A 40,939-nucleotide genomic window follows, 5' to 3' on the forward strand; every position below is an offset into this window, starting at 1 on the left:
CAAGATCTTCGATCTGGCCCGGCAGGGGCGGACCGAGGCACTCGTGGCGTACGTCGACGCGGGTGTTCCGGCCAACCTCACCAACGACCGCGGCGACTCCCTCGTGATGCTCGCCGCATACCACGGCCACGCCGACGCGGTGCGTGCCCTGCTCGCCCGCGGCGCCGAGGCGGACCGGGCCAACGACCGGGGGCAGACCCCGCTCGCCGGCGCCGTCTTCAAGGACGAGCTGGACGTCATCAAGGCCCTTCTCGACGGCGGTGCCGACCCCGCCGCGGGCACTCCGTCGGCCGTCGACACCGCCCGGATGTTCGGCCGGACGGAACTCCTGAACCTGTTCGGAGCCCACTGACCAGACCATTCTGACCAGGCAGAACAGGGAAAATGGGGGAGGCGGTGACAGGCCGCCGGAAATACGGTCGCGGCAGGAGAAACCCGCGAGTCATCATGGCGACGTGGTTCACGGACGCGATGGCTGGGCAGGTGTTGCCGCACCGCGCGGACCGTGATGCGGCCCGCATGGGCCACCGACGAGAGGCAGAGGAAGATGGTCTACAGCAAGCAAGAGACGGCGGGCGCCCCGACGTTGTGTCACGCGGCCAGGTAGTGCGTGTTCCCCGGTTGCGTCGACGCTTGATGTGAGGCTGTTTCCCATGTTCGATCCGGTCATAGCGCCCAGCGGAACGCTGCTCGGCCTGCTTCAGCGGGGCCGCGGCGACGGCACGCTGCACGCGCTCACCGCGCCCCGCGCCGAAGCGCTCGCGGCGCTGAACCACTGCGTGCTGCACGACCCCCGGCACGACTGGCAGGTCGAGAACCGCTCCCTCTACTACGCCCGCCTCTACCTCGACCTGAACGGCGGTCTCGACGAGGTCGAGGCGCATCTCTTCGACCCCGAGGACATCCGCGAGACCGACGAGTCGCGCACCGGCCTCGCCCTGGCCGTCCTCGGGCACCTCGCCTCGTACGGCAGGCAGGACGCGCTGCACCTGCTGCGCAGGTACGCCGCGCACGGCACCAATTGGGCCTGGGCGCTGGACGAACTCGCCCTGCGGGACGACGACGCGGCCCTGCGCGCCCTCGCCGTGCCCGTCCTCGCCCGCTTCGGCACCGACGCCGAGGGCGAGGCCGAGCTGGCCGCTGCCGTCCGCGACGCCTTCGAGCCCCGGCCGTGGCGGCTGTGGGCCGACGATCCGCGCGAATCCATCGCCACGCGCGTGCGTGCCGCCCAGGAGACCGGCTGCTTCGACCGGTGGCAGCGCCAGCTGCGGCCGAGCGGACCACGCCCGGACTGGAGCGTGCACGCCGTCCTCGACTGGGCCCAGCAGGGCGTGGAACGCGGCACCGCCCTGCACGTTCCCGCCGCCCGCTGCCTGGTCGCCGTGGCCGGCCCCGAGGACCGGCCGGAGATCGTCCGCGCCGCCCAGGACGGCGCCGAGGGAGCCCGGTGCACCGCCCTGCGGTACCTCGCCGACGCCGACGACCCCGACGCCCTCGCCCTGATCGAAGCTGCCGCGACCTACGGTCCGACGCCTGTCGCCCAGGCCGCGGTCGACGCCTTCGAACGGATGCGCAGCATCGCCGCCGTCGACCGCGCGCGCGGCTGGGCCCACAGGCCCGATGTCCTCGGCGCCGCCGCCGGACGCATGCTCGCCTGCCGCGGCGCGGCCCGGGACAGCGGACTGGTGCTCGCGGCGCTCCGGGAGGCCGTCCGAGGCGAGGGACCCGACGCACCCACCCTGTGGACCCTCGTCGACGGCGCCGGCCGCCTCGGCATCGCCTGCGCCGCGCCCGTGCTGCGCCATGTCTACCGCGAGACGGCCTCCTCCCACCTTCGCGGCCGCGCCGCCCGCGCCCTGGCCGCCACCGACCCCTCCTTCCCCACCGGATTCGCCGTCGAATGCCTCTGGGACTGCGAGGAGACCACGCGCGAGGTCGCCGCCCGGCATGCCGAGACCGGTGACGCCCGGGTCGTCGAGCGCCTGCGCCGGCTCGCCGCCGACCCGGCCGAGGAGGCGGAGGTCCAGACGGCCGTCCGCAGCCGTATCGCCCCGGACGGACGGTTCGCGTGAACAGCGGGTGACCCAGGGGACAGGAGCGCATGGACAGCGGCTGACCTGCCCGGGTGTGCAGTGCAACGCTCATAGGACGTTCCTCGTTCGGAAAGATCCACGTTGACGCGGCCACGTCCGGCACGGCGAGAACACGGGTATGCGTGTCGTCATCGTGACCGAATCATTTCCCCCCGATGTGAACGGCGTGGCCCACTGCGCGCTCCAGACCGCCCGGCACCTCGTCGACAGCGGTCACGCTCCCCTCGTCGTCGCTCCGGCCCCCGCTCCCGGAAACAGGCCCGACGCCTCCGCGCCGTGCCCTGTCGTCCATGTCCCCTCCCTACCGCTCCCGGGCTACCCCCAGGTCCGCGTCGCCCTCCCCAGCCGACGCCTCGCCGCGGCGCTCGTCGAGCACCGCCCCGACATCGTGCACCTGGCCAGCCCCTTCGTCCTCGGCGTCCGCGGCATGGCCGCCGCGGCCCGGCTCGGCATCCCCACCGTGGCCGTCTACCAGACCGACCTGGCCGGCTACGCCCGCACCTACATGGGCGCGGGCGAGGCCGCCGCCTGGCGGCGCATCCGCTCCGTGCACTCCGCCTCCGACCTCACCCTCGCCCCGTCCAGCGCCGCCCTGACCGACCTGGAGACACACGGGGTGCCCCGGGTGAAGCTGTGGCCGCGCGGCGTCGACACCGTCCGCTTCCGCCCCGACCACCGCGACACGGCGCTGCGCCGGGAACTCGCACCGAACGGCGAGGTCATCGTCGGCTACGTCGGCCGGCTCGCCCCCGAGAAGCACGTCGAACTGCTGGCCGGCGCCTGCGCCCTGGACGGCGTCCGGGTCGTGGTGGTGGGCGACGGGCCCAGCCAGCCCCAGCTCGCCGAGGCCCTGCCGGGCGCGGTCTTCCTGGGCCGGCGCACCGGGGACGACCTCGCCCGGTTCTTCGCCTCGCTCGACGTCTTCGTGCACACCGGCCCCTTCGAGACGTTCTGCCAGACCGTCCAGGAGGCCATGGCCAGCGGCGTGCCGGTGGTCGCGCCCGCCATCGGCGGCCCGCTCGACCTGGTCGCCCACGGGCACACCGGCCTGCTGGTCCCGCCGCGCGACGCGGACGCGGTCCGGGACGCCGTACGGGCCCTGGCCGCGGACCCGGCGCTGCGCGCCGAGTACGGCGCCGCCGGGCGGGCCACCGTCGAAGGCCGCACCTGGTCCGCGATCGGCGACCGGCTGATCACGCACTACGAGAATGTGCTCGCGGCACGGAAGACGGCGGTGCCGGCATGACCACCGACTCCCTGCGCATCGTCAGGCTCGCCAACTTCGTCGCCCCCGCCTCCGGCGGTCTGCGCACCGCGCTGCGCGAGCTGGGCAGGGGCTTCCGGGTGGCGGGCCACGAGCCGGTGCTGATCGTGCCCGGCGAGCGCCACACGGACCAGGACACCGAGCAGGGCCGCGTCATCACGCTGCCCGGCCCGCTGCTGCCGGGCACCGGCGGCTACCGCGTCCTGCTCGACAAGCGGCGCGTCGCCGCCCTCCTGGAGGAGCTGGCACCGGACCGGCTGGAGGTGTCGGACCGTACGACGCTGCGCTGGACCGGCCGCTGGGCCCGGCGCGCCCGGGTCCCCGCCGTCATGGTCTCGCACGAGACCGCCGACGGAGTGCTGCGCACCTGGGGCCTGTCGGAGAACGCCTCCCGGCGGGCCGCCGACGCCCTCAACGTCCGTACGGCGCACACCTACTCGCGCGTCGTGTGCACCACCGAGTTCGCCGAGCGCGAGTTCGTCCGGATCGGTGCGCGCAACGTCGTACGGGCCCCGCTGGGCGTCGACCTGACCGACCGGCACCCCGCGCTGCGGGACCTCGGGGCGCGGGCCGTGCACGCGCGCGTGGACGAGACACTGCTGGTCATGTGCTCCCGGCTGTCCGTGGAGAAGCGGCCGGGTACGGCACTGGACGCGCTGGAGGCGCTGCTGCGGCGCGGGCGCCGGGCGGTGCTCGTGGTGGCCGGGGACGGACCGCTGCGGGCACGGCTGGAGCAGCGGGCCCGGGAGCGCGGACTGCCCGTGACCTTCCTCGGGCACGTCTCCGACCGGACCGCGCTCGGCGCGTTGCAGGCTTCCGCCGACGTGGCCCTGGCCCCCGGACCGGCCGAGACGTTCGGGCTCGCCGCGCTGGAGGCCATGGCGTGCGGGACGCCCGTGGTGGCGAGCGCGTCGTCCGCGCTGCCGGAGGTCATCGGGTCCGCCGGGGCCACGGCGGCCGACCACGGAGAGGCGTTCGCCGACGCCGTGGAGACGCTTCTGGAACGCCCCGTGGCCGAGCGGCGGGACTCCGCACGCGCGCGTGCCGAGTGCTTCGGATGGGGCGCCGCGGTGGAGGCGTTCCTCGCCGCGCACGACGCGCCGGTGCCGGCCCGCCGCCCCGGCGACGACGGCCCGACGGATCCGTCGGGCCGCGCCGAGGACGGAGCGGTGCCGAGCCGGGCGGGAGCGGGCGAGGCGTCGGCGTCGGTCCGGTCCGACGCGCCCGAGGCTACGGCGCGGTCGCGGTCCGACGCGCCCGAGGCGTCCGGGGCGCCGGGCGGGTCCGGGGCGTCCCGGCGTGTCGTGCCGGAGGGCGTGGCATGAGACCCGTCCGTTTCGTGGCGCTCGGGGACTCGCTGACCGAGGGCGTGGGCGATCCCCTCGGCGCCGGATGGCGCGGCTGGGCCGCGCTGCTGGCCGGCGGCATGGCCGAGGGAACGGTGGAGTTCACCAACCTCGCGGTCAGCGGGGCGCAGACGCGCGACGTGCTGGAGCGCCAGACCCCGGGCGCCCTCGGCCTGCGCCCGGACGTCGCCTCCGTCGTGATAGGCGTCAACGACACCCTGCGCTGCACCTTCGACATCCACGCGGTGGCGGCCCGGCTCGACGAGGTCTACGCGGCGTTCACCCGGCAGCACACCGTCCTGCTCACCGCGTGCCTGCCCGACCCCGGCGCGATGCTGGGGCTGCCGGGCGCCCTGGCCCGCCCGCTGGCCCGGCGCCAGCGGGCCGTCAACACGGTGGTCCACGCGCTGTCCGAGCGGTACGGCGCCGTCCACCTGCACGCGGCGGAGGGCGCGTGGCTCACCGACCGGGCCATGTGGAGTTCGGACCGGCTGCATCCGGGCGAGCGGGGCCATCGGCAGCTCGCGCTGCGGTTCCACGCCCTGCTCGTGGAGGCGGGCGCCGCGACGGGCACCGCGCCCTCGCCCGAGCCGGAGTTCCCCGTGCCGACCAAGTCGGCGAGCCTGTGGTGGCTGGCGACCGCCGGCACCGCCTGGGTGGCGAGGCGCTGCACCGACCTGCTGCCGCAGTTGCTCAGGCTGGCGGCCGACGAGATGCGGCACCGCGCGCGGGGCACCAGTGCCCGCCTCGACCTGCGGGCCGCGGCCGCCGTGTCCGCGGCCCTCGCCGCCCTGTCGGTGGCGGAGCGGACGGACGCGGCATGACCGTTCAGCGGTGCCGTACGGCGACGAAACGGACCGGGGTGCCGGGCACCGCCTGCGCGGCGGCCGGCAGGTCGGTGGCGCGCACCACCGCGATCACCGGGTAGCCCCCGGTGGTCGGGTGGTCCGCTAGGAAGACCACCGGCCGGCCGTCCGGCGGCACCTGGACCGCGCCCAGGACCATGCCCTCACTGGGAAGTTCGCCGGTCCGGGCACGTGCCAGGGCCGGTCCCTCCATGCGCAGCCCGATCCGGTTGCTCGCCGCCGACACCCGGTACGCGCGCGAGGTGAAGTCGCGCACGGCCCCCGGGGCGAACCAGTCCTCGCGCGGCCCCGGCGTCACGCGCAGCACGAGTTCGGCCGGCGGTCCCGGCTGCGGGGCGACGTCCACGCGCGCGTGCGGACCGGGCGGCGGCTCGCCCAGGGGCAGCACCACACCGTCCGCGAGCGGCGCCGGACCCAGTCCGGACAGCAGGTCGGTGGACCGGCTGCCGAGCACCGGCTCGACGGCGATGCCGCCGGACACGGCCACATAGGCGCGTACCCCCAGGGCCGCGGCCCCCACCTCCAGCAGGTGCCCGGCCGGCACCCGCAGCGCGGTGCCCCAGGCGGCCGGGCGCCCGCCGACCCGGACCGGGCTCGGCGCGCCCCCGACCGCGACGACGACGCTCGCACGCGCCCGCAGGGCACAGCCGTCGAGTGTCGTCTCCAGAACCGCGGCGCCGGGCGGGTTGCCGACCAGCCGGTTGACGAGCGCCGCCGCGGGCCCGTCCAGCGCCCCCGAACGGGGTACGCCGAGGTGGGCGTGGCCGGGCCGCCCCCGGTCCTGCACGGTGGTCAGGGCGCCCGCCCGGACCACCACGAGCGCACGGTCGGTCATGTGGCCGCCACCGGTACGAAGCGGACCCGGGCGCCCGGAGTCAGCAGGGCGGCCGGTACGCGCGCGTGGTCCCACAGGAGCGCGTCCGTGCGGCCGATCAACTGCCAGCCGCCCGGTGACGACCGCGGGTAGACGCCGGTGTACGGCCCGGCCAGCGCCACCGCCCCGGCCGGGACCGCGGTGCGCGGCGTGCCCCGGCGCGGCGTGCCGTAGCGGGCGGGCAGACCGGTGAGGTAGCCGAAGCCGGGGGCGAACCCGCAGAAGGCGACGGTGAATTCGGTGCCCGCGTGGATCCGGGCCACGTCGTCCTCGGACACCCCCCAGTGGGCGGCGACCTCGCCGAGGTCCGGGCCGTCGTAGCGGACCGATAGCGAGACGACCGTACGCGCGCGTGCGGGGGCGGCAGGCACCTCGGACGCACTCAGCTCCCGGGCCAGGGCCGCCGGGTCGGCCAGACCGTCCAGGAGCACCGTACGGGCCGCCGGGACGATCTCCTCGGCGGTCAGCGAGCCCTCCGCGCGGCGGCGCAGCAGCTCCGCGTGCAGCGCCTGCGCCTCCTCGGCCGAGGCCACCTCGACGAGCAGGGCGCGGTCGCCGACCGGCAGCGTCCTCATGCGAAGGCCACCACCCGGACCCCGGACGCCGTCAGGTGCTCGCGCACCCGGCGCGCCATCTCCACCGCCCCCGGGGTGTCCCCGTGCAGGCACAGCGAGCGGGCGCGCACCGCGATGCGCGCACCGGAGTGTGCCCGCACGGCGCCGTCGCGGGCCAGGTCCAGCGAGCGGGCCACCACCGCCTCCGGGTCGGTGAGCACGGCGCCGTCCTGCCCGCGCGGCACGAGCGTGCCCTCGTCGGTGTACGCGCGGTCCGCGAACGCCTCCGTGACGGTCGGCAGCCCGCACGCTTCCGCACGTGCCAGCAGCCGGGAGCCCGGCAGTCCGAGCACGGGGAGCACGGCACCGGTGAGCAGGACGCCGTCGACGACCGCCGCGGCCTGCTCCTCGTCGTGCACCACACGGTTGTAGAGCGCCCCGTGCGGCTTGACGTATCCCACGCGCGCGCCCGCCGCCCGCGCGAAGACCTCCAGGGCGCCTATCTGGTACGCCACTTCGGCGGCCAGTTCGGCGGGCGGCACGTCCATCGCGCGCCGCCCGAACCCCGCCAGGTCCCGGTAGGAGACCTGGGCGCCGATCGTCACCCCGCGCCCGGCCGCCAGTTCGCACACCCGTCGCATGGTGGCCGCGTCCCCGGCGTGGAATCCGCAGGCGACGTTGGCGCTGGTGACCACGGCGAGCAGCCGCTCGTCGTCGGTCAGCCGCCAGCGGCCGAAGCCCTCACCGAGGTCGGCGTTCAGATCGATGGAGGTATCGATGGAGGTCATGGGTCTTCCGAATCTCCCTTCAGGACGTGGGGTGCTGCGCGTGCCGGGCGGTGTGGTGCTGCCGGCGCCGGGCCGCGGGTACTGCTCGTGTCAGGCCACGCGGTACTGCTCGTCACGGGCGTCGGTGAGGAACATCTGGCCCGGTGCGTGCGTGATGGCGAACGGCGGCCTGGAGGCCATCACCGCGGCCTGTGGGGTCACCCCGCAGGCCCAGAACACCGGGATGTCGTCCGGCGCGCGGTCCACCGGGTCCCCGAAGTCGGGCCGGTCCAGGTCCTCGACGCCGAGCGCGGCCGGGTCGCCGCAGTGCACGGGACTGCCGTGCACCGCCGGGAGCAGACTGGTCTCCCGGATCGCGCTCGCCAGGTGCCGCGGCGGCACCGGGCGCATGGACACCACCATCGGACCGCGCACCCGACCGCCCGGCCGGCACTGGCGGGTGGTCACGTACATCGGTACGTTGCGGCCCTGCTCGATGTGGCGGATGGGGACGCCTGCCTCGGCCAGCGCCCACTCGAAGGTGAAGCTGCACCCGATCAGGAACGACACCAGGTCGTCCCGCCAGTGGGCGCGTACGTCCGTCGGTTCGTCCACCAACGCGCCGTCCCGCCAGACCCGGTAGCGCGGCAGGTCGGTGCGCAGATCGGCACCGCCCGCCAGCACCGTGCGCCAGGACCCGGCGTCGGTGACGTCCAGCACCGGGCAGGGCTTGGGGTTGCGCTGGCAGAACAGCAGCATGTCGTAGGCCCAGTCGGCGGGCACCGAGATCAGGTTGGCCTGGGTGTGACCCGCCGCGACGCCCGCCGTGGGACCGGACAGGCCCGCACGGAAGCGGGCCCGCGCGCTCGCCGGGTGCCACGCGTGCGCGTGCGGGTCGACGAGGACCAGGGGGCGGTCCTCGCATCGGGGTGTGCCGCTCATGCCAACTCCTTCCCGCGGGTCTCCGGCAGTCCGAGGAGTGCCAGCGCCGCGATGCCGTATCCGAGCGCTCCGAAGACGAGCGCGCCGCCCACTCCCCAGCTGTCGGCCAGGAAACCCACCAGGGTCGGGAAGACGGCGCCCACCGCGCGCCCGGTGTTGTAGGTGAAGCCCTGCCCCGTGCCGCGCACCGCCGTCGGATACAGCTCGCTGAGGTAGGACCCGAAACCGCTGAAGATCGCCGACATGCAGAAGCCGAGCGGGAAACCCAGCACCAGGAGCAGGGTGTCGGCGCCGGCCGGGATGTTCGCGTACGCCAGGATGCAGACCGCCGACAGCAGGGCGAAGAGCCAGATGTTGCGGCGCCGGCCCAGCCGGTCGGTGAGGTGACCGCCGGTCAGATAGCCGAGGAAGGCGCCGGAGATCAGGAAGGTCAGATAGCCGCCGGTGCCGACGACCGACAGGCCGCGGTCGGACTTGAGGTAGGTCGGCACCCAGGTGGCCAGCGTGTAGTAGCCGCCCTGGACGCCGGTGGACAGCAGGCTCGCGAAGACCGTCGTACGCAGCAGACCTGGTGCCCCGGCCGTGCCCGGCCGGAAGATGGCCGCGAACGAGCCGCGCTGCGGGTTGCGTTCGCGGACCGCCGCCGCCTCCGGGGCGTCGTGCACCCGGCGGCGCACCCACAGCACGAGCAGTGCGGGCAGCGCGCCGGTCCAGAACATCACCCGCCAGGCCAGGTCGTCGCCGAGGAACGAGAAGACCAGCGTGTAGACGATCGCGGCCAGCGCCCAGCCGATCGCCCAGGAACTCTGGACCGCGCCGAGCGTGCGGCCCCGGTGCTTCGCGCTCGCGTACTCGGCGACCAGGGTCGCGCCGACCGCCCACTCGCCGCCGAAGCCGAGGCCCTGGAGGGCGCGGAACACCAGCAGCGTTTCGTAGTTCGGGGCGAAGCCGCAGGCCACGGTGAAGACGGCGTAGGTGATCACCGTGATCAGCAGGGCCCGGACCCGGCCCACCCGGTCCGCCAGCACCCCGGCCGCGGCGCCGCCGATCGCCGAGACCACCAGTGTGACGGTGGTGACCAGGCCGGTCTGGCCGCTGTCCAGGCTGAAGTACGCCGCCAGCGCGACCATGCTCAGCGGCAGCGTGAAGTAGTCGTAGGAGTCCAGGGCATATCCACCGAAAGCGCCGGCGAACGCGCGCCGACCGCGAGGGCCGAGAGCGTGCAGCCAGCCCAACGGGCCGTCGTCGCCGACGCGTTCACGCGCGCCGGTGCGTCGGCCGGAGGGCAGGGTCTGCGGTGGAGGGGTCGAGCTCATGAGCACCTCGCAGATGAGGGACGGAGGGTGCGGGGACTGAGCTGAGCGGGAACCGTGCCGAGCCGTCGACGTGTGGCACTGGAGCCGGGTGGAGCCGTAACCGGGTGGTGCGGGAGCCGGGCGGAGCCGGAGCCGGGCGGAGCCGTGGGCGGGTGGTGCGGGAACCGTGCCGTGCTTGACCGTGCCGTGCCTGATCGCGTGGTGCCTCACCGTGTGGTGTGGAACCGTGCCGTGCGAAGCACCGTAGAGGATCGTTCAACGATCCTTCAATACCTACGTTGTTTCGTCCTCGTATCTGCGATTGAATTCCGGGCATGGCAGAGCAGCTGACGGGACTGGCCGGCGACCGCGCGCTCCTGGGGCGCACCAGCACCGCCGAGCGGGTTTCGGACATTCTCAGAAGCCGTATCGCCGAGGGCTATTTCCCGCCCGGCACCCGGCTGTCCGAGGACAGCATCGGCGGCGCGCTCGGCGTCTCCCGCAACACCCTGCGCGAGGCGTTCCGCCTGCTCACCCACGAACGCCTGCTCGTCCACGAGTTGAACCGCGGCGTCTTCGTGCGGGTGCTGGCCGTGGAGGACGTCGAGGACATCTACCGCACCCGTACCCTCGTCGAGTGCGCCGTCGTCCGCGGCCTGGGCGAACCGCCGTACGCCCTGGACGGACTGGCGTCCGCGGTGACGGAGGGACAGGCGGCGGCCACCGAGGACGACTGGAAAGGCGTGGGTACGGCCAATATCCACTTCCACCGGGAACTGGTCGCCCTGGCCGGCAGCGAACGCACCGACGAGCTGATGCGCAGCGTCTTCGCGGAACTGCGCCTCGCCTTCCACGTCGTCGACGATCCGCGTCGGCTGCACGAGCCCTACCTCGCCCGCAACCGTCAGATCCTGCGGGTCCTCCAGGAGGGCGACCGGAGCGAGGCCGAGCGGCTGCTCGGAACCTACCTGGCGGACTCGTTGGAGCGGGTCGTGGACGTCTACCGGCGGCGGGTCGGCCAGAGCAGTCACGGCGCCGACTGAGCGGGTGGACGGGCCGGCGCCGGCTGAGGGGCGGAGCGGGCCGCAGCGTCTGCTGAGGGCGTGGCGCGGGCCACAGCGCCGGCTGAGCGGGTGGCGCGGGCGCCGGCACCGGCCGAGGGCGTCTCGCGGTGGGGTGACGGCCGCCGCTTCTGCGTCGTTTGGGTCGTTGTCAGACGGAGGACCTAGTCTGTGCACCGTGACTTCGCCTGCATCGACGGACAGCGTTCCGCCCCAGTTCAGCGCGGGGCCGCGCCCGGCACCGGGCCCGGCCGCCGACGAGGGACTGGCGCGGCGGCTGCGCGCGCTCGCCTGCACCGCGCCGCTGCACGACCTCGACGCGCGCAAGGCCAACCTCGCGGGCGAGTACTCGGTGTACGGCATGGCGGAGGTGGCCCTCGCCGCCATCGACCTGGTCACGCTCAACATGGACTTCGACACCGGCGCCGACCACGAGCAGATAGTCGCCCGGCTCCTCCCGCGCATCTCCGCCCAGGCCCCGCGCCGCCCCGTGGCCGAGCACGAGCGCGTGGCCCGCTGGGTCCTGGAGAACCTGATCAACGTCGGCAGCGTCGACCGCGGCTTCCGCGCCGTGTACGGCACGTTCGCGCCCGATGGCACCTACGTCCGGCGTGACTACGACTTCAAGCTCATCGAGGAGGTCCCGGGACCCGGCGGCACCGTCTACCTCCGCACCACGGACGAGGCCGTCAACGTCCTGGTCGGCGCCCTCGACACCGACGTCACCAGCGCCCAGATCGCCGCCGAGGTCAAGCTGGAGGTGCTGATCAACCGCGGCCGCCTCGCCGACGCCCAACTCGCCGCGGAGCAGGCCCGCTACCGCACCGTGCAGTACTCGGAGAGCCTGCGCAGGGCGCTGGAGGCCACCCGGCGCAACGTCCGCGCGGTGGACTGGCTGAGCGCCGTGCCCGACATGATCGCCGAGGCCCTGGACCACGTCGCCGACCGGTACCGCCACGAGAATGCGATCCTCACCAATATCCGCAAGGCACGCGACGAGTCCGAGGACCCCGAGCACAAGCGCCGCGCCGCCGAACTGGTCGACATCGTCAAGGACTGCATCCGGCGCCACACACAGCTCCAGTCCCGGCTGCTGGAGGCGGGGCCGCTGTTCCGGGCCGAACAGGACCGGCAGGCGTTCGCGACCCCCATGACCACATCGGGCCTGGATCTGTACGGGCACCTCGTCGCCCCCGTCCTCCCGCTCCCCGTGGAGCGCGCGGTCCGCGTCACGGACGCCTTCTTCGCGCGTGGCACCGGACCGCGCACCCCGGTGTTGGTGCGCATCGGCGACCTGGTCGGCCTGCTGCTGACCCCGCCGGTGGAGCGGGAGCACCTTGGCGCAGAGATGCCCGAACCCGACCTGATCGCCACACCGGACGACAGCCGGTTCAGCGACGAGCAGCTGGCCTCGGCCACTGAACTGCTGGACCTGCCGGCGGACGCGCCGCGCCGGCTGTCCGGGCTGCTGGCCGAAGCACGCCGGCGGGACCCCGAACTGCCGTACCTGGTGGCACTGCTGGCCGTGCACGCGGCCAGCCCGCCGGTCGGCACCGCCTACCGCCAGGGCGAGGAGAGGCTGCTGTTCGCCGTGGACGACGGGACGGAGCTGGACGACCCGGAGTTCGGCGGAGCCGACCTGATCGTCGGCACGGCTCTGCTGGACGCCGCGGGCATGGCGGCCGACCGGACGGAGGCGGCGTGACCCGACCCGGCCGTCCCCCTCACACAGGCCCGCGCACCAAGGAGCCACGACCGTGACCGTGTACGCCGACGACCCGAGCGAGCCCGAGCCCTCCGCCGCACCCGCGAGCGCCGTCGTCACGCCGGCCGACGCCGCCGACGCGGCACGGCTCGTCGCCTTCGGACTGCAGCCCAAGCTGCAGCCCGCGCGCGACCAGGAGTACGCGGAACTGCTGCGCCGCCACCGCGAGGACCCGGCGTTCGCACGGCTCGCGGACGCCGTGGCCGCCGGTCTCGGCCTGGTCGTGCTGGAGGTGTCCCCGCGCGCGGGCATGGCGGTGACCGCCGCCGAGGACTCCGTCTTCGCCGTCCGCATGGGCGACTACGCCCGCCGCACCACCGCCGACTCAGGGGACCGGTTCCTGCACGGTCTCGCCCATCTCGCCGTCGCCGCGCTGGCCTTCCCCCGCCCGGAGGACCTGGCCGACGACGGCTACATCGGCCGGATCTCCGTCCACGGTGTGGACGCGTTCGTACGGCAGGCATGCCGGCGCCTCGAAGAACGGGCCGCGCAGCAGAGCGAGAACACCGACCCGGCCACCGACGCGCCCGGCCTGGAGGCCGCCTGGCGGATCTGGGTGCGGCGCAGTGCCACCGGCGCCACCAAGGACGCCCGCAGGCTGGCCGGTTCCACCACCGGCATCGTCGGCAAGGCGGTCGCCTTCCTCACCGACTCCGGGTTCCTGCAGAGAACGGGCGACGACAACGGCGGCACCTACCGCACCACCGCGCGCTACCAACTCCAGGTCCGCGACATGGCCGGCGGCGCCGCCATGGCGGAACTCCTCGAACTCGGCGTCGTCCCGGTCACCGACGGCACGGCCAGCCTGCTGCCCGCCGAGGACTCCGACGATCTGGAGCTGGTGGCCGACGCCGGGCTGCCGTTCCACTCCTGACACCCCGAACCGTCCCGCCGCCACGAAGCTCCGCCGCACCGACAACTGCCCCTCCGAAAGACCTGTCCCCGAAGACCTGCCCTCCGAAGACCTCCCGGTCCGAAGAGCTGTCCGTCCGAACTCGTCCCGTCACTCGCCCCGTCGAAGCCAAGCCACGAGAGTCCGCCATGTACGAGCTGTCCCGGGTCCGCCTCTACTCCATCGGTCCCGCCGGTGCGCGCTATGCCGACACCGTGCTCGACCTGCGGGACGTGGGTGAGCCGGTGCCCGATCCCGCTCCCACGCAGGCGGAGTTCTTCGAGGAGGAGCCCGTCGGCCCGCCGCGCCGCCCGGCACCCGCGGGCGTGCTCTTCCTGGAGAACGGCGGCGGCAAGTCGGTGCTGCTCAAACTGATCTTCTCGGTGATGCTGCCGGGCCACCGCAACACCCTCGGCGGCGCCAGCTCCGGTGTCCTGCGCAAGTTCCTGCTCGCCGACGACTGCGGCCATGTGGCGCTGGAGTGGCAGCACGTGCAGACCGGCGAATGCGTGGTCGTCGGCAAGGTCAGCGAATGGCGCGGACGGCAGGTCTCCAACGACCCGCGCAAGTTCGCCGAGGCGTGGTACTCCTTCCGGCCGGGCCCCGGACTCAGCCTCGACAACCTCCCCGTGGCCGAGTCCACGGCCGTACGCCCGATCGTCGAGGGCCAGTCGGGTGCCCGCGGACGCCGACGCACCATGAAGGGGTTCCGGGACGCCATGACCGAGGCGGGCAAGGCGTATCCGCACCTGGAGGTGCACTGGGAGGAGATCCACGAGCGCTGGACCGAGCACCTGGGCGACCTCGGCCTCGACCCCGAACTCTTCCGCTACCAGCGCGAGATGAACGCCGACGAGGGCGAGGCGGCCGGCCTGTTCGCGGTCAAGAAGGACTCCGACTTCACCGACCTGCTGCTGCGCGCGGTCACCGACACCCGGGACACCGACGGTCTCGCCGACCTGGTCGGCGGGTTCGGCAACAAACTCGGCCGGCGGGCCGAGCTGATCGCCGAACGGGACTTCACCGCCGGATCGGTCGACCTGCTCGGACGGATCGTGGAGGCCGCCGACGCCCGCGCACGCGCGCGTGACATCCACGCCGGCGCCGAACGCCGCACCCGCGCCCTCGCCCGGCGGCTGTCCGTGCGGGGCGCACGCGAACGGGCGCGGGCCACCGACCTCGCCCAGCAGGTCACGGCCGCCGCGCACACCGTCACCCGGTCCGCCAACGCGCGTGAGCGCAGCGCGCTGATCGCCGCCGAACTCGCCTACCGGCACGCCTCGCTGGCCCTCGCGGCCGGTGAGAAGACGGCCACCGCGCAGAAACGCGAGCTGGCCGACGCACGCACCCTGCACTCCGCTTGGCAGGCCGCCGAAGCCGTGCTGCGCCACCGCGCCGCCGCCGACCGCGTCGCGCGCGTGGCCGCCGCCATCCAGGAGGCGGAGCGGGACGCCGCCCCGGCCCTCGCCGCCCGGGCCAAGGCCGCCGTGGACCTCGTACGGGCCCTGCACGAGGCCGCCGAGAGCGCCGAGGCCCTCGCCAACGAAGGAGAGGAACGCTCGGCAGCCCTCCAGAAGACCGGCGAGTCGGCGTACCGGGACTCGACCGCCGCCGCCACCGAGGCGCAGCGCGCCCGCAGCGAGATCGGGCACCTCAGACAACGGCTGACCGAGGTCGAACAGGAGACAGCCGAGGCGGTGCGCGCGGGCTGGCTCGACGACAGCGCGCCCGACGCGGACCCGGCCCGTGCCGCCCTCGCCGCCAGCGACGCCGAGAAGACCGCCGTCGCCGCCTGGGACGCGGCCCGCGATATGTCGCGCAAGGCGGCGGAGCACGCACGCGAAGCCGCGTCCGCCGAGTCCCGCGCCGAGCTGACGGCGGCCCGCGCGGCGGACGCGGCGACCGCCGCCGACCGCACCCACCAGGCCGAACGCCGTACCGCCGAGGCACTGGCGGCCGAGGAACGGCTGGGCGAGCTGCTGAGTCTGCCGGGCACCGCCGCCGGCAGGCGGGCCGGGGTACCCGCCCAGCGCTCCGGCGCCGACGCCCCCGCGGCCCCGGACCCCGCGGCCGGCGCCTCCGCGGAGACTCCCGACCCGGACGGTGCCCGCCCCGGCGACGAACACCCGCTCACCGCCGAGGACCTGGACCAGTTCGCCGACGAACTGCACGGCCTCCTCGACGACTCCGTCTCCTCCGCCGAACGGCACCTCTTCGAACTGCGCACGGCGGCCGCCGACGACTCCCGGATCCTCGGCGCGCTCGGCGACGGCGGACTGCTGCCGCCTGGCCCCGACGTGCTGGCCACGGTCGAGTTCCTCGGCGAACACGGCATTCCCGCGCTGCCCGGCTGGCGCTACCTCGCCCAGGCCGTCGACCCCGCCGACCACACCCGGGTGCTCGCCGCCCGCCCGGAACTCGTCGACGGCGTGATCATCACCGACCCGGACACCCACGCGCGGGCCCGCGCAGCCCTGGGCGAGGCGGCGCTGCTGCCACGGTCCGCCGTGGCCGTCGGCACCGCGGCCGCCCTGCTCGCCCCGCCCCCGGCCGCCGACGCGAGCGGCACGGACGTGTTCCTCGTACCGCCGAACCCGGCCATGCACGACGAGCACGCCGCCGACGAGGAACGGCAGGCACTGCGCGCGCGAGCCACTGAGCGGGACGAGGAGATCCGTGCGCTCGCCGCCCGGCTCGCCAAGGACCGGGAACTGGCCGCCCGGCTCGCCTCCTGGCGCACCGGCTGCCCGGCGGGACGGCTCGTCGAGCTGGCGCGGGCCGCCCGGGACGCGCGCGAGTTCGCCGTGGAGTCCGAGGCGGAACTCGCCGAGGCCCGGACCACGCGCGCCGAGGCCGAGGAAGCCGCCGCCGAGGCCGCCCAGGCGCGGGACGAACGCCAGGAGGCCGCGCAGAAGGCCCGGCGCGCCGCCGACGCGCTCGCCGGGCTCGCCTTCCGGCTGCGCGAACGCTCCGGCTGGCAGGCCAAGCTGCGCGAACTCGCCGACGAGGCCACCGAGTCGGAGGCCCGCGCCCAGGTATGCCTGGAACGCGCACGCGCCGCCGACGAGGACCGCCGCGCCGCCCAGCGCGCCGCCGATGACGCCCGGCGCACCGCCCGCGCGCTGCGCGGCGAACGCGCCGAGATCGCGGGTGCGCCCGACGACCTGCCCGAGGCCGCCGACGATGCTCCGAAGGCATCCCTGCCCGCGCTCCGCGAGGCATACCGAGCCGCCTCCCAGGTGTACGAGAAGGTGGGCGTCGGCGCCGATCTGCGCGCCGAGCAGGCCCGAGCGGAGAGCGACGAGAGCGCGGCCCGCGCCGAACTCGACCGGCTCAGCAACAAGGTCCGCACCCGGGCCGAACAACTGCTGCAGTCACCCGACGGCTCCGACGGCCCCTCCCGACAGGCCGCCGCCGCCCGCGCGGAGGAACTGGTCCAGCTCCTGGAGACCCGCATGTCCACCGCGAGCGAGCAGCTCGGACGGCTGCGCGGCGAGGCCGAACGGCACGCCCCCGAAGACAGCGAGGCACACACCGAACTGCCCGAGGAACTTCTCCCGCGCGACGCCGAGCACGCCCAGGCACTGCTGCGCACCGCGGCGGCCGAACTCGCCTCCCACACCGAGGCGCTGGCCCAGGCCCGCGAGGCCCACGGCGAACTCCTCGCGGCCCACCAAGCGGCCGAGGACGCGGCCGGCGGCTTCGACGAGGTCGCGGCCATGCTCCGTGACCTGCTGCGCGAGCATGCGGGCGACGAGGAGCAGGAGGAACCGGAGCCGTACCCCGGCTCCCTGGAGGAAGCCAGACGGTCCGCCGCGGAGGCCCGTCGCTCGCTGCGCGGCTGCGCCGCCGACCTCTCCGCCGCCGACGCGTCCGTGCGCGAGGCCGGCGACGTACTGGTCCGGCACGCCAACTCCACCCGCTACGAACAGGTGCGCACCCCCGCCCGGCAGCAGATCCGTGAGCTGCCCGCCTCCACGCTGCCCGAGCACGCCCAGAAGTGGGCGGACGCCTTCGCTCCCCGCCTGCGCGTCCTCACCGACGAGTTGGCCCAACTGGAACGCAACCGCGACTCGATCGTCGACCGGCTGCGCGGACTGGTCGAGTCCGCACTGGCCACCCTGCGGTCCGCCCAGCGGCTGTCCCGGCTGCCCGAAGGACTCGGTGAGTGGTCCGGACAGGAGTTCCTGCGCATCCGCTTCGAGGAACCCGACCAGGCCATGCTGACCGAGCGGCTCGGCGAGGTGGTCGACGAGGCCACTCGTGCCGCCGTGAAGAAGAACTCCGACCTGCGCCGCGACGGCATGTCCCTGCTGCTCCGAGGAGTGGCCGCCGCCCTGCGGCCCAAGGGCGTCGCCGTGGAGATCCTCAAGCCGGACGCCGTCCTGCGCGCCGAACGGGTCCCCGTCGGGCAGATGGGCGACGTGTTCTCCGGCGGCCAACTGCTCACCGCCGCGATCGCCCTGTACTGCACGATGGCCGCCCTGCGCTCCAACGACCGGGGCCGTGACAAGCACCGGCACGCCGGCACCCTGTTCCTCGACAACCCCATCGGCCGCGCCAACGCCACCTATCTGCTGGAGCTGCAGCGTGCCGTCTCCGACGCGCTCGGCGTGCAGCTGCTCTACACCACCGGCCTGTTCGACACGACGGCGCTGGCGGAGTTCCCCCTGGTGATCCGGTTGCGCAACGATGCCGACCTGAGGGCCGGGCTGAAGTACATCAGCGTGGAGGAGCATCTCCGGCCCGGACTTCCTCGGCCGACCCGGGCCGAGGAAGCCGCACACAGCGAGATCACGGCGACACGTATGTTCAAGCGCCCGGCGCCCAGCACCCCCTGACCGGTCGCGCCCGCCGGCCGAGCGCGACCGTACGCGGAGGCGCTCGGTCACGCTGCCGCCGCGGCCGAGCGCGTGGCCGAGCGGATCAGGACCTGACTCAGGGGTGCGACAGCTGCCCGGCGCTGCCCTGCCTGCGTATCCGCTCCCGTTTGGCGGCCTTCGCCTGCCGCCGGGCGGCACGCCGCTCCCGGCGCAGCGACCGCGCCGTACTGCTCGGCACCGACACCACGCCGTGGCGCTGGTTCCACACCTGGCGCGTCACCCAGACGTCGAGCGCACCCCAGGTGGCGACCACCGTGCTGGCCACACTGCTGATCACCATCGGGAGGGCCAGCCAGGACTCCGCCAAGGTGCACAGAAAGGCCACCATGGCCTGCATCAGCGTCACGGCGATGATGATCACCGCACGGACCGCGGCCGTACGCACCGGATCGGGCATCCGGCGTCTACGCGCGGGCTCCTCGATCCACAGCGGCCGGTACTCCGGCTGCTGTTGTCCTGCGGTGGCCCCGGTACCCCGCGGGTACGAACCCACGCCCTCCGGGACCTGAAGGCCCCGCCGGATCATCGAGCCCCCCGTCACGCCGTCCTCGGGCCCCTCGCGTCGCTCCGCCGTGCCCATCAACGTGTCACTCCCCACCGCCGACAGCCCCCTCGCTCACGGTGCCCCAGAGACACCGGCTCCCCAGTGATTGCCCGGCTTGCGCTGCTTTACGCCGCCGGGATGGTGGATGCGGTTCCCGTGACCGATTCGGCCCCCCATTCCCCATGGAGAAGGACGAACGGCGCGTCACGAAGATTCCCGGACCACCGGAGAATTTCGGCCGACCGCCCGGAGTGTTGAACCGGCGGATGCCCCCTGCACCCCTGGAACCGGGGGCGCAATCTCCCCTAATGCCAGGACAACTCGCCATGTCCGTGCGGTGAAGATGAAGTTCAGCCTCCGGACGCGCCTTCGAGTTGGCCGTGCGACGGTAGTAGGCTCGCGCCGTTTGTTGACGCACATATGCACCCCCGTCCGGAGGGGGACCGAGCTGGGGGAGGCCATGCGCTTTCGCGGGAAGTCGATCCGCCGGAAGATCGTGGCGCTGCTTCTCGTGCCGCTGGTGTCCCTGGCCGCCATCTGGGGCTTTGCGAGCGTCCTCACAGGACGGGAACTCGCCCGGGTCTTCGATGTGTCGCATCTCGTGGAGGACGTCGGATACCCCGTCGAGGACACCGTCCGCGCACTGCAGCAGGAACGCCGCCAGACCCTCGTCTACCTCGCCGACCCGCGCGCCTCCGACGCGCTCGGTGCCCTGCAGCGCACCCGGTCCGTCGCCGACGCGGCGATCGCCAAGATCCAGAAGAACGCCAGGGACTCCGGCGTCCGCGACAGCATGAGCCCGGGCGACGGCGAACGCCTCACCGCTGTCCTGGACGCGTTCGACGGCGTCAACTCCCTGCGCCGCAGCGTCGAGGACGGCACGGTCACCCGCCACCAGGCAGTCGATCTGTACAACCGGGTCGTCGACCCCTGCTACTCCCTACTGGCGAGCCTCGAAGGCGTCGACGACGTGGAGATGGACACCCAGGCCCGCGCCCTCGTCAACATCGACCGGGCCCGTGAACTCCTCTCCCGCGAGGACGCCCTGCTCGGTTCCGCCCTGGTGGTCGGCCGGCTCACCCAGGACGAGACCCGCGAGATCTCCGACCTCGTCGCCCAGCGCACCCTCCTGTACGACATCAGCCTGCCGCAACTCCCGGCGTCCGAACGGGACCGCTACGACCGGTTCTGGAAGAACGCCACCACCGCGCCGGTGCGCGCGGCCGAGGAAGCGGTCACCGCCTCCGGGGCGGGCACGCCCAACGAGATCGGCGCCAAGAGCTGGGACGCCGCCGCGGGCGCCGTGCTCGAAGACCTGCGCACCCTCGACGACGATGCCTCCGACCGCTATCAGGACCGTACCCGCCCCGTCGCGGTGAGCGTGATCATCCAGGCGGCCGTCGCCGGCCTGCTCGGACTGGCCGCTCTGATCGTCTCCCTCGTCCTGTCCGTGCGCGTGGGCCGCGGACTCATCCGCGATCTGCGCCAGCTGCGGCTGGAAGCGCACGAGGCGTCCGGCGTCCGGCTGCCCAGCGTGATGCGCCGGCTGTCCGCGGGGGAAAGAGTCGACGTGGAGACCGAGGCGCCGCGCCTGGAGTACGACAAGAACGAGATCGGCGAGGTCGGCCAGGCACTCAACACCCTCCAGCACGCCGCCGTGGAGGCGGCCGTCAAGCAGGCCGAACTGCGCGCCGGGGTCTCCGAGGTCTTCGTCAATCTCGCGCGGCGCAGCCAGGTGTTGCTGCACAAGCAGCTCACCCTGCTCGACAGCATGGAGCGCAGGACCGAGGACACCGACGAACTCGCCGACCTGTTCCGCCTCGACCACCTCACCACCCGCATGCGCCGGCACGCCGAGGGCCTGGTGATCCTCTCCGGAGCCGCTCCCTCGCGTCAGTGGCGCAAACCCGTTCAGCTGATGGACGTCGTCCGTGCCGCCGTTGCCGAGGTGGAGGACTACGAGCGCATCGAGGTCCGCCGGCTGCCGCGGGTCGCCGTTACCGGCCCGGCCGTCGCCGATATCACTCACCTGGTCGCCGAGATCCTGGAGAACGCCACGGTGTTCTCCCCGCCGCACACGGCGGTCCAGGTCATCGGTGAGCGGGTCGCCAACGGTTTCACCCTGGAGATCCACGATCGTGGTCTCGGCATGGCGGCCGAGGTGCTGCTGGAGGCCAATCTCCGGCTCGCCGAGACCCCAGAGTTCGAACTCTCCGACACCGACCGGCTCGGCCTGTTCGTGGTCAGCCGCCTCGCCCAGCGCCAGAACATCCGCGTCTCCCTGCAGCCGTCTCCGTACGGCGGCACCACCGCGGTGGTCTTCATCCCCGACGTGCTGCTGACCGATGACGTGCCCGACACCAACGGCATCGGGTTCCGCCTCGACCGGGACCGGACCACCGAGACCGCAGACGGGGAAGAACGGCGCGCCACCGCCCTGGCCCAGGTGCCCGTGCACCTGCCGAGCCCGCCCGCCTCGCTCCTGGACGGCCCGGTCGAACTGGAGGGCCCTGTCGACCTGGACGCGCTCGACGACCTCCCGGGCGCCCTCAGCGACGAGTACAGCGAACGCGGCGGGCTCTTCCGCGGCCGTCGCTCCCTCGCCCGCGCCGACGACGAGGCCCCGGGCCGCGCAGGCGGGGATCATCGGCAGCCGTCCGACGCGACGGACCGCGCCGAGGCGGACGACCGCCCGGACGCCCCCGTACCGCTGCCCCGCCGCAGGACACCCAAGCTGGTCAGCTCGCACGGCCGGCCGATCAGTGAACAGCGCTCCCGCCGGGCTGCGGACAAGGAAGCGTCCCCGGCCGGCCCGTCCGGTGCCGAACCCGACCTGGCCCCGCTGCCCTCCCGCCGCCGCCGGGGTGAGGCGTCCCCGCGCTCCGACAGCGCAGACAACGGCGGTGCCGACGCCCGCGAGGAATCCCGGGCCGACGGTCCAGGAGAGCCGTCCGAGGCCCCCAGACTTCCCCGGCGGCGCCGCCGCCCGGAGATCAGCTCCGGCGACGACGGCCGCGACAGCACTGCCCAGCAGACCGCCGAGGCACCGGAACAGACCGGTTCCGGAACGGGCGCGCTGCCCCGACGCGTGCGGCAGGCCAGCCTCGCCCGGCAGCTCAAGCACGAGGCCGCGCGAGGCCCCGGGCGTGACACGGAACCCGAGGACCGCGACGCCGAGGAGGTGCGCAGCCGCATGGCCTCGCTCCAGCGCGGCTGGCAGCGCGGCCGGGAGGAGAACGCCGCGGGCGACGACGCCCGGAACGGCACAGCACAAGGAACGACTAAGGGGGACGGTCGATGACCGCACCAAAGGCGACCGGCCACACCGCACCGGACAAGGGCACGCTCAACTGGCTCCTCGACGACCTCGTCGACCGGGTCGCCAGCATCCGCAAGGCCATCGTGCTCTCCGGTGACGGACTGGCCACGGGTGCGTCCAATGACCTGACCAGGGAGGACAGCGAGCACCTCGCCGCCGTGGCGTCCGGGTTCCACAGCCTCGCCAAGGGCGTGGGCCGCCACTTCGAGGCAGGCAGCGTCCGCCAGACGGTCGTCGAACTCGACGAGGCGTTCCTCTTCGTCACCGCGGCCGGTGACGGCAGCTGCCTCGCCGTCCTCGCCGACGCGGACTCCGACGTCGGACAGGTCGCCTACGAGATGACACTCCTCGTCAAGCGGGTCGGCGCGCATCTGGGGGCTGCCCCACGTACCGATCTGCCCGCCGACGGGTAGTGGGACGACATGAGCGGAGACGGTCAGGGAAGAAACCACTGGTTCGACGACGAGGCCGGCCCCGTCGTCCGTCCGTACGCCATGACGCGTGGCCGCACCACCAGTGCGGCCCAGCACCGCCTCGACCTGATCGCGGTGGTCGTCACGGAATCGCATGCGGGTGACCCGGAAGCGGACCAGATGCTCTCCCCGGAACACGTGGACATCGTCGGACTCTGCCGTGCCGCGCCGCAGTCGGTCGCCGAACTGGCCGCGGAGCTCGACCTGCCCATCGGGGTGGTGCGAGTCCTCGTCGGCGACCTCGTGGCGAAGGAACTCGTCCACGTGACACGTCCCGTACCCCCGGCGGAACTGCCGGACGAGAGTATTCTGCGCGACGTGATCAACGGCCTCCGGGCGCTGTGACCGGCGCGGAAGCGGAGTAGTGACGTGACAGGCTGGCAGTTCTGGGTCGACCGGGGCGGTACCTTCACCGACATCGTCGCGCGGCACCCGGACGGCCGCCTGCTCACCCACAAACTGCTGTCCGACAACCCCGCGCGGTACACCGACGCGGCCGTCGCCGGTGTACGCGAACTCCTCGACGGCTCCCCGGAGCCCATCGACGCCGTCCGCATGGGCACGACGGTCGCCACCAACGCGCTCCTGGAACGCAAGGGTGAGCGCACCCTTCTGGTCATCACCCGCGGATTCCGCGACGCCCTGCGCATCGCCTACCAGAACCGCCCCCGCATCTTCGCCCGCCGTATCGACCTCCCCCAGCTGCTGTACGCACGCGTCGTCGAGGTCGACGAGCGGATCTCGGCCGACGGCACCGTCCTGCGACCCCCCGACCTGGACGCGCTGCGCGGTCCGCTCCAGGAGGCGTACGACGACGGGATCCGTGCCGTCGCCGTCGTCTGTATGCACAGCCATCTGCACCCCGCGCACGAAGAGGCGATCGGCGAGCTGGCCGCGCGCACCGGATTTCCGCAGATCTCGCTGTCCAGCGAGGTCAGCCCCCTGATGAAGCTCGTCCCGCGTGGCGACACCGCGGTCGTCGACGCCTACCTGTCGCCCGTGCTGCGCCGCTACGTCCGGCAGGTCGCCGACCAGCTCCAGGGCGTACGCCTGATGTTCATGCAGTCCAACGGCGGGCTCGCCGAAGCCGGGCAGTTCCGTGGCAAGGACGCCATCCTGTCCGGACCCGCCGGCGGAATCGTCGGCATGGCCCGCATGTCGAAGCTCGCCGGCTTCGACCGCGTCATCGGCTTCGACATGGGCGGAACCTCCACCGACGTCTCGCACTTCGCGGGCGAGTACGAACGTGTCTTCACCACGCAGCTCGCCGGTGTCCGGTTGCGCGCGCCCATGCTCGACATCCACACCGTCGCCGCCGGCGGCGGCTCGGTCCTGCACTTCGACGGCTCCCGCTACCGTGTGGGCCCGGACTCCGCGGGCGCGGACCCGGGACCCGCCTGCTACCGCGGCGGCGGCCCGCTCGCCGTCACCGACGCCAACGTCATGCTCGGCCGCATCCAGCCCGCCCACTTTCCCAGGGTGTTCGGACCCGAGGGGAACCAGCCGCTGGACGCCGCGCTCGTCCGCGACCGCTTCGCCGTCCTCGCGCGGGACATCCACGAGCGCACCGGCGACGACCGAACCCCGGAACAGGTTGCCGAGGGCTTCCTGCAGATCGCCGTCGCCAACATCGCCAACGCCGTGAAGCGGATCTCCGTCCAGAAGGGCCACGACGTCACCCGCTACGCCCTCACCACCTTCGGTGGGGCGGGCGGACAGCACGCCTGCATGGTCGCCGACTCGCTCGGCATCCGCACCGTCCTGGTGCCCCCCATGGCCGGTGTGCTCTCCGCACTCGGCATCGGCCTCGCCGACACCACGGCGATGCGTGAGCAGTCCGTCGAAGCACCTCTGACGGCCGCAGCCATGCCGGGCGTCCGCAGGACCGCCGACGATCTGGAGAACGCCGCCCGCGCCGAACTCCTGGCCGAGGACATCCCTGAGGACCGCATCACGGTCACCCGTCGCGCCCAGCTCCGCTACGACGGCACGGACACCACCCTCACCGTCGAGCTGAGCGAGCCCGACGCGATGCGGCACGCCTTCGAAGAACGTCATCGCGCCACGTACTCCTTCGCGCTCGACCGCCCCGTCGTCGTCGAAGCCCTCTCCGTCGAAGCCACCGGCATCACTCAACCCCCCGATCTCTCCGCCCTCGCCACCTACGAGGGCCGCGCCGCCGCGCCCGGGACGGTCCGCTTCCACTCCGGCGGCGCCTGGCGCGACGTACCCCTCCACCGCCGCGAGGCGCTGCCTCCCGGACGGATCGTCGCCGGCCCCGCGATCATCGCTGAGGACGGCGCCACGACTGTCGTCGACGACGGCTGGAACGCCGCGACGACCGACGACGGCCATCTGATCCTGGAACGCGCGGCGATTACACAGAGTTCCGACCTCGACACAAAAGTCGACCCGGTTCTGCTGGAGGTCTTCAACAACCTCTTCATGTCCATCGCCGAGCAGATGGGCGCCCGGCTGGAGTCCACGGCCCAGTCCGTCAACATCAAAGAACGCCTGGACTTCTCCTGCGCCCTGTTCGACCCGGACGGAAACCTGGTGGCCAACGCCCCGCACATCCCCGTCCACCTGGGCTCGATGGGGACCAGCGTCAAGGAGGTCATCCGCCGCCGCGGCACCTCGATGCGGCCCGGTGACACCTACGCCGTCAACGATCCGTACCACGGCGGAACCCACCTGCCGGACGTCACCGTCATCACCCCGGTGTTCGACACAGAGGGTGACCGGATCCTCTTCTACGTGGCCTCCCGCGGCCACCACGCCGAGATCGGCGGCATCGCACCCGGCTCGATGCCCGCGAACAGCCGCACCATCGACGAGGAAGGCGTCCTCTTCGACAACTGGCTGCTCGCCGAGAGCGGCCGTTTCCGTGAGGAGGAGACGCTGTGCCTGCTCACCGACGCGCCCTACCCCACGCGCAACCCCACGACCAATCTCGCCGACCTGCGCGCCCAGATCGCCGCCAACCAGAAGGGCGTCGACGAGGTCGGCCGCATGATCGAGAACTTCGGACTCGACGTCGTCCAGGCATACATGCGGCACGTCCAGGACAACGCCGAGGAGGCCGTGCGCCGGGTCATCGACGCGCTGGACGACGGGGAGTACGCCTACGAGACCGACTCGGGTGCCGTCATCCGGGTACGCGTGCGCGTGGACCGCGCCGGCCGCGCCGCGACCATCGACTTCACAGGGACGTCCGCGCAGCTCGCCACCAACTTCAACGCACCGTTCTCGGTGGTCAACGCGGCAGTGCTGTACGTCTTCCGCACCCTCGTCGCCGACGACATCCCGCTCAACGACGGCTGTCTGCGCCCCCTGGAGATCATCGTGCCCGCCGGATCGATGCTTGCACCGGAGCCGCCGGCCGCGGTGGTCGCGGGCAACGTCGAGACCTCCCAGGCCATCACCGGCGCCCTGTACGCGGCCCTCGGCGTCCAGGCCGAGGGCTCCGGCACCATGAACAACGTCACCTTCGGCAACGAGCGGCACCAGTACTACGAGACCGTCGCCTCCGGATCCGGCGCCGGTGACGGCTTCCCCGGCGCGAGCGTCGTGCAGACCCACATGACCAACTCGCGGCTCACTGATCCGGAAGTCCTCGAATGGCGACTGCCCGTCCTGCTCGACGAGTTCGCGGTCCGGCGTGGAAGCGGCGGATCCGGACAGTGGCCGGGCGGGGACGGCGCGGTGCGCCGGATCCGGTTCAACGAGCCCATGACCGTCTCCACGCTGTCCCAGCACCGTCGGGTCCCGCCGTACGGCATGGCGGGCGGGGAGCCGGGCGCGCTCGGCGCCAATCGGGTGGAGCGGGCCGACGGCTCCGTCACCGAACTCGGCGGAAGCGACTCGGCGGACGTCGGCTCCGGCGACGTGCTCGTCATCGAAACCCCTGGTGGCGGTGGCTACGGCCGGCCGTTACCACACCCCGATCAAGCAGGAGTAGAGAGCGATGAGCTTCGGGCGTTCTGAGCACGACAAGCCTCCGGTCGAGCCCGTCACGCTCAAGATCCTGGTGGCCGGTGGATTCGGCGTGGGCAAGACGACCCTCGTCGGAGCGGTCAGCGAGATCAGGCCGCTGCGCACGGAGGAACTGCTCACCGAAGCGGGACGGCCGGTGGACGACACCAGCGGTGTGGAAGGCAAGCACACCACCACCGTGGCCATGGACTTCGGCCGGATCACACTCCGCGAGGACCTGGTCCTGTACCTCTTCGGCACGCCCGGTCAGGAGCGGTTCTGGTTCATGTGGGACGAGCTGTCCGAGGGCGCGCTCGGGGCCGTCGTCCTCGCCGACACCCGCCGTCTGGAGGACTGCTTCGCCGCGATCGACTACTTCGAGCGGCGTTCCATACCCTTCCTCGTCGGAGTCAACTGCTTCGAGGGAGCCGGCCGCTACCCCGCGCAGGACATCCGTCAGGCCCTCGACCTGGACGACGACGTACCGCTCGTGCTGTGTGACGCCCGTGACCGCCGGTCGGTCAAGGAAGTGCTCATAGGAGTCGTCCAGCACGCCATGGCGTACGGCGCCGGGCGCCGGCGGTCGGTCACCACCTGAGTTTCGCGCACGGCCCGTACCCCCGCCGACCGGGGTACGGGCCGTGGTCCATGTGCGCGGCTCCACGCGCGCGTGCGCACCGTTGGGCACGCGCGCGTGCGGCACGCCGGCGCCGGTGCGCCCAGCACGTTGGCCCGATGCTGATCGGGCAGGCCCTTGCCGGACATGCATCCGTTCGCCGTCAGGCTGGTGAACCGCACGGCGGACTCCCGGAACGGCGCGTGTCCTGCCGGACGGCGGCGTCGTGCACGGGCTTGCCCGTCGCCCGGTCCCACAGGGCGAGCGTCGCTTTGCGGGCGGGACCCGCGAGCACCCCGCCGGGCAGCGGGCCGCGGACAGCGCCGAGCATCGCGCCGACCGGCACATCGAACCCTGGGCCGGGGGTGCTCAGGGGCCTCCCAGGGGCTCGTGTCCTGCGGAGCCCGGGGATGACCGCCGCGCGGACACCGGCACCGAGGAGGACCGGGATCGCGGTCGTGCCGCCGACCTCGTCGACGAAGATCTCTTCGTTGCTCATGACGGCTCCCAGGCGCCGGCTCCCCGGGGATCGGCCCCGGATCTCCGTGCAGGACGGTTCCCTTGGCGACTTCGACCGAAGGCAGGGAGAGCCCCGCGCCCCGCCCGGCGTCGATGACGAGCGTGCCGACGCGATCGAATCGCCCGTGGGGGAAGCGGGTCCTGGCTCAGGAAGGTCCTGAGCGGCGCAATGCCTGATTGCGCCGAGAACGTACGGCGATGCCGACCGATACGGGGAGTGTTCACCGGCGTCAGGGGAGCGTCAAGGCCGTCGACGGCAATGGTGACAGCGGCGCGCACGGCCGCACGCGCGGTCAACCGGCCCTGCACGGGCCGTACTTCGGGCGCAGGGCTCGCCCGCCGCCCAAGCAGGTCGAACGCAGGCCCCTCGGTTCGGGCGGCGTTCTGTGAGGCCCGCGAAAGCCGCCTGCCGCCACCACGGCCGCCACGGACGAACGACGGCCGTCAGGGCCCTCCTGGTCGCCGCTCAGCCCGCCTGTACGGGCGTCACGCCCGAACCGTGCCGGATCTCGTACCCGGGCGACCCCGCGCGTGCCAATACCCAGCTCGCCCCGCTCAGCGCCTTCGCGGCCTTCTTCAGCGGGACCAGACCGGCCGCGGCCTGCCGGTGGTCGACCACGCTGCCCGGCGCGCAGACGACGGTGGCCAGGGACAGCGTGACGGGACGCCCGCCCGCCGACCAGGAGGTGCCGAGCACGGCCGCGGCCAGCGGGCCGAGGATCTCCTCGTCGGCGAGCACCAGGAAGTCGTCACCGCCGATGTGACCCACGTGCGTGTGCCCCGCCACGGCCTGTTGCAGGGTCCGTCCCACCGATCGGATCAGTTCGTCGCCCGCCGCGAAGCCGGCCCCGTCGTTGACCTGTTTGAAGTGGTCGATGTCCAGCCAGCTCAGGGTGAAGCCCCGCCCGCCCGCGATCCGCCGGTCCACCTCGCCGGTGATCACGTCCGAACCGGGCAGCCGGGTCAGGGGATTGAGCCCCGCCGCCTCCTCGACCCGCGTCTCGGCCAGCGCCCGTACCAGGTCGGCGAGGCGTACGACGCCCACGCAGCGGCCGTGCTGGTCCACGACCGCCACGTCGTCCGAGGTGCGGTCCCGGCCGCCGACCGCCACGACGTCCAGGACCTCCCAGGCCGTGGCATCGACGCCCACCGTGCGTGGCGGGTCACTCAGCTTGAGCGCGGGCCGGTCGGCATACAGGGCATGCCCGTAACGGCCCGACATCGACAGCAGGAAGCGTGAGCGGTGCACCGAGCGCACCGGGGCTCCGGCCCGGTCCACCAGCAGTACCCCGGACACGTCCGGCGACCCGGTCAGCAGCGCCCGGACCTGGCCCGCCGAGACGGTCACCGGCAGCAGCGCGGCGGGTCGCACGAACTCGCGCACCGTCGGCCCCGACCGCGGCACGGCCGGGGCGTCCGGGAAGCGGGGCGGTACGTAGACGTCCACGACGGGAGTCCGGGACGGCGGCGCGAAGAGCTGGCCCTGCGCCAGTTGGGCACCGGCCGACAGCGCGTCCGCGTGCTGCAGTTCGGTCTCCACGCCCTCGATCGCCAGCAGGGCGCCCAACTCCTCGCACAGCGTCCGCATCGCCCGTACCGCGGCCGGCCGGGTGAGCAGCGAGGCATCCAGCTTGACCAGGTCGGGTGCGATGTCGGTGAGCAGCCTGAGGGGTACGTCGCCTTCTCCGACGCCGTCGGCGCTGATGCGGAACCCCTGCTCGCGCAGCGCGGCCAGCGCGTCGAGGAGTGCCCGCTGCGGCACGTGCGTGTAGGGCGGGACGACGTCGAGCGTCACCTCCCACGGCAGGCGTTCCGCCGCGCGTACCGCGTCGTGCAGGGGGGTGAGGCCGCCGAGGTCGGCGAGCGTGGCCGCGAACACGTTGACGTGCAGGGGCAGCACCCGCTCCCGGCGAGCCGCGGCACGGAAGGCCAGCACGGCCAGTCTGCCGTCGAGTTCGGGGTCTCGACGGGCTTCGGCCAGGATGTCCCCGGTCTCCGGGCGGGCGAGTATCTCCAGTGCGGTGATGCCGCCGGTGGCCAGGTTGACCACCGGCTGGAAGGCGAAGCGGAGAGTGTCCGTCCAGGAGTGCACGGGAGCATGATGGCGCCGTCGGCGCGCGCCCAGGCGTAGTTCATAAGACGTTCACGCAGCATTCCGAGGTGATCACACAGCGTAGAACAACCTCGTGTGCCCCTCCCGTCACGCCGTCCCCTTCCGTTGCCCGTCAGCGCAGCGCGAGCACCGACGAGCCGTGCCCGAACAGCCCCTGGTTCGCCGTGATCCCCACGCGTGCGCCGGCGATCTGCCGGTCGCCCGCGGCGCCCCGCAACTGCCAGGTCAGCTCACAGACCTGGGCGATCGCCTGGGCGGGCACCGCCTCTCCGAAGGAGGCGAGTCCGCCGCTCGCGTTCACGGGTATGCGCCCTCCCGGGGCCGTTGCGCCCTCCCGGAGCAGCTTGGCGCCCTCGCCCTCGCCGCACAGCCCCAGGTCCTCGTACCACTGCAACTCCAGGGCGGTGGAGAGGTCGTACACCTCCGCCAGGGACAGCTCCTCGGGGCCGATGCCTGCCTCCTCGTAGGCGGCTCGGGCGATCGACGCCCGGAAGGTCTCCTCGGGCGGCGCGACCGCCGCCGACGAATCCGTGGCGATGTCGGGCAGGTCCAGCACGGTACTGGGATAGCGCGGCGTCACGGTGGAGACCGCCCGGATCCGCACCGGACGTGGCGCGCCCTGCCGGTGCGCGAACTCCAGACTCGACAGCACCAGCGCCGCACCGCCGTCCGAGGTGGCGCAGATATCGAGCAGCCGGAGCGGGTCGGCGACCACCGCGGAGGCGGCGACCTCCTCGGCCGTGACGCGCTTGCGGTAGCGCGCGTACGGATTCAGCGCCCCTGACGCGGCGTTCTTCACCTTCACCAGGGCGAAGTCGTCCGGGGTGTCGCCGTGCAGCGCCATTCGCCGCCGTGCGTACAGGCCGAAGTACGTCGGATTCGTCGCGCCCAGCAGGCGGAAGCGCAACCAGTCGGGATCGTCGGGGCGCTCACCGCCCGCGGGCCGGAAGAAGCCCTTGGGCGCCGCGTCGGCGCCCACCACCAGCACCGCGTCCGTGAGCCCGGCGAGGATCTGCGCCCGCGCCGTGGCGATCGCCTGCGCGCCGGACGCGCACGCCGCGTACACACTGGTGACCCGGGCTCCCTGCCAGCCCAGGGCCTTCGCGAACGTCGCGCCGGCGACCTGCCCGGGATAGCCGCCGCGTACCGTGTTCGCCCCGACGATCGACCCGATGTCGCGCCATTCCAGTCCGGCGTCCGCGAGCGCGGCGCGGGCCGCCACAGCGCCGTACTCGACGAAACCGCGTCCCCATTTCCCCCAAGGGTGCAGGCCCACGCCGAGCACCGCCACGTCCGCTGTCATGCCTGCACCCCCGTCGGCCGCCAGTTCCAGGTCGTCCAGGTGGTCTCCGCGTCCTCGTGGAGCACCCCGGGGACGACCTCCACCTCCATGCCCACCGCCAGGTCGGCGACGGTGACACCGGGAACCGCCTGTCCCAGCACCACGATCCGCTCGGACTCCAGCTCCACTGCCATCAACGTGTACGGCTCCCACGGAAGTTCCGGATTGCTCACATAGGGTGACGGAGGCCGATACCGGCTGTTCGTGTACGACCAGATGCGACCACGCCGTGACAAGGGCGCTTCCAGGAGGTCGCCGCCCGGACACCGGGGGTTGCGGCAGTGGGTGTCTTCCCGGGGGAAGAAGACCGCGGCGCAGGACGAACAGCGTGTGCCCAGGAGCCCGAACGTGTCTCCCTCGCCGGTGAACCACCCCGAGACCGCCGGTGTGCGTGTGCGCGACATGGTCCCTCCAGGGCATAGAATCTGACGGTTGGTCAGGAGTGTGGCACGCGCGTCCGTAAATGGGCAGGCCGCACCGGTGAATGGACGGCCTGTTTACGGACAGCTTCCGGAAGACGAGCTTCCCGCGATCAGATACAGTCCGCGCGTGTCCGAATTTCAGCACTCAACCGCCAACTCCGAGCCGGACTCGCATTGTTCGAGCTGCGGAGCGCCCTACGGAGAGGGAGTCTCCGGCTGGCCCCGCACCTGTCCGGCCTGCGGGTCAATCGCCTACCGCAACCCACTGCCGGTGGCGATCGCCCTCCAGCCCGTGTACGACACGAAGGGCACCGCCCTCGTCGTCATCACCCGCACCGTCGCGCCCGCCCGCGGGACCGTCGCGCTGCCGGGCGGCTACATCGACGACCGGGAGGACTGGCGTCAGGCCGTCGTCCGAGAACTCAAGGAGGAGACGGGCATCGACGCGACCGCCCGTGACGTACGGCTCATCGACGCGATGAGCTCGCCCGACGGGCACCTGCTGCTGTTCGGTCTTCTCCCCGAACGCCCGGCCGACGCACTCCCGGCGTCCCACGCGACGGACGAGACCGAAGGCTGGCACCTGCTGCGCAGGCCCGAGGAACTCGGCTTCCCCCTGCACAGCGCCGCGGTACGGGCATGGTTCGAGGGCCGGTACATCTGAGTTCCGGGCTCACCCGAGCCCCCGTACACGCACCGGGCGGGACGGCACACCCATGCCGGCCTCCCCGTCCCGTGTGACCACCACCCTCCGCCCCTCCCAGCGGGCGACGTAGCGTTCGATCTCCGGTTCGTCCCAGCCGTCGCCCGCATCCGGCACGACCAGCCCGCCGCCGGTCCGGCCGCGGACCGGCGCCCACACCTCCAGCTCCAGATCGCCGTCCGCACCCCGCACCGGCACGACGCCACCCGCGCGCGCGAGCACCGGAATCCGGGACAGCGGAGCGTCGAGGAGCACCTGCGCCGGCCCCTCGTACGCCCGCTCGGTGACCGTGTCGTACCAGCGGCCACGCGGCAGCTGCACGGCGCGCCGGTCGGCGCCCGGATCCAGCACAGGCGCCACCAGGAGACAGTCGCCCAGCAAAAAGGCGTCCTCACAGTCACGCAACGCCCGGTCCTCCGGCGCGCTCCACCACAGGGGACGCACATAAGGCGCACCAGTACGCCGCGCCAGGTGCGCCAGCGTCACGAAGTACGGCAGCAGACGCCGACGTGCCAGGAGCGCCGCGCGCGCGTGCTCCAGCACCTCGTCACCGAACTCCCACGGCTCCCTGCGCCCCGCCCGCAGGCCCGCATGGGTGCGGAACAACGGCAGGTACGCGCCGAGCTGGAACCAGCGCAGGAACAGCTCGGGCGACGGACTCCCGTCGAAACCGCCCACGTCCGGCCCCGAGTACGGCACCCCGCACAACCCGAGGCCCAGCACCAAGGACAGGGAGGCCCGCAGCCCCGGCCAGCCAGTGGCCACGTCCCCGGACCACGCGCCCCCGTAGCGCTGCATTCCGGCCCACCCGGAGCGGGACAGGAGGAACGGCCGCTCCCGCGGGCTCAGCTCGCGCAGCCCCTCGTACGCCGCGTCGGCCATGCACAGCGCATACACGTTGTGCGCCTCTCTGTGGTCACCGCCGCGGCCGTCCAGGCAGTGCCGGGCCGAACGGGGCAGCGTCGTCTCCCCGAAGGCGTTGAAGGACGTGGGTTCGTTCATGTCGTGCCAGAAACCGGCGAAGCCCTGCGCCAGCCGCTCCTCGTAGAGCGCGCCCCACCACTTGCGCACGCGCGCGTGCGTGAAATCCGGATACACCGACTCACCGGGCCACGACTCACCCCGTACCACCTGCCCCGAAGAGCCCCGCACGAAGGCGTCCACAGCGCTCCCGCCGTCGTACACGGCGTTGCCCGCAGCGGACTTCACCCCAGGATCCACGACGGACACCAGGCGGATCCCGGTACGCCGCAACTCCTCGGCAAGTCCGGGAAGTTCCGGGAAGCGCTCGTGGTCGACAGTGAACACCCGATGCTCGTCGTAGTGATCGATGTCCAGATGAACCGCGTCCAACGGCAGCCCATGCTCCCGGTAGCCCGCGACGATCCGCCGCACCTCCTGCTCGCTGCCGAACCCCCAGCGGGCGTGATGGTGCCCGAGTGCCCACGCCGGCGGCAGCGCGGGCGCCCCGGTCAGCGAGGCCCAGACGTGCAGCACGCGCGCGGGGGTGCCCACCATCACCCAGCAGCGCAGCGGGCCGCCGTCCATCCGCAGTTCGCACCTCCCGCTCCGGTCATGGCCGGAGCCGGCGCCCTCCTCGCCCTCCCGCAGCAGCACCGTCCCGTCCCATGAACTGTCGTGGAACACCAGGTGCGCCGCCGCGTCGGCGATCACCAACTGCACCGGCATGGTGACGTACAACGGGTCGTCGCCGGGGGCGAAGGCACGACCGGGATCGGTGTTCCACAGCCGGTACGTACCATCGCGCAGCCGGGGTCCCGACGCGCGCCCGCCCAGGCCGAAGAAGCGTGCGTCGGCGGCCACCTCCGAACGCTGCATCCAGCGGGCCGGGCCCCCGCCGACCGGCTCCCACCACCGGGGCGGCAGATCCCGCCGCAGCATGACTCCCCCCGGGGTGCACACCTCGATCGCCCCGTGCCGGGAGACGGACACCGTCACCCGCTCCGCGACGACCCGCCAGCCGCCGTTCGTGTCCGGCTCCAGCACCGCCCGCGGGTCCGGCTCCGGACAGCGCCCCGCGAGCGCGTACGACGGCTCAGGACCGGCCCCGTCCCACCCCCAGAAGACGGCCCCGTTGACGGCGACGGTGATCCGCAGCTCCGACCGCGCGAACCGGATGACACCGCCACCCGGCCCCGGCTCCACACTCTGCACCGGACCGGGCACCCGCGCGCGCTCCACGCCCCGCGGCGGCAACCCGACCGCGTCGGCGCGCCTCCGGCGCCATGCGGCCCGCACGCTGCGCAACCCCCGTGCTGCTCGCACCGGACCGCCCACTCTCATCGAACGCACCAGGTCACGACCGTCCATGCTGCTCACCCTGCCACCGACCGCCTCATACGTGGGTGCCGTTCAATCGCCGTTCACCCGTGCTGAGACCACATCTTCACGACGCGGACTATGTGGGGCGCACCCTGGTGTAGAAGTCGATCACATGGCATCGTCCGTGTCAGCCCGTGTCACGCGCACAAACCGTCCCGTGCGCGAGCGACGCGCACGACACGTCCAGTCCGGGAGCCGCCCCATGTCGACCGCGAACCCGCTGCCGCTCTGGCAGCCCCAGCCGGAACGGATCGCCCAGGCACGCATCACCGAGTTCCAGGCTTGGGCCGCGCGCCGGCACGGCGCCCCGTCCGAGGGCGGCTATCCCGCACTGCACCGCTGGTCCGTGGACCAGCTGGACACCTTCTGGAAAGCCGTCACCGAGTGGTTCGGCGTACGGTTCTCGACGCCCTACGCGCGCGTACTGGGCGACCGCTCGATGCCCGGTGCCCAGTGGTTCCCCGGCGCGACCCTGAACTACGCCGAGCACGCCCTGCGCGCCGCAACGGCCCGCGCGGACGAACCCGCGCTCCTGTACGTGGACGAGACCCACGGACCACGCCCGGTCACCTGGGCCGACCTGCGTCGCCAGGTCGGCTCCCTGGCCACCGAGCTGCGCTCCCTCGGTGTCCGCCCCGGCGACCGCGTCAGCGGCTACCTGCCGAACATCCCACAGGCCGTCGTCGCGCTCCTCGCCACGGCCGCCGTGGGCGCCGTCTGGACCTCCTGCGCCCCCGACTTCGGCGCCCGCAGCGTCCTCGACCGTTTCCAGCAGGTCGAACCCGTCGTCCTGTTCACCGTTGACGGCTACCGCTACGGCGGCAAGGAGCACGACCGCCGTGACACCGTGGCCGAACTGCGCCGCGAACTGCCCACCCTGCGCGCCGTCGTCCATATCCCCCTTCTCGGCACCGAGGCACCGGAAGGCGCCCTGGAGTGGTCGGCGCTGACCTCGGCCGACGTGGAACCCGTCTACGAGCAGGTCCCCTTCGGCCATCCGCTGTGGGTGCTGTACTCCTCCGGCACCACCGGCATGCCCAAAGCCATCGTGCAGTCCCAGGGCGGCATCCTCGTCGAGCACCTCAAACAGCTCGGTCTGCACTGCGACCTGGGTCCCGAGGACCGTTTCTTCTGGTACACCTCGACCGGCTGGATGATGTGGAACTTCCTCGTCTCCGGCCTGCTCACCGGCACCACGATCGTCCTGTACGACGGCGGCCCCGGCTATCCCGACACCGGTGCCCAGTGGCGCGTCGCCGAACGCACCGGGGCGACCCTGTACGGCACGTCGGCGGCCTACGTCATGGCCTGCCGCAAAGTCGGCGTGCACCCCTCCCGGGATTTCGACCTCTCCGCGGTGCGGTGCGTCGCCACCACCGGATCGCCCCTGCCGCCCGACGGATTCCGCTGGCTGCACGACGAGGTCCGCGACGATCTGTGGATCGCGTCCGTCAGCGGTGGTACGGACGTGTGCTCCTGCTTCGCCGGAGCCGTACCGACGCTGCCGGTCTACACCGGCGAACTCCAGGCCCCCGGGCTGGGCACCGACCTGCAGTCCTGGGATCCGAGTGGCAAGCCCCTCATCGACGAGGTGGGCGAACTGGTGGTCACCAACCCGATGCCGTCGATGCCGGTCCACTTCTGGAACGACCCCGACGGCAGCCGCTACCACGACAGCTACTTCGACACCTACCCCGGAGTCTGGCGCCACGGCGACTGGATCACCGTGACCTCCCGCGGCACGGTGGTCATCCACGGCAGGTCCGACTCCACGCTCAACCGCCAGGGGGTCCGCATGGGCTCCGCCGATATCTACGAGGTCGTCGAACGGCTACCCGAGATCAAGGAATCCCTGGTCATCGGCGTCGAGCAGCCCGACGGCGGGTACTGGATGCCCCTGTTCGTGCACCTGGCGCCCGGTGCCGTCCTGGATGACGCCCTCCGCGGTCGGGTCAAGCAGGCCATCCGCGAACAACTCTCGCCGCGGCACGTCCCCGACGAGATCATCGAGGTTCCCGGCATCCCGCACACGCTCACCGGAAAACGCATCGAGGTCCCGGTCAAGCGTCTCCTGCAGGGCACCCCCCTGGACAAGGCCGTCAACCCCGGCTCCATCGACAACCTCGATCTGCTGACCTTCTACCAGGCACTGGCACGCGACCGAGACTGATCGGCGGGGAGAAAACCCGGATAAACGGATAAAACGGGACCTCGTGCCACCCTTCCCGGCGCCTTTCACCCCCGATCCGCGCCGGACCGGGACCCCTGGCACCCCGCACCGCGGTCACAGGAGCGCCCGCAAACCCGGCCCGGCGATCTTCGGCAGACCGATTGTCAGTGCCGCCGGTTACTGTGAGTGAGCAATGATCGACTGCACACAGGGGGAAACATGTCGCACACCGACCACCAGATCATGCGCCGCGTCCTGCGCCGCGAGATCGTCGGCACACTCGGGCTACTGACCGACGAGCAGGACTTCCGAGCCATGCGGCGATACCGCACCTTCGCCTTCGACGACCACTCCGCCTATCTCCAACAGGTGGAGGCGCTCCTCAGGATCCGCGCCGCCCACGGCAACCACACCACACTCGCCCTCTTCGACCCGGCGGAGTACGCCGAATTCTGCGCTGGCACCGGCCTCGAACCGGACGCCCCGGCGAGCCGGGCGCGCTTCACCGCAGAAATCGCCGCCACGGGCGCCACCGTCCCCTACGAGGGCCAGAACCTCGCCGACCTCGTCCCCTCCCTCGTCGACGCGGCCGTCCGGCAGGCCACGTGGGAATACGCCACCCAGCTCCTGGCCCGCCTCGGTCCCTGCGCCACCTGCGGAGAAGACATCGGACGTGCGGCCTTCACCCGGGCCTCGGACCTCCTCGTCCGCATCCTCGACACGGCCCCGACCGGCGACCGCCACCTCGTCTGCAGCGTCTCGGGCACGGAGGAAACCCTCATGTCAGTCCTCCACGCGGACAGGGACACGGAGGGGATCACACAACTGGACGAGACAGAGGCCCTCGAATTCACCACGGTCCTGGCACTGGGCATTGCCACGTCCAGTCCCGGCGGACTCGTCATGCGCACCAGCGCTCCCGGCACCGCGGACCGCGTCTACGGCTGGCGGGTCCGGCACAACGGCCTGGAACCGCTGACCGCCGGGGAAGTCTTCGACGCCTACTGCACCGACGTGGAATCGGGCGACCTGATCTCTCCCGAATCAGGAGTCGACTACTCCGTGCCCCCCGACCTCGGAGACGACGAGAGGACGCCTGGCCACCACCACTGAACACACCCGGGGGCGCCCCGCCCGTGAGCGGAGCGCCCCTGGAAACCGCCGGTGCCGGGCCCCGGCGCGACGGACTACTCGCCGGACAGCACTGCCTGAGCCGCCGCCCGGGCCTCCTCGGCACTGTCCGTCGCCCGAGCAGCGGAGGCGGCCCGTTCGCACTGGGCCAGCGTGTACTTGGCCAGCGTCGCGCGGACGTAAGGAATCGATGCCGCACCCATGGAAAGGGAGGTGACGCCCAGACCCGTCAGCACACAGGCCAGCAGCGGATCCGACGCGGCCTCACCGCACACACCGCAGCTCTTGCCCTCGTCCCCGGCCGCCTCCGCAGACAGCGCCACCAGGTCGAGCAGCGCCGGCTGCCAGGGATCCTGCAGTCGGGAGACCGCCCCCACCTGACGGTCCGCGGCGAAGGTGTACTGCGCGAGGTCGTTGGTCCCCAGCGACAGGAACTCGACCTCCTGCAGGATCGAACGCGCGCGCAACGCGGCCGAGGGGATCTCCACCATGGCGCCGAACTTCGCCTGCAGCCCGGCATCCCGGCACGCCTCCGCGAACGCCTTGGCGTCGGCACGGTCGGCCACCATCGGGGCCATCACTTCGAGGTGGACCGACGGCAGCCCCTCGGCGGCCCGCGCCAGCGCGTTCAGCTGGGCCCGCAGGATCTCGGGGTGCTCAAGCAGCGACCGCAGCCCCCGCACACCCAGCGCGGGGTTCGGCTCATCGGACGGGGTGAGGAAGTCCAGTGGTTTGTCCGCACCCGCATCGAGCACCCGGACGACCACCCGGCCCTCCGGAAATGCCTCCAGCACCTGCCGGTAGGCATCGACCTGCTTCTCCTCGGAGGGCGCGCTCTTGCTGTCGTCGAGGAAGAGGAACTCGGTGCGGAAGAGACCGACACCCTCCGCCCCCGCCTCCACGGCCGCCGGCACGTCCGCCGGGCCGCCGACATTGGCCAGCAGCGGCACCTTGTGCCCGTCCGCCGTGGCACCCGGCCCGGTCGACGCGGCCAGAGCAGCCCTGCGCTCCGCGGCCGCGGCCTCCAGCTGTGCCTTCTTCTCCTCGCTCGGGCTTACGAAGATGTCACCGGTGCTGCCGTCGACCGCGATGACCGTTCCCTCGGCAAGCTCACCCGCGCCCGGCAGAGCGACCACGGCCGGGACCCCGAGCGCCCGCGCGAGAATCGCGCTGTGACTGGTCGGCCCGCCCTCCTCGGTGACGAAACCGAGAACAAGTGTCGGGTCCAGCAGCGCCGTGTCGGCCGGCGCGAGATCACGGGCAACCAGTACGTACGGCTCGTCGCTGTCAGGGACACCCGGCATGGGCACCCCGAGCAGCCGGGCGACGATGCGATTCCGGACGTCGTCGAGGTCTGCCACGCGCCCTGCCATGTATTCACCGGCACCGGCCAGCAGCTCCCGGTATGCGGCGAACGCATCGTGGACGGCGCGCTCGGCCGTACTGCCGTCGGCGATACGGCGATCCACGTCCGTTATCAGCTCCGGGTCCTGGGCCATCATGGACTGCGCCTCAAGCACCGCCTGGGCTTCGCCCCCCGCCAGGTTGCCCCGCGCCACCAGGTCGGCGGCCACTGCTTCCACGGCCTGACGAGCGCGCCCCTGCTCGCGCTCCGCCTCCGCTGCCGGAATCTGCTTGGCGGGCGGCTCCAGCACTGCCGTTCCCATGCGCCTGACCTCGCCGATCGCCACACCGTGGCTCACGCCGACGCCTCGCAGCGTTGTCTCCATCTCACCGTCTCCGATAGTGCGGCGGACCCCGCCGCCGCGGTGGTTGTCCAACTCGCCGCCATGCGACGGCACCGACGTCACGCCCAGACGAAGAGGCGGTCGCCGGTCTTCACGTCGCCCTCATCACGGAGCTCGGAGAGAGAGTCGGCAGCGGCGTCCAGCGCAACGACCGGGCAGATCGGGGACTTGCCGGCCGCTTCGACGGCTGCGGGGTTCCAGCGCACGATCCCCTGGCCGCGACTCACGGTGTCGCCCTTGTCGACGAGCAGTTCGAACCCCTCACCGTTGAGCTGCACGGTGTCGATACCAAGGTGCGTGAGCACGCCACGCCCCTGTTCGTCGACCACCACGAAGGCGTGCGGATGCAGCGAGACGATGACGCCGTCCACAGGTGCGACGGCTTCGGAGGGCTCGCGCACGGGATCGATCGCTGTGCCCGGGCCGACCATGGCCCCGGAGAAGACCGGATCGGGCACGGACGCCAGACCGATGGCGCGCCCCGCAAGAGGGGACATCACGGTGGTCATGGGAAGCCTCCCAGGGGTGGGGATTGCTGATGGGCCGCCATACCTGTCCCGGACGGCTCACTGACCAGCAGCGTATGACATGTGAGGTACAGGTTCCGCTTTGAAGCTACCACTTAGTGGTCTAGACCACCAGCTTAATCGATTTGCGTGCGCTTCGCAGCCCCATGTACAGTCGTACCCCTGCTTGAGACCGAGTGGCGTGATCCAGCGTCCTTGCTCAGCAGGATCCATACTCGTCAGTTCCTATCCCGGGGCCTTTTTTGCATGCCTGCAAGAGAGTGGTCAGGGGGAGGAAAAACTACTGATAGAGTTTGGAACACCGAAGGGAAGCGCCCGGAGGAAAGCCCGAGAGGGTGAGTACGAAGGAAGCGTCCGTTCCTTGAGAACTCAACAGCGTGCCAAAAGTCAAC

General features: G+C 72.6%; 30 protein-coding genes (1 of these 30 only partly in view). 17 read left to right on the forward strand and 13 right to left on the reverse strand.

All coding sequences use genetic code 11. The features are described from left to right. The 5 genes from ACFY2B_RS31345 to ACFY2B_RS31365 all read left to right on the forward strand — a co-directional run. A protein-coding gene (locus ACFY2B_RS31345) for an ankyrin repeat domain-containing protein (RefSeq protein WP_390766432.1) crosses the window boundary here: on the forward strand, positions 1-352 show its 3' portion. 41 nt of this gene lie to the left of the window's left edge; the window shows 352 of its 393 coding nt (coding positions 42-393); its start codon lies off the left edge, out of view; its stop codon occupies positions 350-352. A 301-nt stretch (positions 353-653) separates the two neighbouring features. Beyond that, positions 654-2,072, forward strand: a complete 1,419-nt coding sequence (locus ACFY2B_RS31350) for a HEAT repeat domain-containing protein (protein WP_390766433.1) — start codon at positions 654-656, stop codon at positions 2,070-2,072. 139 nt (positions 2,073-2,211) lie between these two features. Beyond that, positions 2,212-3,339, forward strand: a complete 1,128-nt coding sequence (locus ACFY2B_RS31355) for a glycosyltransferase family 4 protein (RefSeq protein WP_390766434.1) — start codon at positions 2,212-2,214, stop codon at positions 3,337-3,339. Next, on the forward strand, positions 3,336-4,682 hold the full coding sequence (locus ACFY2B_RS31360) for a glycosyltransferase (protein WP_390766435.1): 1,347 nt from the start codon (positions 3,336-3,338) through the stop codon (positions 4,680-4,682). The genes ACFY2B_RS31355 and ACFY2B_RS31360 overlap by 4 nt, the downstream gene beginning before the upstream one ends. Further along, complete coding sequence (locus ACFY2B_RS31365) at positions 4,679-5,527, forward strand: SGNH/GDSL hydrolase family protein (protein WP_390766436.1); 849 nt, start codon at positions 4,679-4,681, stop codon at positions 5,525-5,527. The genes ACFY2B_RS31360 and ACFY2B_RS31365 overlap by 4 nt, the downstream gene beginning before the upstream one ends. A 4-nt stretch (positions 5,528-5,531) precedes the next feature. Here ACFY2B_RS31365 and ACFY2B_RS31370 read toward each other — a convergent pair whose 3' ends face one another. The 5 genes from ACFY2B_RS31370 to ACFY2B_RS31390 form a co-directional block, all read right to left on the reverse strand. After that, positions 5,532-6,404 (reverse strand): biotin-dependent carboxyltransferase family protein, encoded by an 873-nt coding sequence (locus tag ACFY2B_RS31370; RefSeq protein ID WP_390766437.1) that lies wholly within the window; start codon positions 6,402-6,404, stop codon positions 5,532-5,534. Further along, the gene (locus tag ACFY2B_RS31375) at positions 6,401-7,018 is read right to left on the reverse strand and encodes an allophanate hydrolase subunit 1 (protein WP_390766438.1); all 618 of its coding nucleotides are present in this window, start codon (positions 7,016-7,018) and stop codon (positions 6,401-6,403) included. Before ACFY2B_RS31375 ends, ACFY2B_RS31370 begins: the two co-directional genes overlap by 4 nt. After that, positions 7,015-7,785: a LamB/YcsF family protein gene (locus ACFY2B_RS31380; RefSeq protein WP_390766439.1), complete on the reverse strand. Its 771-nt coding sequence runs from the start codon at positions 7,783-7,785 to the stop codon at positions 7,015-7,017. Before ACFY2B_RS31380 ends, ACFY2B_RS31375 begins: the two co-directional genes overlap by 4 nt. 90 nt (positions 7,786-7,875) lie before the next feature. After that, positions 7,876-8,706 (reverse strand): putative hydro-lyase, encoded by an 831-nt coding sequence (locus ACFY2B_RS31385; RefSeq protein WP_390766440.1) that lies wholly within the window; start codon positions 8,704-8,706, stop codon positions 7,876-7,878. Then, a complete protein-coding gene (locus tag ACFY2B_RS31390) occupies positions 8,703-10,022 on the reverse strand; it encodes an MFS transporter (protein ID WP_390766441.1) in 1,320 nt (439 codons plus the stop codon). The genes ACFY2B_RS31385 and ACFY2B_RS31390 overlap by 4 nt, the downstream gene beginning before the upstream one ends. A 314-nt stretch (positions 10,023-10,336) precedes the next feature. Here ACFY2B_RS31390 and ACFY2B_RS31395 point away from each other — a divergent pair, with 314 nt between their 5' ends. The 4 genes from ACFY2B_RS31395 (at position 10,337) to ACFY2B_RS31410 (ending at position 18,560) form a co-directional block, all read left to right on the forward strand. After that, positions 10,337-11,044, forward strand: a complete 708-nt coding sequence (locus tag ACFY2B_RS31395; protein ID WP_390766442.1) for a GntR family transcriptional regulator — start codon at positions 10,337-10,339, stop codon at positions 11,042-11,044. A gap of 196 nt (positions 11,045-11,240) precedes the next feature. Next, positions 11,241-12,767, forward strand: a complete 1,527-nt coding sequence (locus ACFY2B_RS31400) for a hypothetical protein (protein ID WP_390766443.1) — start codon at positions 11,241-11,243, stop codon at positions 12,765-12,767. Between the two features lie 52 nt (positions 12,768-12,819). After that, positions 12,820-13,701 (forward strand): hypothetical protein, encoded by an 882-nt coding sequence (locus ACFY2B_RS31405; RefSeq protein WP_390766444.1) that lies wholly within the window; start codon positions 12,820-12,822, stop codon positions 13,699-13,701. A gap of 167 nt (positions 13,702-13,868) precedes the next feature. Continuing rightward, positions 13,869-18,560: a hypothetical protein gene (locus ACFY2B_RS31410; protein WP_390766445.1), complete on the forward strand. Its 4,692-nt coding sequence runs from the start codon at positions 13,869-13,871 to the stop codon at positions 18,558-18,560. A gap of 97 nt (positions 18,561-18,657) precedes the next feature. On the opposite strand, the gene ACFY2B_RS31415 is transcribed toward ACFY2B_RS31410, so the two are convergent. Further along, entirely contained in the window at positions 18,658-19,182 is a 525-nt protein-coding gene (locus ACFY2B_RS31415) for a hypothetical protein (protein WP_390766446.1), read from the reverse strand. A gap of 424 nt (positions 19,183-19,606) precedes the next feature. On the opposite strand from ACFY2B_RS31415, the gene ACFY2B_RS31420 reads away from it, so the two are divergent. The 5 genes from ACFY2B_RS31420 to ACFY2B_RS31440 are packed head-to-tail and all read left to right on the forward strand — an operon-like array spanning position 19,607 to position 27,511. Then, on the forward strand, positions 19,607-22,447 hold the full coding sequence (locus ACFY2B_RS31420; protein ID WP_390766447.1) for a nitrate- and nitrite sensing domain-containing protein: 2,841 nt from the start codon (positions 19,607-19,609) through the stop codon (positions 22,445-22,447). Continuing rightward, positions 22,444-22,878, forward strand: a complete 435-nt coding sequence (locus tag ACFY2B_RS31425; RefSeq protein WP_390766448.1) for a roadblock/LC7 domain-containing protein — start codon at positions 22,444-22,446, stop codon at positions 22,876-22,878. Before ACFY2B_RS31420 ends, ACFY2B_RS31425 begins: the two co-directional genes overlap by 4 nt. A 9-nt stretch (positions 22,879-22,887) precedes the next feature. After that, positions 22,888-23,283 carry a DUF742 domain-containing protein gene (locus tag ACFY2B_RS31430; RefSeq protein ID WP_376535884.1) on the forward strand — a complete coding sequence of 132 codons (396 nt, stop codon included), beginning with the start codon at positions 22,888-22,890 and terminating at the stop codon, positions 23,281-23,283. 24 nt (positions 23,284-23,307) lie between these two features. Further along, entirely contained in the window at positions 23,308-26,925 is a 3,618-nt protein-coding gene (locus ACFY2B_RS31435; RefSeq protein ID WP_390766449.1) for a hydantoinase B/oxoprolinase family protein, read from the forward strand. Next, positions 26,906-27,511, forward strand: a complete 606-nt coding sequence (locus tag ACFY2B_RS31440) for an ATP/GTP-binding protein (protein WP_390766450.1) — start codon at positions 26,906-26,908, stop codon at positions 27,509-27,511. The genes ACFY2B_RS31435 and ACFY2B_RS31440 overlap by 20 nt, the downstream gene beginning before the upstream one ends. A 181-nt stretch (positions 27,512-27,692) precedes the next feature. Here the strand turns inward: ACFY2B_RS31440 and ACFY2B_RS31445 are convergent, their stop codons facing one another. From ACFY2B_RS31445 to ACFY2B_RS31460, 4 genes are all read right to left on the reverse strand, one after another. Continuing rightward, entirely contained in the window at positions 27,693-28,028 is a 336-nt protein-coding gene (locus ACFY2B_RS31445) for a hypothetical protein (protein ID WP_390766451.1), read from the reverse strand. A 486-nt stretch (positions 28,029-28,514) separates the two neighbouring features. Further along, positions 28,515-30,140 carry a GGDEF domain-containing protein gene (locus ACFY2B_RS31450; RefSeq protein ID WP_390766452.1) on the reverse strand — a complete coding sequence of 542 codons (1,626 nt, stop codon included), beginning with the start codon at positions 30,138-30,140 and terminating at the stop codon, positions 28,515-28,517. A gap of 133 nt (positions 30,141-30,273) precedes the next feature. Next, entirely contained in the window at positions 30,274-31,464 is a 1,191-nt protein-coding gene (locus ACFY2B_RS31455; protein WP_390766453.1) for a lipid-transfer protein, read from the reverse strand. Continuing rightward, positions 31,461-31,907 carry a Zn-ribbon domain-containing OB-fold protein gene (locus ACFY2B_RS31460; RefSeq protein WP_390766454.1) on the reverse strand — a complete coding sequence of 149 codons (447 nt, stop codon included), beginning with the start codon at positions 31,905-31,907 and terminating at the stop codon, positions 31,461-31,463. Before ACFY2B_RS31460 ends, ACFY2B_RS31455 begins: the two co-directional genes overlap by 4 nt. A 145-nt stretch (positions 31,908-32,052) precedes the next feature. Here ACFY2B_RS31460 and ACFY2B_RS31465 point away from each other — a divergent pair, with 145 nt between their 5' ends. Beyond that, a complete protein-coding gene (locus ACFY2B_RS31465) occupies positions 32,053-32,589 on the forward strand; it encodes an NUDIX domain-containing protein (RefSeq protein WP_376535870.1) in 537 nt (178 codons plus the stop codon). A gap of 9 nt (positions 32,590-32,598) precedes the next feature. Here the strand turns inward: ACFY2B_RS31465 and ACFY2B_RS31470 are convergent, their stop codons facing one another. Further along, a complete protein-coding gene (locus tag ACFY2B_RS31470) occupies positions 32,599-34,959 on the reverse strand; it encodes a TIM-barrel domain-containing protein (protein WP_390766455.1) in 2,361 nt (786 codons plus the stop codon). A gap of 214 nt (positions 34,960-35,173) precedes the next feature. On the opposite strand from ACFY2B_RS31470, the gene ACFY2B_RS31475 reads away from it, so the two are divergent. Both ACFY2B_RS31475 and ACFY2B_RS31480 read left to right on the forward strand, forming a co-directional pair. Further along, entirely contained in the window at positions 35,174-37,141 is a 1,968-nt protein-coding gene (locus ACFY2B_RS31475; protein ID WP_390766456.1) for an acetoacetate--CoA ligase, read from the forward strand. 219 nt (positions 37,142-37,360) lie between these two features. Then, positions 37,361-38,254 (forward strand): hypothetical protein, encoded by an 894-nt coding sequence (locus ACFY2B_RS31480; RefSeq protein ID WP_390766457.1) that lies wholly within the window; start codon positions 37,361-37,363, stop codon positions 38,252-38,254. Between the two features lie 74 nt (positions 38,255-38,328). Here ACFY2B_RS31480 and ptsP read toward each other — a convergent pair whose 3' ends face one another. Beyond that, the gene (ptsP, locus tag ACFY2B_RS31485; RefSeq protein WP_390766458.1) at positions 38,329-40,002 is read right to left on the reverse strand and encodes a phosphoenolpyruvate--protein phosphotransferase; all 1,674 of its coding nucleotides are present in this window, start codon (positions 40,000-40,002) and stop codon (positions 38,329-38,331) included. Positions 40,003-40,079: 77 nt separating this feature from the next. Beyond that, the gene (locus ACFY2B_RS31490; RefSeq protein WP_390766459.1) at positions 40,080-40,529 is read right to left on the reverse strand and encodes a PTS glucose transporter subunit IIA; all 450 of its coding nucleotides are present in this window, start codon (positions 40,527-40,529) and stop codon (positions 40,080-40,082) included. Positions 40,530-40,939 lie beyond the last annotated feature (410 nt).

Source organism: Streptomyces sp. NPDC001270, from assembly GCF_042896695.1.
Taxonomy (GTDB): Bacteria; Actinomycetota; Actinomycetes; order Streptomycetales; family Streptomycetaceae; genus Streptomyces.

Excerpts from the sequence above, each read along its gene's own strand:
- ACFY2B_RS31440 (WP_390766450.1), top strand. The coding sequence starts at position 26,906 with ATGAGCTTCGGGCGTTCTGAGCACGACAAGCCTCCGGTCGAGCCCGTC.
- ACFY2B_RS31410 (WP_390766445.1), top strand. The coding sequence starts at position 13,869 with ATGTACGAGCTGTCCCGGGTCCGCCTCTACTCCATCGGTCCCGCCGGT.
- ACFY2B_RS31455 (WP_390766453.1), bottom strand. The coding sequence starts at position 31,464 with ATGACAGCGGACGTGGCGGTGCTCGGCGTGGGCCTGCACCCTTGGGGG.
- ptsP (WP_390766458.1), bottom strand. The coding sequence starts at position 40,002 with ATGGAGACAACGCTGCGAGGCGTCGGCGTGAGCCACGGTGTGGCGATC.
- ACFY2B_RS31390 (WP_390766441.1), bottom strand. The coding sequence starts at position 10,022 with ATGAGCTCGACCCCTCCACCGCAGACCCTGCCCTCCGGCCGACGCACC.
- ACFY2B_RS31350 (WP_390766433.1), top strand. The coding sequence starts at position 654 with ATGTTCGATCCGGTCATAGCGCCCAGCGGAACGCTGCTCGGCCTGCTT.
- ACFY2B_RS31445 (WP_390766451.1), bottom strand. The coding sequence starts at position 28,028 with ATGAGCAACGAAGAGATCTTCGTCGACGAGGTCGGCGGCACGACCGCG.
- ACFY2B_RS31355 (WP_390766434.1), top strand. The coding sequence starts at position 2,212 with ATGCGTGTCGTCATCGTGACCGAATCATTTCCCCCCGATGTGAACGGC.
- ACFY2B_RS31395 (WP_390766442.1), top strand. The coding sequence starts at position 10,337 with ATGGCAGAGCAGCTGACGGGACTGGCCGGCGACCGCGCGCTCCTGGGG.
- ACFY2B_RS31425 (WP_390766448.1), top strand. The coding sequence starts at position 22,444 with ATGACCGCACCAAAGGCGACCGGCCACACCGCACCGGACAAGGGCACG.
- ACFY2B_RS31420 (WP_390766447.1), top strand. The coding sequence starts at position 19,607 with ATGCGCTTTCGCGGGAAGTCGATCCGCCGGAAGATCGTGGCGCTGCTT.
- ACFY2B_RS31480 (WP_390766457.1), top strand. The coding sequence starts at position 37,361 with ATGTCGCACACCGACCACCAGATCATGCGCCGCGTCCTGCGCCGCGAG.
- ACFY2B_RS31365 (WP_390766436.1), top strand. The coding sequence starts at position 4,679 with ATGAGACCCGTCCGTTTCGTGGCGCTCGGGGACTCGCTGACCGAGGGC.
- ACFY2B_RS31490 (WP_390766459.1), bottom strand. The coding sequence starts at position 40,529 with ATGACCACCGTGATGTCCCCTCTTGCGGGGCGCGCCATCGGTCTGGCG.
- ACFY2B_RS31380 (WP_390766439.1), bottom strand. The coding sequence starts at position 7,785 with ATGACCTCCATCGATACCTCCATCGATCTGAACGCCGACCTCGGTGAG.
- ACFY2B_RS31370 (WP_390766437.1), bottom strand. The coding sequence starts at position 6,404 with ATGACCGACCGTGCGCTCGTGGTGGTCCGGGCGGGCGCCCTGACCACC.
- ACFY2B_RS31360 (WP_390766435.1), top strand. The coding sequence starts at position 3,336 with ATGACCACCGACTCCCTGCGCATCGTCAGGCTCGCCAACTTCGTCGCC.
- ACFY2B_RS31385 (WP_390766440.1), bottom strand. The coding sequence starts at position 8,706 with ATGAGCGGCACACCCCGATGCGAGGACCGCCCCCTGGTCCTCGTCGAC.
- ACFY2B_RS31470 (WP_390766455.1), bottom strand. The coding sequence starts at position 34,959 with ATGGACGGTCGTGACCTGGTGCGTTCGATGAGAGTGGGCGGTCCGGTG.
- ACFY2B_RS31430 (WP_376535884.1), top strand. The coding sequence starts at position 22,888 with ATGAGCGGAGACGGTCAGGGAAGAAACCACTGGTTCGACGACGAGGCC.
- ACFY2B_RS31475 (WP_390766456.1), top strand. The coding sequence starts at position 35,174 with ATGTCGACCGCGAACCCGCTGCCGCTCTGGCAGCCCCAGCCGGAACGG.
- ACFY2B_RS31460 (WP_390766454.1), bottom strand. The coding sequence starts at position 31,907 with ATGTCGCGCACACGCACACCGGCGGTCTCGGGGTGGTTCACCGGCGAG.
- ACFY2B_RS31415 (WP_390766446.1), bottom strand. The coding sequence starts at position 19,182 with ATGGGCACGGCGGAGCGACGCGAGGGGCCCGAGGACGGCGTGACGGGG.
- ACFY2B_RS31375 (WP_390766438.1), bottom strand. The coding sequence starts at position 7,018 with ATGAGGACGCTGCCGGTCGGCGACCGCGCCCTGCTCGTCGAGGTGGCC.